This is a genomic window from Citrobacter sp. Ce119, from assembly GCF_030334525.1.
Classification (GTDB): Bacteria; Pseudomonadota; Gammaproteobacteria; order Enterobacterales; family Enterobacteriaceae; genus Citrobacter; species Citrobacter europaeus.
The window spans coordinates 1-48288 of record NZ_JAOWDR010000005.1; the positions used below are offsets into that span (position 1 = coordinate 1).

Genomic DNA, 48288 nt, shown 5'->3' on the forward strand with positions numbered 1-48288 from the left:
CGGAAGGTTATAAGGCCAACTATCAAAACCTGCCGGACAAAGAACCGGAAGTGGTGGGCTATAAGGGCTGGACCCGGATGAACTGCGATATGGATGCGGGGAAATAATATGAAAGGTGTAATCAGGCTAAACGATCCGCTGGAAAATGGCGGATATGTTAATAAAGCTTCTGGTAGCAAGTTTATGGGAATTGCTGTCGCCTTAATGGGGGATACTGTGGTTTGTATTCTGCACAAAGGTACCTTCCCAATACTTGATTTTGAGCCAACCTGGACAATGGATGGCAAAGGCGTCGTTGTGGATGGTTGTAGGGCCGCATGTGGTTGTGCAATTAAAACCACACTGCCAACAGCGGGGACAAGCAAATGAGGAAATGGAAGATACCAAACAAGAATCCCTATGAAGAACCAGAAAAATTCCCGCTGAATATTATGCTGATCATTAGCTGTGCTATCTTTCTGTTTTTTATAACATACAATATATTCAACTGGTTGCAGGACAAGAAAGTTCCTGATGATCTGATATGGAATGCAATAGGTATCCCATCGCTAATAGTGTTGGCAATCTGGTGTGTGATGGTAATCACTTACGGTGTTATATCTTTTCCATGTTACTATGCGGGTTATCTTGAGCAGTATGGTATGAATCAGTGGAAAAACTGGGCAATACGGGCATTGCCTCTTTTAGACTATTCATCCATTCTGCCGGTACCTGAACTGGCATTAAAAATTCAGAAACTAGAGGGGGAAGCGCCAGCAGGTTCTGCAACGCCGTTACGCATTGATATTGAAGTTGACTCAATGGATGACACCAGAGTTGATAAAGTGCTAAGGCAATTGATAGAGCCCCTCAAATATTCTCTTGTCAGGGATTATCGGCCTTTTAATACCTGGCTGTACGTTAAGGGAGCTGATGACACTATCGGCAGTAGTTTCAAGGCGGTGCTGGCAAGCCTGAGCGTCCCCAACGATAAAGTCGGAAAAATTAATATCCTTCACGAGTGCCCTGATTATTTCTTAATTAATGACTGGGTTGATTTAAATATTTCTGAAAATAACCTGGTTATTGCAGTTGAATTGCATGATGAAAATAATTTTGACTTTTTTGAAAGTGCTAATGCTTTTATTTTTACCAATACACAACTGCTTAAAGATAAAGACACACCTTTATATTTATTGCGCATGATGGACAGTACCCCTTACTATCTTGATGAAATCGTAAGTACATATCTTTCTGCACAGCAAGTGGATGTGAGTAAAATAAAAAAACTATGGTTCAACTCACTGGATAAGCAGTCAAAGTTCGTATTATTTAGTGGGATAGAAAACGCAAAAACGAGCATTTTGGCCGATAGCCGATATGAACTGGAGGCCGTCACTGGGAAAAGCACAGAGGTTCAGCGCTGGGTTGTATTGGCATTGGCTGCGGATGCTGCAAAATATGGGCAAGGACATCAGTTATTCGCCAGTACATCCGCAAATGCTATTCAATCCGGCATAATAGCGGCTAAATATCCAGGATCTTATCCGGCACTTGATAAGCTGGATTTCCATGATTATTGGAGAGTCATAAAATTGTGCGCAATTATTTTATGGTGTATGGGATTTGTAAGTCTCGTACCACTGGAACTGTTCCAAAGTCACCCCTGGTATACGTTTACACCTTTGGTTATTGGTATTCTGGTTATTTACACGGCGGTTATGATTTTTTCTTTTATACTGAGTCATAATATAGAGGAGAAAATGGATATTTATTACTCTCAGTTTTTATGAGGTAAGCGCCCTGACGGGCGCTCTTGCTTCTTTGACTCTTTTTGTGGCAGGAGCCTTAGTCGGTTCAGGATTTATTTCACTGTCCAACCCTTATAACTGCCGACGTTGTTTTTATCGATCATCGTCACCGGGATCAGCACGGGTTCTTTCGGGGCGGGTTTCCCCTGCAATATGTCATAGCCGATTTCGACCGCTTTGGCAGCCATCACCTGCGGATCTTGTGCCGGAGTCGCCACAAATAGTGAGTTTTCGCGCTTCAGCGCTTCTTCACCGTCTGGGGATCCATCTACGCCGACAATAAAGAATTCGCTACGCTGCGCCTGTTTTGCCGCCAGATCGGCACCGATCGCAGTCGGATCGTTAATGGCGAATACGCCGTCGATCTTCGGATTCGCCGCCAGCAACGCGGTCATGATCTCCAGCCCGCCTTCGCGACTGCCTTTGGCGTTTTGGTTATGCGACAGCACCTTGATGTCCGGGTGGCGTTTGAACTCGGTTTGGCAACCTTCCACGCGGTTCTGGACGGCGGAAACCGGCGGCCCGTTGATGATGACGACGTTGCCTTTGCCTTTCAGGCGGTCGGTAATGTATTTACAGGCCATTTCACCTGCCTGGGTGTTATCGGAGGTAATGGTCGCGTCTGCGCCTTCCGCCGCCACGTCAACGGCCACCACCACAATCCCGGCGTCTTTCGCGCGTTTTACCGCCGGGCCGATGCCCTTAGAGTCGGCGGCGTTAAGGATAATCATGTCGACTTTGGCGGCAATAAAGTTGTCGATTTGCGACACCTGTTGCCCCAGATCGTAGCCGCTGGACACCAGCGTCACTTTAACGCTATCCCCCGCCAGTTTGCGTGCTTCCAGCTCCGCGCCTTTGGTTATTTGCACGAAGAACGGGTTGGCCAGATCGCCCACCGTAACGCCGATCGATTTCAGTTCTTTTGCCTGCACAAACGGAGCTGCAGCAAGCAGTGCGCCAGCACAGAGCGCGGTCACTAATGGCTTCAAACGCATACTCGTTTCCTCACGTAGGGTATTGTTGTTATAGGCCGGATAAGGCGATTGCGGCGCCATCCGGCAAGTTTGTCTATGCACTTTGATGGTGTCGGGTACGGTATTTGTCGATCAGCACCGCTATGATGATCACCGCCCCTTTGATCACCAGTTGCCAGAAATAGGAGACGCCCATCAGCGTCATGCCGTTATTGAGCGTGGCAATGATCAACGCCCCCACCAGCGTGCCGGTAATGGTGCCGATCCCGCCGACAAAACTGGTGCCGCCAAGGATCACCGCCGCGATGGCGTCCAGCTCGTAACCCATGCCTAAGTTGCCGTTGGCGCTGTACAGCCGCGAGGCGCTCATCACCCCGCCAAGACCTGAAAGCAAACCGCTCATGCCGTAGACGAACAGCAGCACCAGCCACACTTTGATCCCGGTTAAGCGTGCGGCCTGCATGTTGCCGCCGACCGCGTAGATATGAACGCCGAGCGTGGTACGGCGCAGAATGAACCAGCACACCACCACCACCGCCAGCGCAATCACCACCAGCCATGGGATCGGCCCGAGATAGTTGTTACCAATCCATTCGAAGCTGATATTGGAGTTAATCACCGTCGTGCCATCGGCCAGCAGGTAGGCCGCGCCGCGTAACGCCGTATACGTTCCAAGCGTGACGATAAACGGCGGTAGTCCGGCAAAAGCGACCAGCGCGCCGTTAAACAACCCCAGCACCAGGCCGAGCATCAGCGCCGCCGGAATCGAAAGCATGGCAAGCTCAGGAATAAGAGAAACGACCATGGCTGCGACGGCGGTGGTGCCGAGAATCGAGCCAACCGAGAGGTCGATCCCGCCGGTCAAAATAATGAAGGTCATGCCAGCCGCCAGCACGATGTTGATCGACGCCTGACGGGTAATATTCAGCAGGTTGCTTTCGGTAAAAAAGTTGGGCGCGATAAAGCCAAAGACCGCCACAATCAGGATGAGAATCGGTAAGATGCCGACCGTTTGCATCAGATCGCTCATCAGCATTCTTTTCGCGGAGGCGGATTTCGCCACCTGCTGGGGAGGGGTTGGATTATTCATGGGGCACCGCCTGATGGTGGGAGTCGTTCACGCCGGTAGCCAGCGTCATAATATTTTCCTGGGTAATACTTTGTCCGTTCAGCTCGCCGGCAATACTGCCTTCGCGCATGACGTACACGCGATCGCTCATGCCGACGACTTCCGGCAGTTCGCTGGAGATCATCAGGATCGCCACCCCTTTGCGCGCCATATCGTTCATGATCCGGTAGATCTCGCTTTTGGCGCCAACATCCACGCCGCGCGTGGGTTCATCGAGGATCAAAATACGTGGGCCGATCGCGACCCAGCGCGAAATCAGCAGTTTTTGCTGATTACCGCCGGACAGCCCGCCTGCGCGTACCTGCGCGTGCGGCACGCGGATGTTGAGCAATTTGATGGCGTCATCGGAAATAGCCTGCGCCTTTTTGCGATCGAGCATGCCCCAGTTGGCATCACGCTCCAGCGTCGCCATGGTGATGTTTTCTGCCGCTGCCAGCTCTAAAAACAGTCCCTGCTCTTTGCGGTTTTCCGTCAGAAAGCCAATGCCGTGGTCAATCGCCTCACGCGGGGAGTGGATCACCACCGGCTCACCGTCTACTTCAATCATGCCGCCGATGGCTTTACGCACGCCAAAAATCAACTGAGCCAGTTCAGAACGTCCGGCTCCGACTAGTCCGGCCAGGCCGACGATCTCCCCGGAGCGCACCAGCAAGCTGCACGGCTGGACTTTATGGCCGTCGGTCAGGTGGTGGACGTTGAGGCGCGCTTTCCCTAAGGGAATATCGCGTTCTTTGTTGAACAGATCGCTTAGCGGACGGCCCACCATCATGCGCACCAGCTCCGCGGCGTTGAGCTTGTCGCGGGTCAGGCTGCCAACATATTGCCCGTCGCGCAGGACGCTGACGCGATCCGAGAGTTCATACACTTCCGCCATGCGATGGCTGATGTAAATAATCGCCATCCCTTCATCGCGCAGGCGCATGATCAGTTCAAAGAGGCGGTGGGTTTCACGTGAGGAGAGGGCGGCGGTGGGTTCATCCATCACCAGAATGCGGCTGTTACGGTGCAGGGCGCGGGCAATTTCCACCTGTTGCTGTTCGGCGATAGTCAATGTCATCACACGGTCGCTGGCCTTAAACTGGGCACCGAGTCGGTCGATGACTTTCTGCGACTGCATCACCATCTCTTTACGCTGGACCAGACCGCCGCGCGACAGCTCGCTGCCAAGAAAGATATTTTCCGCTACCGTCAGGTTGGGCGCGAGCTGCATCTCCTGGTAAATCAGCGTGATGCCCGCGCTGAGCGCATCTTTTGGCCCACGAATGTGGAACGGCTGACCGTCAATCAGGATCTCACCACTGGTGGCAGTATAGGCACCCGCGAGGATCTTCATCAGGGTGCTTTTCCCCGCGCCATTCTCACCCATCAGGGCATGAATCTCACCCGGCCAGACCGTTAAATCGACCCCTTTTAGCGCGTAAAATTTGCCAAACGCTTTGGCAATGTTGCGCATCTCCAGAACCGGTGTCCTGCTCATGGCGGATCTCCTGTGGGGTGGCCGATATCAGCAGTCCATCACAGGAATGTAAATGCAAAATGTCAGAAGCCGTTCATATTTGTCATATTGCGATTTTTCTTCACGGAGCGTGATATGCCGCAACCGGGACGTCACTTTTTCGCCAGTGCGCGCGGACGATTGCTGTTCTTCAATCTGCTGGTCGTCGCGGTTACGCTGATGGTGAGCGGCGTGGCGGTGCTGGGGTTTCAGCACGCCAGTCAGATCCAGGAGCAGGTGCAGCAGCAAACCGTTGATGACATGACCAGCAGCATGAACCTGGCGCGGGATACGGCGAACGTGGCGACGGCGGCGGTGCGGCTGTCGCAGGTGGTTGGCGCGCTGGAATACAAAGGTGAAGCGGAGCGGCTGCAGGAGACGCAACGGGCGCTGAAGGATTCGCTGGAACAGTTGGCTAATGCGCCGCTGGCTCAGCAGGAGCCGGTGCTGGTTGAGCGTATTATCCAGCGTAGTCAGGAGCTACAAAGCAGCGTGGAAGGTATGCTGCAGCGCGGGCAACTGCGACACCTGGAACGTAACGCGTTGCTCAGTTCACTGTATCAGAATCAAAGTTATTTACGTCATCTGCAAAAGCTCACCGGCGCGCAGGATGACGTGCTGCTGGGACAAATAGACCGATTAATTATCGCCGCCATTGAAACACCCACGCCGCGTTCGGTGGTGAAACAACTGAATGGCGTGATGCCTGCGCTGCCTTTGCAAGCCAATAATCCGCTGATTAGCCACATCCTCAACGACTTCAACCAGGAACTGCATAAGCTGGAGCCACTCTCTTCCGCGCTGGAACAAAGCGATTTGGCGATCAACTGGTATATGTTTCATATCAAAGCGCTGGTGGCGATCCTCAACAGCGATATCAACCAGTATGCCTCGCAGGTGGCGCTGATCTCCGAACAGCGGGTGGCGCAAAGCCATCAGGAATTGCAATCTGGCGCGTTGTTTATTTTGGCGTTTGCGCTGCTGGCGGTGGTGATCACCGGCTTTGCCGGGTGGTATATCTACCGTAACCTCGGTTCCAACCTGACGGCCATTTCACGGGCGATGACCCGGCTGGCGCACGGTGAATCGGACGTCAGCGTACCGGCCCTGCAGCGTCGCGATGAGCTGGGTGAGCTGGCCCGCGCCTTTAGCGTCTTTGCCCGTAATACAGCGTCGCTGGAGCACACCACCCGATTGCTAAAAGAAAAAACCAGCCAGATGGAAATCGACCGCACCGAGCGCCAGGGGCTGGAGGAAGCGCTATTGCATAGCCAAAAGCTGAAGGCGGTGGGGCAACTGACGGGCGGATTAGCGCATGATTTCAATAACCTGCTGGCGGTGATTATTGGCAGCCTGGATCTGGTGAACCCAGACTCGCCCGATGCGCCGCGGGTCAATCGGGCGCTTAAAGCCGCCGAGCGCGGGGCGCTGCTTACCCAGCGGCTGCTGGCCTTTTCGCGCAAACAGTCGTTGCACCCTCATGCGGTGGAGCTGAAAACGCTGCTGGAAAACCTGGGCGAACTGATGCGCCACTCTCTTCCGGCCACGTTGACGCTGGAGATTGAAGCCCAGTCTCCCGCCTGGCCCGCGTGGATTGACGTCAGCCAACTGGAAAACGCCATTATCAATCTGGTGATGAACGCCCGTGACGCCATGGACGGGCAGGCGGGCACGATTAAAATCCGTACCTGGAATCAGCGGGTCACGCGCAGCGATGGGCGTAAGCAGGATATGGTGATGCTGGAGGTTGCCGACCAGGGAAGCGGGATGTCGCAGGAGGTGAAAGCTCAGGTCTTCGAACCGTTTTTCACCACTAAACAGACCGGTAGCGGCAGCGGGCTGGGGCTATCGATGGTCTACGGTTTTGTGCGCCAGTCCGGTGGCCGGGTGGAGATTGAAAGCGCGCCCGGACAGGGAACGACGGTCAGATTGCAGCTTCCTCGCGCCGTTGTGCCGGTGCAGGCTCAGGCAGAACCGGTGGCGGTACATGCGGCGAACAGCGATGAAAAACTGGTGCTGGTACTTGAAGATGAAGCCGATGTGCGCCAGACGTTATGTGAGCAGTTACACCTGCTGGGCTATCTGACGTTAGAGGCCGCCAACGGCGAACAGGCGATGCATATGCTGGCGGCTTCATCCGAGATTGATATTTTTATCAGCGATTTAATGTTGCCGGGGGGGTTAAGCGGCGTGGATGTGGTTAATCATGCGCTGGCACATTATCCGCAACTGAACATCCTGCTGATTAGCGGTCAGGATTTACGTCCGGCGCATAACCCAGCGCTGCCGGATGTGGCATTACTGCGTAAACCTTTTACCCGAGGAGAACTGGCGCAGGCGCTGCGGCATTCGCGTAATTGAGATTCCTCCGCTACCCGCGAAAATACGCTTTGATTACCGTGGAGCGAGTTTCTCGATGAGGCTGGTTTTATGCAACACTCCACGACATTCTTACTTTTCACTCTGCTGATGATGACCACCGTTTCGGCGCAGGCGGATATTATCGATGACGCCATTGGCAATATTCAGCAGGCGATTAACGACGCATACAAACCGGACAACGGGCGGGATTATGATGACTCCCGGGATGAAAGCTGGCAGCGCCAGATGAGTGACGACCGGCGCAGGCAATATGACAATCGCCGCCGCCAGTTTGAAGATCGACGTCGCCAACTGGATGATCGTCAGCGCCAGCTCGATCAGGAACGGCGTCAGTTAGAAGACGAAGAACGCAGAATGGAAGAAGATTACGATCGTTAGCTATAACGCTTTAAATATATGAGTATTTTGTCTCCCAGGCAGGGATTCACCTGTCAGCTAAATATTTCGCCATTTTATGTCAAGAAATGCACTTGAGCACAGTGCGTGTGTGCGTTACAATCTCTCTATGCTTATGGAAGAGGAGCTGGCAATGGAATGTCTAAATCATTAAACATCAGAAGTTTTCGGGATACATGGCTTGAAGATTTTTTTGAGCGGGCGACATCGCACAGAAAAATACCTGCGGATATTCATACTGCATTAGCCAGAAAGCTGGATATTATTAATGCGGCTGTTTCGCATCGGGATTTGCGCTCGCCACCCGGTAACAGATATGAAGAGTTAACCGGAAAGTTGCAGGAATATTCTTCAATTAGAGTAAACAAGCAGTACCGATTAATATTCAAATGGATTAACGGTAAGGCCGAAGATGTGTACTTAGATCCACACATCTACTAGAACTAGAGAAAATCTAAGGTAAAGATATGAAACAGGCAACCAGAAAACCAACTACTGTGGGTGATATCCTGCAATATGAATACCTGGAGCCGCTCGAGCTGAAAATTAACGATCTGGCTGAAATACTGCATGTTCATCGCAATACGGTGAGCGCACTGGTCAACAATAATCGCAAATTAACAACGGATATGGCGTTTCGTTTGGCCAAAGCGTTCGATACCTCCGTTGATTTCTGGCGTAACTTACAGTCGGCGGTTGACCTGTGGGAAGTTGAAAATGACATGCGGGCGCAAGAAGAACTGAACCGCATTGTTTCGGTTAAAGATTTTATCGCTCAGCGAAATGGCGAGTCTAAAAAAGTCGCCTGACTGTCAGCTTGTAGGCCGGATAAGATGTTTTCATCGCATCCGGCTAATTTCCTTACTCCAGCACAATCTCCATTCCGTCATATCCGGCTTCAAACCCTGCTGGTAGCGGATTTTCCATCAGCCACAGATCAAACTGATGGCTGATATGCGTCAGGATCACCCGTGGGCAGCGGATAACTTCGTTTAAGGCGATAACGGTATTTACATCGCTGTGATTGCGCGGCGGTTCGGCGCGCGGGGCGTGGCTGCAGTCGATGATAATCACCTGAGGCTGGTTATTGTGGAGAAACTTCAGCGTCTTGTCGGGAAGTCCGGCGGTATCGGAGAGCCACGCCACGCGGCTGTGCGCGGACTCCAGCAGATAGCCAAACGTCAACTTTGAATGGTTGAGCGGCAGCGGCGTGACCTGCAATCCTTGCAGGTCAAACACCACAAATGGCGCAACGGTATGGCTAAAATCGAGGATGCCGGGATGCTTAAACAGATCGTCGCAACCCTGATCATCCGGCGGTCCGTACACCGGGATAGTTGCCCCCACGCCCCAGCGCAGCGGAAATAGCCCCTGCACGTGATCCATATGATAGTGGGTCAGCAGAAACTGCTGGAAGCTGCCCGCTGGCCAGTCGTCCATCAGATGTGGGATCCCCGCGTCCAGCAATGTCACCGCATTGTTGAATTTGACCACCCCGCTACAAGGGCGTCGACGGTATTGCACCTGTAAGCGTGCTCGTTGGCAGGCCGCACAATCGCAGCCAAATGTCGGCACCAGCTGCGCGCCGCCCGTTCCCGTCAGCGTAATGGTCAGACTCATGGCTCCCCCTACACCGGTTTGGTGAAGCGAAAATGGCTCATGGTATAACCTTCGCGCTGGTAAAAACGATGCGCGTCAAGGCGTTGGGTGCTGGTGGAAAGCTCGGTGACTTCTGCGCCCGCTTCGCGCGCGGCGGCTTCGGCCCAGGCCAGTAACTGGCTGCCGACCCTTAACCCTCGCGCCTGCGGCATCACCACCAGTTCCTGGATTTCGCCAATCCAGTTAGCGTGGTGCAGATGAAACTGTAGGTGCAGACCGATCAAGCCGACGACCTGTCCGTCGATTAACGCCAACTGGTAGTGCATATTGGGATCTTGCAGATTTGCGGCGTAACCAGCGCTAAAAGCCTGCAGGTCAAACTGACCCTGCTTCAACTCGCAGATCAGCGCGTAAACCGCATTGGTATCGTAGAGCGTGGCGCGGCGTAATTCACAGACAGACATGTTTCTTCTCCTTGCGTCCCATCAGTGCGAGCAGTGTATCGACAGACTGTAGCAAACTACCATCGTTATTCAGGACGTGGCAGTCATACGGTGCGTAGCGCGCCGCGCGTTCAAGGCGGGCAGCGATTTCCGTTTCGCTCTCCCGCCCACGCGCCTGCAGGCGCTGGCGGAGAATTGCCGGAGAAACCTGTAAGCAAATGGGAAGCAAAGAAGCGCCATAACGGGCCTGCGCCTGGGGCAGATGTGCGCGCGAGCCGTTGACCACCACATCAAAGCCGGCGTGCAGCCAGAGGTCTATCTCTACGCCGACGCCGTAGTAGAAGCCGTTCGCGTGCCAGCTCAGCGCCAGCAGATTCTGCCCGGCGCGGATAAAAAATTCATGTTCACTCAGCGCGATATGGTTTTCATTCCCGGCGCTGGCAGCGCGGGTGATGTAACGGTGCGCCACCAGCAGTTGTGTCGGTTCCTGCTGGCGCAGTTCTGCCAGCAGACTGTCCTTACCGGAGCCGGAGGGCCCCATCAGCCAGATCAGTTTACCCATAGTCAGAATACCCTTTTTCCCTGGCGCCAGACGTGGTCGATATGGATGTTGCCGCCTTTGCGGTGCGCCAGCACCAGATCCGCGCGTTTGCCTTCGGCAACAACGCCACGATCGTCGAGATTTAATGCCCGCGCCGGATTGCGGGTCACCAGGCGAATCGCCTGCGGGAGCGTAAAGCCGTTGGCGCTATCGTCCGCCACGCGAAATGCCGCATCGAGCAGGCTGGCGGGGTAGTAGTCGGAGGAGAGAATATCCAGCAGACCCAGCTCAGCCAGCTTATGGGCCGCCACGTTACCGGAGTGAGAGCCGCCGCGCACGATGTTGGGTGCGCCCATCAGTACGTTCATTCCATGCTGGCGCGAGGCTTCAGCCGCCGCGAAGGTTGTAGGAAATTCGGCGATCACGCTGCCAAGCTGGTGCGATTCCAGCACATGTTCGCTGGTGGCATCGTCATGGCTCGCCAGCGCAATCTGGCGCTCACGGCACATCTGGGCAATCGCCGTGCGGTTGGGCTGTGACCAACGCGCAGCCAGGGCTAATTGTTCTTCTTCATAGTAGGCCATCTGCTCGTCGGTGAGTGAATACTTGCCCTGATAATACTCGCGGTACTTCTCGCGGTTGGCGAACTGACGCTGGCCTGGCGAGTGATCCATCAGCGATACCAGCGTCACCGGCTCACGACCGACCAGTTTTTCAAACAGCGGCAGGGTAGTGTGATGCGGCAGTTCGCAGCGTAAATGCAGGCGGTGTTCGGCGCGATTGACCCCGCGCTTTTGCGTCTCTTCCACTGCATTGATCATCTTCTCCAGATTTTCCAGACGGTCGCCACCGTCGCGCACATCGCCAATCGCCACCGCGTCCAGCACGGTGGTAATGCCGCTGGCCACCATTAGGGCGTCGTGGCTGCTCATCGCCGAGTGGGCAGGCCAGTCTACCTTCGGTCGCGGGGTGAAAAACTTGTCGAGATTGTCAGTATGCAGTTCGATAAGCCCTGGCAGCAGCCAGCCGCCTTCGCCGTCCAGCGCCTGCGGCAGCTGGCTTTGACTTTCGGCAAAGGCGCGGATCGTTCCGCCTTCAATTTCCAGCGATCCTTGCACCACTTCATCTTCCAGTACCAGCTTTACGTTATTGATAATCATGCTGTTGTTCCCATCAGATGCAGACGATCCGCTACGCGGTCGCGCACGGTTTGATCGTGAAAAATGCCGACAATTGCTGCGCCGCGGGCTTTCGCTTCTTCAATTAATGCGACGACGGCGGCGCTATTTTTGGCGTCCAGCGAGGCGGTAGGCTCATCGAGTAGCAGAATTGGATAATCAACGATAAACCCGCGGGCGATGTTGACGCGCTGCTGTTCACCACCGGAAAAGGTCGAAGGCGCCAGGTGCCACAGCCGCTCCGGCACGTTCAGACGGGTAAGCAGGTTAGCCGCTTTGGCTGCACACTCTTCACGGGATACGCCGAGATCCAGCAACGGCTGCATCACCACATCCAGCGCGGAAATCCTCGGGATCACGCGCAGGAACTGGCTCACCCAGCCGATGGTTGAACGACGAACTTCCAGCACTTTACGCGCCGGAGCCTGCACCAGATCGACCCATTCATCGTTGTGGCGGATGTGGATGTGGCCTTCATCAGGCAGATAGTTGGCGTACAGCGAACGCAGCAACGTGGATTTGCCGCTGCCCGAGTGACCGTGCAGCACCACGCATTCGCCGTTTTTAACGTCCAGCGTGGCGTTTTGCAGCACCGGCAGACGCACGCCGTTTTGCTGATGCAGGACAAAGGTTTTACTGACATTTTCAACGCGGATCGCGTTCATTTTTAGCCTCTTTAAGCGTTTTTTCGTTTGATTGCCTGATGGCGCTTCGCTTATCAGGCCTACAACCAATGCCGCCATCCGGCACAAGCGATGCCGCTCCGTAGGCCGGATAAGGCGCAGCCGCCATCCGGCACAACAAAAAAATCAGTTCTGCAAAACCGACGACACCAGCAACTGGGTATACGGATGATGCGGGTCGTCGAGCACGCGGTCGGTTAACCCACTTTCCACCACCTGACCCTGCTTCATCACCAGCAAACGGTCGGCCAGCAGGCGCGCCACGCCCAGATCGTGGGTGACAATCACTACCGCCAGATCCAGTTCCACCACCAGGCCGCGCAGCAGGTCCAGCAGTTTGGCCTGTACGGAAACGTCCAGCCCGCCGGTGGGTTCGTCCATAAACACCAGTTTGGGGTGGGTGACGAGGTTACGGGCGATCTGCAGGCGCTGCTGCATGCCGCCGGAAAAGGTGGTGGGCAGATCGTCGATACGCGAGGCAGGGATCTCTACCTCCTCCAGCCAACGCTGCGCGGTGGCGCGGATGTCGCCGTAGTGGCGCGCGCCGGTGGCCATCAGACGTTCGCCGATATTGCCGCCTGCGGAGACCTGACGGCGCAGGCCATCCAGCGGATGCTGGTGCACCACGCCCCACTCGGTGCGCAGCAGACGGCGGCGGTCGGCCTCGTTCATGCCGTACAGTGAACGGTTCTGATACAAAATCTCACCGTTCTGCGGCGTCAGCCGTGATGAGATTGATTTCAGCAACGTGGTTTTGCCGGAACCGGACTCGCCGACGATACCCAGCACTTCGCCAGGCCACAGGTCAAAAGAGACATCGCTGAAGCCCTTGCCCGGCGCGTAGAGATGGGTCAGGTTGTTGACTGAAAGCAGCGGTTGCGTCATTGGCTGAGGGCCTCGCTCTGTTGGCGGCAGTAGTCGGTGTCGGAGCAGACAAACATGCGTTTGCCGGTGTCATCGAGCACCACTTCATCGAGATAGCTGTGGGTTGAGCCACAAATGGCGCAAGGCTCATCCCAGCTCTGCACGGTAAACGGGTGATCGTCGAAATCGAGACTTTCTACGCGGGTGTAAGGTGGAACGGCATAGATGCGCTTTTCGCGGCCTGCGCCAAACAGTTGCAGGGCCGGCATCATGTCCATCTTCGGGTTGTCGAATTTTGGGATGGGCGACGGGTCCATGACGTAGCGGTCATTTACTTTCACCGGATAGGCGTAAGTGGTGGCGATATGGCCGAAGCGGGCGATATCTTCATACAGTTTCACCTGCATGATGCCGTACTCTTCCAGCGCGTGCATGGTGCGGGTTTCCGTTTCGCGCGGTTCGATAAAGCGCAGCGGCTCAGGGATCGGTACCTGGAAGATAATGATTTGATCTTCCACCAGCGGCGTTTCCGGGATGCGGTGGCGGGTCTGGATCAAGGTCGCGTCTTCCGTACGCTCGGTGGTATTCACCCCGGTTACGCGTTTGAAGAAATTGCGAATCGACACGGCGTTGGTGGTGTCATCCGCGCCCTGGTCAATCACCTTCAATACGTCCGGCTCGCCAATCACGCTGGCGGTGAGCTGGATGCCGCCGGTTCCCCAACCGTAAGGCATCGGCATTTCACGTCCGCCAAACGGCACCTGGTAACCGGGGATGGCCACCGCTTTCAGAATGGCGCGGCGGATCATGCGCTTGGTCTGCTCATCAAGATACGCAAAGTTGTAGCCGGAGAGGTTAGTGGTCACGAGGGGCCTCCTGTTGCAGGCGTTTGAGCAGTTCCAGCTCAGCCTGGAAATCGACGTAATGGGGAAGTTTGAGGTGCGAAACAAAACCCGCCGCCTCGACGTTATCCGCATGCGCCAGCACGAACTCTTCGTCCTGCGCCGGTCCCGTGACCGTTTCATCGTATTCGGCTGCCTGTAGAGCGCGGTCCACCAACGCCATCGCCATTGCTTTACGTTCGCTCATGCCAAACACCAGCCCGTAGCCGCGGGTAAAATGGGGAGATTCGTTTTCTGGTGCGACAAACCCGTTGACCATTTCACATTCGGTCATCAGCAGTTCGCCGACGTTCACCGCAAATCCCAGCTCTTCCGGGACGGTTTCCAGTGCCACATAGCCGCTACGGATTTCGGCGGCAAACGGGTGATTGCGCCCGTAGCCGCGCTGGGTGGAGTAGGCCAACGCCAGAAGATAGCCTTCGTCGCCGCGCATCAGCTGTTGCAGGCGTGAAGCACGTGAACAGGGGTAAACTGGTGGTGTGCGGGTGACGTCGTCGGGCGTGGCGCCATCATCCTCTTCACGCTTTGCCAGTCCCTGGTTGGCCAGCAGGGAAAAGACGTGCGGGGAGGCATCCTGTGCGCCGTCTGCACTGCGCAGAGGCGGCGTTTCGCCATTAGCCAGCAGAGTAAAATCCAGCAGGCGATGGGTGTAGTCATAGGTCGGTCCCAACAGCTGTCCGCCGGGAATATCCTTATAGACCGCCGAGATTCGGCGCTCAAGGCGCATTTCTGCACTGTTAAGCGGCTCGCTGACCGCCACCTTTGCCAGCGTAGTGCGGTAGGCGCGGAGCAAAAAGATGGCTTCGACGTTATCGCCGCTGGCCTGCTTCAGCGCCAGCGCCGCCAGTTCGCGATCGGCGATGCCGCCTTCGGTCATCACCCGGTCGACGGCCAGATTCATCTGCTGTTCGATTTGCGCTACGCTCAGTTCAGCAATGGTCTCATCGCCCCGGCGTCGGTTTTCCTGCAGGGCGTGGGCGTTGGCTATCGCCTTTTCGCCCCCTTTGACGGCGACGTACATCAGCACACCTCCACATGGGTGGTTCGCGGAATAGCCAGCAGGCGTTCGCCGCAGGTGAGGATCAAATCAACCCCCAGCGGGAACGGATGCGGGCGTTCGGTGAGTTCGTGAATCAGGCATTCCGGCAACTGTGGCGCGATCATGCGTTCTTCGGCGATGCCCGCGCCGGTCAGACGCAGCATACGTCCGCCGCTTAAGCCTGCGACCTGCACAATGAGCGTGGCGCTGGTCTCTGGTGCGACGGCGGAACCGGCGGAGAGGACGTTAAGCTGTTCACTGCTGATGTGTTCATCGGCGACGGCAAAGGCCGCCAGCTGCGGCTGATCCACCAGCGGCGCGTTGGTATGAAAACGTAGGTTCTGCCGGGCGATATCGTTATCCATCGACGGCGCCAGCCAGACCGGCGTGTCGCCGTCGACCAGGGCCAGCAGCACGCTGGTGGTTGCCAGGCCCAGCGGCTGCCAGCCGTGTTTCAGTTGATGCAGGGCGACGATTACGCCCGGTTCGCTCATGGCCTTCAGCAGGCGACGAAAGCTCTGCTGAGCATCCTGAACGGGTAAATTAAAAGCGGTTTGTAAGGTCATGCGTTATCTCCGCGTACCAGCGTGAAGAAGTCGACCCGACTGGCGTTGACTTCGGCACGGCGTGCGCGAATCAGCGCATCGCGTTCCGCTTCCAGCGGGGCAATTAAGGTTTCCATTAAGTTCTGGAAATGCGTTTGTTCCTGCAGCAGCGCGTCAATCACCGCGCACTGCTCGGCATGTTGTTTGTTGCGCCCCAGCAGGTAGCTGTAACCCAGCGTGCCGCTTTTCAGGCGGACAACTGCGCGGGTAAGCGTGGTGTCACCGGCAAAGAAGCGGTTGCCGGTACCCCCCATACGGGCCTGGATCTGCATCAGTCCGCTTTCCGGTGCGCGAATAAGTTCATAGTCCGGCGTCAGTTTGAGCGCGTTGATGCGGGCGTTCAGGGCATCGGCATTGCTGTAAGCCAGCGCGCGCATCCAGCGCTGGCGGGTGGCGGTATCGAAATGCATTCAGTGCTCCATAGTGAATTCGATCATGTCGGCGCGGGTCAGGCTGACGGAGTATTCCGCCGCGTGTTCTTCGCCTTCACGGTGGTTCAGGGTGCGCACGCACAGCAGCGGCGCCATATTGGGGATTTCCAGCACCTTGCTCTCTTTGGCCTGCGCGCGGCGGGCGCTGATGCGCGTTTGCGTACGCAGCAGCGTCAGGCCGGACTGTTCGCGCAGGTAGTCGTGCAGCGAACCGTTGTTAAAGCCCTGCAGCAGCGGCCACAGCGTGAGGTCGGAAAAATAGTGGTCGATCTGGCACAGCGCGATACCGTTAACCCGACGCAGGGTGCGCAGGTGAATCACGTTATCGCCCTCGTTAATGCTGAGCGCATCGGCAATGTGGCTGGAGGCCGGGCGCAGCACCGCCAGCAGTTTTTCGCTGGTGGGGTGGCTGCCCTGGTCCAGCAGGTTCTGACTAAAGCGCGCCTGGGCATTCAGCGGGTAATCGAACGGGCGCATCAGCACCAGCACGCCGACGCCCTGGCGACGTTGCACCCAACCGCGCTCAACCAACTGGTCAATGGCGCGGCGCAGGGTGTGGCGGTTTACCTCGTAGCGCGCGGCAAGCTGATGTTCGGCGGGCAGATAGTCACCGCAGCGATAATGTTGACGAAGCTCCTGCTCAAGTCTCGCGGCAATTTCCTGATAACGCGTTGGATAACTGGTCGGATGTGTAGACAAGTGCATAGCAATCAATGCCTCGCTAATCAGATAAAGTGCTTACGCAAACGCTGGGAAAGGAAATCCAACAGGCTGACGGTGACGATGATTAACACCATCAGGGCGCAGGTTTGCTGGAACTGAAAACCGCGAATCGCTTCCCATAAGGTCACGCCAATACCGCCTGCGCCCACCATCCCGACTACCGTGGCCGAGCGAACGTTGGATTCAAAGCGATACAGCGAATAGGAAATAAGCAGCGGCATGACCTGTGGCAGAACGCCATACAGAATTTCTTCAATTTTATTGGCCCCGGTGGCGCGAATGCCTTCTACCGGACCTGGCTCAATGGCTTCTACCGCTTCGGAAAGCAGCTTGGAAAGCACCCCGGTGGTGTGGATAAACAGCGCCATCACCCCGGCGAACGGACCTAAACCGACGGCGACCACGAACAGCATGGCGAAGACCATTTCATTGATGGCGCGACAGGCATCCATCAGGCGACGCATCGGCTGGTAAATCCACCACGGCACGAGGTTATCGGCGCACATCAGGCCGAAGGGAATCGACAGCACCACGGCGAGGGCAGTACCCCAGACGGCAATTTGCAGGGTAACGGCCATTTCACCGAGATAGTCCTGCCACTGGCTGAAGTCTGGCGGGAAGAAGTCGGCGGCGAAGGTCGCCATATTGCCGGAATCCTGGATCAGCGTGAGCGGAGCCATTTCGGCACCTTTCCACGAGACCACCAGTACGGCGAGAAGAATGGCCCAGCTCAGCAACGAGAACCAGCTACGTTTGGGCGGGGCGACGGTGATGGTTTGCATGTTTAGCTCCGTTGGCACGTGTGTTTGCGTTGTAGGCCGGATAAGACGCTTTTGCGTCGCCATCCGGCATTCACGCCTTTGCCGGATGGCGCTTCGCTTATCCGGCCTACAATCCGGTCTACAAATCACTGCACCGCTTTGGTGACGCTGGTCATGGCGCCCAGTGCGGCGGTCAGACGGTCAAGGTCGTCGAGCTGCGCTTTCAGCGCCGAGGTTTTGCTGGTTTTCTCTTCCTCGTTCAGCCCTTTGTTATCCTTCACGCCCTGCATCTCTTTAAACAGCGCCAGTTGGCGAATCGGCACCAGTTGTAAGTCGCTGGAGGCGCGGAACGGTGCCCATCCCAGGCGTTCCAGTACGGTTTTCTGTTCCGGCGTTTTGCCGTAATTCATAAAGAAGTCGTACACCTTGTCCTTGGTGGTTTCGGAAAGGTTTTTACGCCAGACGATCGGATCGCCCGGGATCAGCGGTGACTTCCAGATAACCTTCAGCTCTTTCAGCTTGTCCGGCGCGGAAGTTTTCAGCTTGTCGAGGTTTTCGGTGTTGTTAGTGGCGACATCGACCTGTTTGTTGGCGACGGCCAGGGCGTTGGTTTCATGTCCGGCATTGACGGTACGTTTGAAGTCGCTGGCGGAGATGTTATTTTTGGCGAAGACGTAGTAACCGGGGACGAGGTAGCCTGAAGTGGAGTTAGGATCGCCGTTGCCGAAGGTCAGATCCTTACGTTTGGCGATCAGATCGTTCAGATTGTTGATCGGACTGTCTTTGTTAACGATCAACACGCTCCAGTAACCCGGGGATCCATCGGCGGCGACGGTCTGGGCAAACACTTGTCCGTTAGCGCGATCCACCGCTTCCATTGCCGAGAGGTTACCGTACCAGGCGATATCAACTTTGTTAAAGCGCATTCCCTGGATGATCCCGGCGTAGTCCGGGGCGAAGAAGGCGTTTACTTTCACGCCCAGCGATTTTTCCATGTCCTTCAGGAACGGTTCCCACTGTGGCTTCAGGTTTTGCTGTGATTCGGTCGAAATAATGCCAAAGTTCAGCGCTTTCTCTTGTTCTTCGGCATGCGCCGGGCTTAACAAGGTGCTGATGCTGAACATGCTGGTAAACGCCAGCGCGGCAACGGCCTTGTAATTCATGTTTATTCCTCAGTTCGGGCAAAGTTAAGCAGCCTGTGCGTTCTGTTCGACGCGGTTCATGCTGCGGTAGAGATGGTCAAAACGATCGTTATCAAAATGCTGGCTGCTGCCGTCAAAGAAGACGTTGCCCTGGCGCAGCGCGACGATGCGTTCGCAGTAGCGCAGGGCGTAATCCACCTGATGCAGCGTGACGACCACGGTGATGCCGTCGGTCTGGTTAATATCGCGCAGGGTATCCATCACGATGCGCGCGGATTCGGGGTCCAGCGAGGCTATCGGCTCGTCGGCCAGGATCACTTTGGCCTGCTGCATCAGCGCGCGGGCAATGGCGACGCGCTGCTGTTGCCCGCCCGAAAGCGTGGAAACGCGCTGGTATGCAAAGTGCGCCATGCCAACGCGGGTTAGCGCCTGTAATGCGCGCTGCTTCTGTTCCTGGCTAAACCAGCTAAAACAGGTGCGCCAGAACGGCGTGCTGCCGAGCGCGCCAATCAGGACGTTCTCCAGTACCGTCAGGCGGTTCACCAGATTGAACTGCTGGAATATGTAACCGGTGTGGGCGCGGCTTTTGCGGATATCCCGCGCCAGGCGGCCTTCACGTTGAACGGTGCGACCCAGCAACTCGACGTGGCTACCAGGCGATTTATCACCGGTGATCAAACCGCTTAAATGACGTAAAAGGGTGGATTTGCCAGAGCCAGACGGTCCAAGCAGAGCCACCATCTCACCGGAACAGATGTTCAGATCAACCGCATTGAGCGCCTGATGTTGATTGAAGGATTTGGAGAGTTTTTCGACGCGAATAATCGTTTGCATGATGCGGCCTCCCTAAAAAAGTGGCCCCATCGTGGCGGATCAATGTGACGTTTTCGTTAAGGGATGGTTACTCGGCGATGAAGAGTTAAGCGATTTTTGATGACAGTACGGGAGGGCGGGCCTCCCGTTGGATTACTCAGTAGGTTGCTGTTGTTTGACGACGTTGATCATCCACGGCACGCCATACTGGTCGCTCACTTTACCGAAACCGTGGGCCCAGAAGGTTTCCTGCCAGTCCATTTCGATTTTTCCGTTTGCTGCCAGGTTATCAAACCAGCGTTTGCCTTCGTCGACGTTTTGCGTGTCGAGCACCAGCGTAAAGCCAGAGTAGTGAGCATTTCCGTCGGGGGCGCTATCGCTCATCATGATGTCGCTGCCTGCCACGCGCAGATTGGCATGAGCAATGGCGGTATCGGGGAATTTCATTCCGGAAGGGCAACCCTCTTCGTTGTCCTGCGCGGATTTGGGCATTTCACCGAAGTTGATTTTGTAGAGCAGCTCTGCGCCTAACGTTTTTTGGTAGTAAGCGATAGCGTCAGCGCAGTTGCCTGCAAAGGAGACATAGGGACTTAACGGCATAATTTTTACCTCAGGTAAAAGAAGCCAGTTAAGTGTAGCTATTGTCTGCACAAATAAACCAGGCGGGAAGTATTAGCTTCCCGCCTGGCAGATGAGCTGGCGCAGGCCTGATGAGCGTAGCGCCATCAGGCAATTTGCATCAGTTCTTTTTCACAAACTCAGATTTCAGCTTCATTGGGCCAAAGCCATCGATTTTGCAATCGATGTTATGGTCGCCTTCAACCAGACGAATGTTTTTTACTTTGGTACCGATCTTCAGCATGGAAGAGCTACCTTTTACCTTCAGGTCTTTCACTACGGTAACGCTGTCGCCGTCAGCCAGCAGGTTGCCGTTGGCATCTTTAACGATCAGTTCGTCGCTGTCCTGTGCCGGTTCAGCATCGTTCCATTCGTGAGCGCATTCCGGGCAGATGAACATGCCGTTATCTTCGTAAGTGTATTCGGAGTTGCATTGCGGGCAGTGTGGTAATGACATGTGGATTTCCTCAAAAGTCAGCAGGGGCAAATGCGCCCAAAAAATGGCAGATTGCCGAAAAAGGCCGCAATTATACATAAAATCCCTGCATTTGTCGGGACTACTGCGCGATTACGCAAAATGATCTGCTGTAAAGACCCTTTGCTTTCACCTCAATGAAAGTATGGCGGAATATTTTTTAAGGGAAATTGCTACGCTTAGTTATTTAAGATAAGGTGAGGCGAAATATCTGATATTCATAGGTAACAATGCCTACGGATGCCTAAGTCATTGTGATTGAATATCACCAACCCCCTTAATTTTAGTAGGGGGATTAAACTGGCATTTTTTAAAACTGAACTACGCTGTTTATCTTTCTTACTTATTAGATAAGTGAGAGGCATCAGGCCAACGGTTATACGCCAAATTTATTTTAATAATATCAATTGGTTGTTTTGATTTTAATTATTTCTACACGTAATTATAAAAGCCAAAAAATCTATAAATAAAACGATTGGGCTAAATAAAAGCAATGCCATTTGCGTTAAGGAAAAATTTTCCATGCACACACAGACAATATATGAATTAAGTCAGGAAGCGGAACGCTTGCTGATGCTCTCACTTGAACATCTCAGGCAATTGCAAAAATTGCCCATGACGTCGTTGGATGATGTCGCGCTAAAACAAGGAGAGCATAGCCGACAGGTTGTTCAACCCATGCATTTCAGCACGCGTGGCATGGATGTCCAGCAAGCAACGCTCAATAATGAACTGCGTAAGATTACGCGCCTGGAAATGGTGCTGGCGATTGTCGGTACCATGAAAGCGGGAAAATCGACGACGATTAATGCGATTGTGGGGACAGAAGTTTTACCTAATCGTAATCGCCCCATGACGGCGTTACCGACGCTAATTCGCCATACGCCGGGGCAGAAAGAGCCGGTACTGCATTTTTCACATGTCGCACCGATTGATGCCTTAATGAAAGTTTTACAGCAGCGCGTGCGCGAGTGCGATCGCCAGCGTCTTACGCAGACCCTGGAAGTCGATAAGGATATGAATGTCCTGCTGCAGCATATTGAAAACGGCGTGGCATTTGAACGGTATTATCTTGGCGCACAGCCTATTTTCCATTGCCTTAAAAGCCTGAATGACCTGGTGCGTTTGTCAAAAGCGCTGGAGGTCGATTTTCCTTTTGCCGCTTATGCCGCGATTGAGCATATTCCGGTTATCGAGGTTGAGTTTGTCCATTTGGCCGGACAGGCGAGCTATCCGGGGCAATTAACATTGCTGGATACGCCAGGGCCGAATGAGGCCGGGCAACCGCACCTACAAAAGATGCTGAATGAACAGCTGGCGCGGGCCTCTGCGGTGCTGGCGGTGATGGATTACACCCAACTGAAGTCGATTTCCGATGAAGAAGTGCGTCAGGCGATTATGGCGGTTGGTAAGTCAGTGCCGTTATACGCGCTGGTGAACAAGTTCGATCAAAAAGACCGTAATAGTGATGATGAAGAGCAGGTGCGGGCGTTAATTTCCGGCACGCTGATGCAAGGCGGCATTGCCCCGGAGCGAATCTATCCAGTTTCCTCGATGTGGGGGTATCTGGCGAACAGGGCGCGTCATGAGCTGACGACCCGCGGGCGGCTGCCGGATCATCAGGTGCAACGCTGGGTACAGGACTTTGCCGAGGCGGCGCTTGGCAGACGCTGGCGCACCACCGATCTTGAGGATACGGAGCACATCCGCCATGCCGCCGATCTGTTGTGGGAGGATTCGCTGTTTGAGCAGCCGATTCAGAAAGTGATTCATGCCGCTTACGCCAATGCTTCACTGTATGCGCTACGCTCAGCGTCGCATAAGTTATTGAATTATGCGCAAAGCGCGCACGAATATCTGGAGTTTCGCTCCCACGGATTAACGGTTGCCTATGAAAAATTGCGGCTGAACATCATGCATATTGAAGAGGATATGCAACAGTTAGAAGTGAGTCAGGGGCGGGTCAGCGATGAAGTCAGCCATGAGGTCGAGTTGGCGCTGGAGGCTGCTGCGGGCTATCTCAATGATCAACAGACTGAGATTCTGTGCGGCATCAACACGTTCTTTGTCAAAGAAAACGTCCTGATGATGTCACAACATGGCCTGGGGGCTGGCGTCTCCTCGGCAGAAATGGTCGGAGAAATGCTGGTGCTGCACGATGAAGGCCAGGCGAAAATCGTGCTGGATAAAATGCGTTCGTCCTGTGAAGTGGTCTTGCTGGCGGCGCAGGAAAGCATCAGCCGGGACTTAGCCCTGCGCTTTGAACAGCTTGAGTCGACACTGTCCCGGGCGCTTAATGATGCCATGCGCCCTATTGAACAGCGGGTGAAAGAGGAACTGAATCACGCGGGTTTTCGGGCGCGGATCCGTTTTCCGGCGTTTCATGCGGCGATGTTTAACTTCAACACCCGCCAGTTGTTTAACGAGGCCATTGAACAGGATATTCCGGCGGAGAATACGCCGTCTCCTGGCGGCGTGGTGCGTGATACCTTCTCGCGTTGGCTGAATCAACCCAACTGGGGATGGAATGATTACGTTGAAACGAAAACGCGTTATCTCATTGATATGGGCGCACTGCATAATAACCTTGTGCATTACGTCACCCAGTTTTGCCAACAAATTCGTAAAGCTTTAGCCGCTCAGGTCGATATTTCCGTTACGGCAGGCATGGCCACGTTTTTTGCTGATTTTTCACAGTGTTTGACGCAATTACAGGCGAGCCTGCGTGAGAGTCTGACCGTGCGCCAGCAAAATGAATCTGCGGTGAATGCCTTGAATGAACAGTTGCAGCATCGCATTACGACTGCGGCATGGCTTTATGAAGATTCCCGCTTGCTGCGCGACGATATCAATACCCTTTTTGCAACCGAGCACACATGACTAACGTGTTACTGGAAGGCCCCGGGCGGACGCTGGAGTGTGTCTACCCGAAGTTTATGGTCGATCTGGTTCAGGGAGATGAAACCAAACGTTCCGGCGGTTTTCTACAACAGCAGCAGCGCCTGCGTGCGCGCCTGACGCAGGAAGTATTATCCCAAACGCAACTGCGTGCGTGGGTGATGGCGGGAGTGTCCAGCGAGCATCTGGTGATGCGTCTCAAGCTGGTAGAGAAGCTGGCGGGCATGATCGACCCGGGTCATCTGGCGCTGGTGCGCATTGCCGAAGGGCTGAGGTTTTTACAACAAACCGAACAGCCTCGCGGGTTGCCCACGCCCGGCCTGATGCAGCAGGTGAGTGCGCTCACTGACTGGTTTACCCAGCGCGGTGCTTATAAAGAGAAAGCGCTGACGCAACGCGGTCTGACGGTGCAAGCTGGCGAACACAGCGAGCAAATCTTTACCCGTTGGCGGGCTGGCGCGTATGACGGCTGGTCGTTGCCTGGACGCTGTTTTGTTGCGCTGGAGGAGTTACGCTGGGGAGCCTTCGGTGACGCCTGCCGTTTAGCGAATGCCGATGTGGTGTCAATGCTAAAAGACAACCTGAGAACCATGGCTGCGCAGGCGCTGGCGGACAGCGTGAATGCGGCACCCACCACGCGTCATTACTATCATCATTGGCTCAGCACGCCAGTTGTCGGCGGCTCGGGCGAGCACAACGATATGTTAAGCTGGCTGGGGGATTGGTGCGATGCGCAGCGTCATCCGGTGAGCTGGTCGGTGACGCAGCGTTGGCAAAATGTAGCGTTGGGAATGCCGCGATTGTGTTCGGCTAAACGGCTGGTTGATGCGATGGTTGAGGAGATTTTTGCACCGTCCCCGCTCATCAATTGAGCAGGAACGGTGAGTGGGATAAAGGCAGGTTTAGTGGTGCAGGGAGTCTGCCGGGGTTGCCGCAGCCTCATTGACGACCAGATTTTTATTAAAACGTTTGGCATACAGCGCGGTGATAATCGGCACCAGAATGGCGGTGACAATCACGCTGGCGGCAACCAGCGCCGTTGCGGATGCGGCAACCGGTTCGAACGCCGGGTTAATCTGGGCGATAATCACCGGGTTTGCTACCGCAGCGCCTGCTGCGGAAGAGGCGGCTACGCCCGCTGTACCGTTCCCACCGCCAATAACGCGGTCAGCAATAATCAGTGGGATACCGGTGATAACGATAACCGCGACACCCAGCAGGATACCCAGCAGGCCTGTATCAACGATTACGCTCAGATTAATTGTGTTGCCCAACGCGAAGCCGAAGAACGGGATCAGCACCGGCGTGGCTTTGCTGAAGAAAGAACGCAGGTCGTGATCCAGGTTACCCAACGTAAAACCAATCAGGAAGGGTAATACCGCGCCGATAAAATGGTGTGGCTCGAAGGAGGCCAGACCTGCGGAGCCGAGGATCACCATGGTCATTAACGGACCGGATTCCAGAGACATCAACACAAATGCGCCGGACTCTTCTTTGGTTCCATACTGGTTCATCAGGCTGGCGTACAAACCGCCGTTAGTCATGTCCATCGCTGAAACAATTGCCAGCACGGAAAGACCGGCAAAGAACCCGGTTTGAATACCGGTATCAGGAATAAAGGAAGCAGCAATCATTGCCACTACCCACGCCACGGCTATTTTGGTTATTACCAACGTACCGGACTTGCGTAATACCGTGCCGGTTGCCCGTAAATCAATAGATGCACCGATACAAAAAAACCATACAGCCAGAATCGGTACCGTTCCGCTGATCATTCCTTTGGTAAACGAACCGAAATACGCACCGGTATCCGGAGCTAACGTATTTAACACTGCGCCTAATAACAGGGGAATCAACATCATTCCGCCGGGGATGCGTTCAATCGTGGCTTTAATTTTCATAAACGTCCTCATGTCTTGTCGCAGCTAATACTCGCGCAAGAAAGTAAAAATTAATAAATTCAAATGGTTACTAATGTCTTTTAACAAAGAAAATCGCTATCTCTTTGTTTTATAAAATCTAACGCGGCATACGTTGAGCGTGTTGCTGCTCCCAGGGATATTGCGTCTGGAATTAGTGTGCATTCATGGGAACGTTGATTCAATCAAAATAAAACGATGTTTTAGTTATCTTCATCACATATTCCGCGCAAAATTTCTTAAACGCTCTGATTATTAAAAAAGCTGTGATCTTTTTGTGAAGGGATTAGGTGATTTTTTTGCTAGCAGAATAATAGTGACTATTGTGATTGTTGGCGCAACAAAGCGATTTATTCTTGTATTTAATTGCCAGCAAATCGCAAGCATGACATGTAAAAAAGTTGACTCAGAATGACCTGATTTACGCAGGTTGACGAAATGGAAAACTATATGTGAAGTTGATCACAAATTTAAACACTGTTAGGGTAAAGAGGTCATTAACCGCCCAATCAGGCGTCAACAGGTTCGGTTGTACTGCGTGTTTCTCGTCAGTGTAAGTAAACCTGCTACGCTTGTTACAGGGAATGCGTCTGTGCGTTCCCCGCTCGGTGATGACCCTGACGCAGGGGCGTTAGGGGACTCGAACTGTAGCGTGACAGGGCTAAGTCTATGAGGACGGGTATGTTAAAAAGGAAAAAAATAAAACCAATAACGCTGCGCGACGTTACCATCATTGATGACGGTAAATTGCGAAAAGCCATTACCGCGGCGTCGTTAGGTAATGCGATGGAGTGGTTTGATTTTGGTGTTTATGGGTTTGTTGCTTACGCATTAGGTAAAGTGTTCTTCCCGGGGGCTGACCCCAGCGTGCAGATGGTTGCCGCACTTGCTACTTTCTCTGTTCCCTTTCTGATTCGACCGCTTGGCGGATTGTTCTTCGGTATGCTTGGCGATAAATACGGTCGTCAGAAGATACTCGCTATCACCATTGTGATTATGTCGATAAGTACCTTCTGTATCGGTCTTATTCCCTCGTATGCCTCGATTGGTATCTGGGCGCCGATTCTGCTGTTGCTGTGTAAGATGGCGCAGGGGTTCTCGGTCGGCGGAGAGTATACCGGGGCGTCGATTTTTGTCGCAGAGTACTCGCCAGACCGTAAGCGCGGGTTTATGGGCAGCTGGCTGGACTTCGGCTCAATTGCCGGGTTTGTGCTGGGTGCGGGCGTGGTGGTCCTGATTTCAACTATCGTCGGCGAGGACAACTTCCTTGAGTGGGGCTGGCGTATTCCGTTCTTCCTGGCGCTACCGTTAGGGTTGATTGGTCTGTACCTGCGCCATGCGCTGGAAGAGACGCCGGCGTTCCAGCAGCACGTGGATAAACTGGAGCAGGGCGATCGTCAGGGGCTACAGGAAGGTCCTAAGGTCTCGTTTAAAGAGATTGCGACCAAACACTGGCGTAGCCTGTTGGCATGTGTTGGTCTGGTGATTGCCACTAACGTTACCTACTACATGCTGCTCACCTATATGCCGAGTTATCTGTCGCATAACCTGCATTACTCTGAAGACCACGGCGTGTTGATTATTATCGCCATCATGATTGGTATGCTGTTTGTGCAGCCGATTATGGGTTTGCTCAGCGACCGCTTCGGGCGTCGTCCGTTTGTGATCATGGGCAGTATTGCGCTGTTTGTGTTGGCGATTCCGGCATTTATTCTGATTAACAGTAACGTCATCGGCCTGATTTTCGCCGGATTGTTGATGTTGGCGGTGATCCTCAACTGCTTTACCGGGGTGATGGCGTCAACGTTACCGGCGATGTTCCCGACGCATATTCGCTACAGTGCGCTGGCCGCCGCGTTTAATATCTCGGTATTGATCGCCGGTCTGACTCCGACATTGGCTGCATGGTTGGTGGAAAGCTCGCAGAATCTGATGATGCCTGCTTATTATCTGATGGTGATTGCGGTGATTGGTTTAATTACCGGCATGACCATGAAAGAGACCGCCAATCAGCCGCTGAAAGGGGCCACGCCTGCCGCTTCGGATATTCAGGAAGCGAAAGAGATCCTTGGCGAGCACTACGATAATATCGAGCAGAAAATCGAAGATATCGATCAGGAAATTGCCGATCTGCAGCTCAAGCGTACGCGCCTGGTGCAGCAGCATCCACGTATCGATGAGTAACCTTTTTCTGTAGGTCATGCCTTAAGGTTGACTTAATCTGTGTCTGGCAAACTCTCCTCCATAGTATCGGAGGAGAGTGTTATGAAAACCCGCATTTATGAAAGTTTGACCACCGTGTGCAGCCTGCTGATCGTCAGCAGCTTTTTGTACGTATGGGTGAGTTCTTACTGACCTTTCGCTAATTCCACCCAGGCGCGAGTGCCGGTGGTTCCCTGACGATTTTGCAAATAGAAATGCCCGTGATGTAACTGGGTGATACGACTGACAATGCTCAGTCCCAGCCCAATCCCGCCAAAACGGCTGTCCATACGCACAAACGCTTTGCTCAACTCCCCGCATTTACTTTCATCAATGCCGGGTCCTTCATCTTCAACGGCCAGGACGGCATCATGCCCGGTATTCAGGCTAATCGTAATATTAGTGCCTTCCGGACTGTAACGATGCGCGTTTTCTACCAGGTTTCTCAGTAACATTCGCAATAGCGTAGCATCGCCACGTACGACAACGTCCGCCGCGCTTTGCGGCAGGAGCAACGTCTGCTGGCGCAGCTCCAGCATGGTGCTGAGTTCATCGTAGGAGGGCAGAATAACGTCCTCCAGCAGTTTGACGTGCTGGTAGCTCCCGGCCGAAAACGACTGTCCGACGCGGGCAAGTTGCAGCAGTTGCGACACGCTGTCCATCATTTGGTCAAGACGGGCAATTAACGGCGTAACGTCGACCTTATGGGCTTTTGACAGTAATTCCAGATGCAGGCGAACGCCCGACAGCGGTGTACGCAATTCGTGGGCGACATCGGCGGTAAATAAGCGTTCGTTTTCGATAGTGGTGGTGAGCCGCGTTACCAGCTCGTTGAGTGCTGAGACGACCGCCTGGATCTCAACGGTTGAACTGTGAACTTCAATCGGCGCCAGGTTATCGGCGGCCCGCGTTTCTAACTCTTTTTGCAGATCCGCCAGTGGGCGAGTGATTCGCCGTACCGCCTGGTAACAAATCAGCAGCGTCAGGCTGACCATAAAGATGCCGGGGACGATCAGGCTGGCGATGGCTTCGCGGATCTCATGCAGGATGTGGCGATCGTTATTTCTATTTTCGCGTAACGCCTGCTCGAACAACTGTATTTGCTCGGTGCTTTCGTGCCACAACCAGAAGGTGCTTATCAACTGAAAGACCAGCAGAATAAGACCGATCGTCAGCATCAGGCGATGACGAAGCGGGAGCGGTTGTTTTAGAAATTGCAGCAGCTTCACTTAGCTTTCCTCAGTGGCAACCAGCATATAGCCAAATCCCCTGACCGTGCGGATCCGTGATTTGCCCACTTTGTCACGCAGGTTGTGAATGTGTACTTCCAGCGTATTGGTCGACGGTTCGTTATCCCAGCTGTAGATATCGTTATACAGGATTTCCCGGTGTACCGGGCTGCCGGCTTTGAGCATCAGGCGTGACAGAAGCGCGTATTCTTTCGGCGTTAAGATGACCTCTTGTCCGTCCATCCACACCTGGCGACGACCGATATTCAGCGTCAGATTGCCGACAATTAATTCACTTTCGCCCTGATTGTTATGACGACGCAGCAGCGCCCGGATGCGGGCGTGCAGTTCTTCCAGCGCGAAGGGTTTGACCAGATAGTCATCGGCACCCACGTCCAGCCCGCTGACCCGGTCTTTCACCGTGTCGCGCGCGGTGAGAATAAGCACCGGCACGGTGTACTTTTTCTGCCTGATGCGGTTCAGGAAATGCAGGCCGTCTTCATCCGGTAAACCCAGGTCCAGAACCACCAGGCTGTAATGTCCGGTCTCCAGACACTGCTCTGCTGCCCGGGCCGTTGATACGCCGTCGCAGGCATAACCTTCTGTTTGCGCGGCGAGTATCAGTCCCTGTAATAACAACGTATCGTCTTCAACAATCAGAATTTTCATTCGTTTAGCCTCCCCGGCAGGGTTGCAGAATATCATCTGCCGCCTGATATTTCTGTGTTTGCACGCCCGTTAATCCCAGCAGGGTGGAGAAGAGATTATCCTGCGAGAAATTCTCTGAGCTTGCCCGTTTTTGCAAACATGTCTGAGAGACCTGATAGCGTTGCTGATAATCTTCTGAGAGCCACAGCAGCATCGGCACATGTTTTTGCGTATCTGGCGCAATCGAATACGGCAGGCCGTGTAAATAGACGCCATTTTCCCCTAAGGATTCGCCGTGATCGGAAAGATAAACCAGGCTGGTGGTGAAATTATCCTGGTGCTCTTTCAGTATATTGATTGCTTTATCAACAATATAGTCAACGTAAAGAATGGTGTTGTCGTAAGTATTGACCAACTGTTGCTGTGAACAGGTCTGGATTTCGTTGGTGTCGCAGGTTGGCGTAAATTTCTTGAACTGCGCAGGATAGCGGTTGTAATAGGTCGGACCGTGGCTGCCGATGGTGTGCAGCACAATCACCCCGTCGCCTTGCAGGTTGTTGATGTACTCTTCCAGCCCGTGGAACAGCACGTCATCGTAGCATTCACCGTCAATACACTGCCCTGGCAGGTTCAGCTTAGTCATATTCTGGTGCGGTACCCGATCACAAGCCCCTTTGCAGCCACCGTCGTTATCGTTCCACAGCACGTTAATTCCCGCCCGTTGAATAATGTCGAGCACGCCTTCCTGATGCTGCGCCAGTTCCTCGTCGTAGTGCGCGCGCGGCATATCGGAGAACATGCAGGGCACCGACACCGCCGTCGCCGTTCCGCAGGAAGTGGTGTGGGGGAAATAGACCACATCATCTTTTTCCAGCAGCGGGTTGGTCTGGCGCGAATAGCCGGATAGCGAGAAGTTATCGCCGCGTGAGGTCTCGCCGAGAACCACAATCGTCAGGTTCTTACGCTTTTCTTTCACCATCAACGGATTGCGATGGGCATCTTCACCAATGCGCACCAGCGGCAGATGGGCCAGCCTCTGATGCGAATACCAGGAAGACGTCGCCACAATGCTGTTAGATGGGCTGAGGGATTTCACCAGTTCTTTGTTGTTGCGAAACAGTGAGGCGTAATCTTTATAGAAGAACGCGGCGACCAGCACGATCAGCAGCGCGGAGACCAGAATGTTCGCGCCACGAAACAGTACGCTGCGTAGCGCCGGAGTCATAGGCTTGATTCTGACCCAGCAGGCGATGAGCGCGGCCAGAATACCGCTCACCCCGAGCGTGATGAGCATTTGCGGCGTCAGCAAAGCGAAGGTTTCAGCGGGCGTGGTGTCCATCATGTTGGCGATCATCGAGCGGTCGATGATGATGCCGTAGGTCATGATGAAATATTGAGCCGATGCGCCAACCAGAATGAAAATGCACGCCACCAGGCGATTTAGCCACAGGAATGAGGCCAGCGTCAGCACAATATTCATGACGCTAAATGCGACGATCGGCATTGATAAAAACACCAGCACGTTGCGCACGGAGTCCAGTGGCAGGTCTTGCAGAACTTGTTTATAGAACGCAATGTTCAGGAAGGTCGCAAGATAAAATGAGATCAGCAGAAGCCAACTGATGAGCCCGAGAGTGGGCCTTTTAAACAGGAGCTTTAACATTAAGGGGGTTCCATCGACTAAGTGGCGCAAATCCTCTCAAAGTAAAATTAAGCCAACCTTAAGTTCTTAATGTTGATTTCAAGAATAACGGGGGAAGGCGTCAGCCCGATGATCCTATGCCATCGGGCTGACGACTGTTTGCGTTAGTTATTGTTTACCGGGGCATCCAGTGGATACGGGTTTTTATGGATCCGATTGTAGTTCAGTGCGTACAGCGCGGTGATGATCATCAGCGTAACGAACGACCACATCACCTCTTTGGCGCCGGAACCGACTACCGCCCAGATGCAGTAGACAAAGGCGATAAAGGTCACCAGTAAGTACATCGGACGCGCTTTACCGAAGTGGCCATGGCCGAGCAGCAGCAGCGCGGCGCAGGTGTAAAGATACGGCACCAGGGTGAAGATAACGGAGACCGAAGAGACCAGACCAAACTCTTTCGCTGCGTTCGGCGACATACTGCTGAACTGGAAGATGGTCATCAGGATGCCGACGATAATTAATCCGGCAACTGGCGTACCCGCTTTGTTCACGCGGGCAAAAATGGGTGGGAACAGGCCGTCATCGGCTGCCGCTTTGGCGGTTTGCCCGGCAAGCAGCGTCCAGCCGCCCAGAGAACCAAGGCACCCGGCCGCGGCACAGAAGGAGACAATCGCCCCTGCGGTGTCACCCAGCGCCATACGTGCGGCATCACCGAACGGAGAAGCTGAAACACGCAGCGCCGCGTTAGGGATCATACCCATAATCGCAGTGGTGGAGAGCACATAGCACACGGCGGCAATCAGCACGCCGCCCATAGTGGCGATAGGCACGTTACGTTTGGGATTTTTAACCACGCCTGCCGCGACGGAGGCGCTTTCCACCCCGATAAATGACCACAAGGTGACGTTCAGAGTGCTTTGAATCGCGCCGAAGGTGTTCATGCCGCTGACGTTCCAGGCCGCCATATAGGTTTCACCGCGGAACCAGAACCAGCCGAAAACGGCAATACCGACAATTGGCACCAGCGCCAGTACCGTTGCGACGGCCTGCACACGGGTGATCATTTTCGGTCCGACAATGTTCAGCAATACGAAGATCCACAGCACCACGACGCAGGTTAGCGTCAGGACCAGCGGATCTTTTAAGATGGGGAAGAAGTAGCTCAGATAACCGACGCCAATGACCACCATGGCGATGTTACCAATCCAGCACGCCAGCCAGTACAGCACGTTGGTCTGATAGCCTAAAAAAGGACCGAAACAGCGGCGGGCATAAGCATAAGAACCACCGGGACTGGAGTCTAAGGACGACATTTTTGCGTACACCATCGACAGTGCTAAAGCACCGATAATAGTGACCAACCATCCGTAGATTGCAATCCCGCCAGTTGACGCAAGGTTTGCGGGTAGCAGGAATACACCGGAACCCATAATATTCCCCGACACCATAAGGGTGACGGGGATTAAGCCCACTTTGTGAGCATCAGCATCCGTCGACATATTTTTTAACTCCTGATAAGGATAAATGACGCTTAATCATACCTCTTCAGAAGACTATTTTATGGTGACGGACTGGGGGTATCGCTAATGCTGATATTATTATGGCTTATTGCTATCTGATTAAAAATCAGGCAGCGGATGGCTCCCTATGTTGACTGACATAATGCAGTGGCGTCATTCCATAGAACTCTTTGAATACAGAAATAAAGTATGAAGTACTGTTATATCCGCACAGTTGAGATACCTGGGAAATGTTTTTGCCGTCCATCAATAACTGATTGACGGCATAACGCATGCGACATGTGGTAATTATTTGGCTGTAACTTGTATTTTCACTTTTGAGCTTTTTCTTTAACAAACTGGGACTCAGGCATAAGCAACTGGCGACCATGCTTAAATTCCAGTCTTTATGTATATCGCTCTCAATAATGTGATAGACGCTGTCGCTGATACGACTACGTAGTATATGCATGAGCAGAGAAATAAACTTTTTGCTGCCGAGAAAACGTGATAACACCGTGAACAGTAGCGAGCGTGTGCGCTCACTTTCACCTTCGTCCACTGTGTCCATAACGCTGTGTTGGGCGGCAACACGGAAGACATCCGGCGTCAGACACGCGGCGGTCATCACTGGGTTGGCACTCCGTTGCCAGAGTGGAATCTGTGAAAGGTCTTTATTTAAAAATCGCAGATAGTCTTTAATGATATCGCGACTGATATGTACGACCAGTGCGTTATTAAGTGATGAGAAATCGATAATATTATTATCGCATGCCACCAACGCCATATGATTAGTTTTTAAGCTGATGGCTTCTTTACCGTTAATCCTTAACCAAACATCCTTCTCCGCTAATACAACAACACAAGCTGCTCTGCTGCAAACCCTCATACCCAAACTCCAGGAATATGAACATAAAACACCGTAGCCCATCATCAGATGAACCATATCGGCTAAATTGAAATTGTATGATGAAACCAGGACTGCAATAAAATAACGTGTCTGAAATTAATTACAATGTTTGCGGGATTTTTCTTATGTACACAATTTTGTACGCAAGTGGAAACGTGCTATTTGCGTATAAAAAAAGCGCGGGGTGGTCCCGCGCAAAAAGGTATGACAATGTTATTGTTTTGCAGCAATACTCAGGAATTACTCAAGAATGACATGTCTACCTTAAACATCGGACTATCTATAAAGCGACATTATGCTTTCACGCACATGACGTGATAAACACCGTCAATAATTTCCGTTCCTTCGGTTTCATGTTCAAATCCAGGGAAGTGGTGGTCCCAGGACTGCAACGAACGTAGATAACTAATCTGCGGGCTATTGGCGTCGCCAAAGTTTTCCCCGGACAGCAGCATTGGAATTCCCGGTGGGTAAGGAATCACGGAATTCGCCGCTATACGACCCGGCAGATTTTCAATGGCGACCATCTCAACGTTATCGCTGACTATCGCGTTATAGGCTTCACGCGGGGTGATGTCAGCAACAGGCAGGCCGGAGTAGGCCGCGTTGAGTCGGCTGCCAGGGTTGTTCTCTTTCAGCCAGGCAAACATGGTGTCGCCCAGATCGTGAATGCCCATACTGGCGTAAGTTTCAGGATGTTCCTCAACCAGTTCCGGCATCACCTGCGCCAGCGGTGTATTGGCATCGTAATGGTGTTTGAATGAGCACAGGGTGTTGATTAGCGTGCCCCATTTCCCACGAGTAATCCCCATTGAGAACAGGAACATAATCTGGAAATCAGTGGTTCGGGTCGGTACGATACCGTGGCGGCCAAGCCAGGCGGTGACCAACGCTGCCGGTACGCCGCTCTCTTCCAGTTCGCCATCGTCGCCCATCCCCGGCGCCAGAATGCTGACTTTGATCGGGTCCAGCATGCTCCAGTTATCCGGCAGGTCTTTAAACCCGTGCCAGGATTCACCCGGACGCATCACCCAGCAGTTCTGGTCAGTGGTCAGGAGTTGGGTTGGCGCATCGGCAAAGTCATAGGTTTTGCCGGTCTGCGGATCGGTTACCACTTCTTTGTTCCACGGTTTGAAGAACCAGTCGCCTTCGGCGGTGAATTCTTTATACAACCGTGCCATGGCCTGACGGAAATCGACCGCTTCGTCGATCACTTCCTGAGTCAGCGACAGACCGCTGTTGCCGTCCATCATGGAAACCGCCACGTCGTTTGATGCGCAAATGGCATACAGCGGAGAGGTGGTGGCGTGCATCATGTACGCCTGGTTGAAGCGTGAGAAGTTCACGGCCCCACGACCTTCACGGACGTGAATGTAAGATGCCTGAGAGAGCGCATTCAGCAGTTTGTGGGTCGAGTGGGTGGCAAAAACGGTAGGACCGTTATGATCGCCCGGCGCGCCACGCATGGCGTAGTGATCGGCATAAATTGGGTTGAAGCGGGCATAGCCGTACCAGGCCTCATCGAAGTGGATGCGATCGCTGGTTTGCGCGAGCAGGTCCTGAGCCTCTTTGGCGTTATAACAAACACCGTCATAGGTACAGTTGGTCACCACGCTGTAAGACGGTTTTTGCCCGACTTTGCCTTTGGTCAGCGGGCTTTCGCTGATTTTTTTCTGTAACGTTTCAGGCTGCATTTCCTGCGGGTAGATAGGCCCGATAATGCCGTACCGGTTGCGGCTTGGCACCATGTACACCGGTTTTGCTCCGGTAAGGATTAGCCCCTGCTCAATAGATTTGTGGCAGTTACGATCCAGCACCACGACGTCGTTGTCGGTCATGCAAGCCTGCATAATGGTGCGGTTAGAGCCGGAAGTCCCGACCACAACGGACCAGGAGCGGTCAGCGCCAAACACGCGGGCGGCATATTTTTCGCTCTCGCCAAACGCGCCGGTGTGATCCAGCAGCGAGCCAAGGGATGCGCGTTCGATACCCATGTCGCTACGGAATAAATTTTCGCCGTAATAATCATGGTAAAAACGACCGGCCGGCGTTTTGGTGAATCCGACGCCGCCCTGGTGGCCTGGCGCGGCCCAGGAGTATTCATGGATGTCGCCGTACTTCATCAGCGCGCTAAACAACGGCGGCAGAAGCTGCTGGCGGTAACGGGTCATCGCCGCAACGGCACGCCCGGCGATAAAGTCTGCGGTATCTTCCAGAATCCAGGCGAATTCATCGACAAGCTCCAGCAGGTCGCGATCCAGCGATGCGGTGGCTTTTTCGCGATCGCCCAGCAGGAAAACGGGAACGTTTTGCTGGCGCTCGTGGAGCTTGCCGATCAATTGCCTGACGTTCAGGTGCTCGTCTTGTTGTTCCATTTGATAGCTGAACATCAGGCAATCAATGGCTTCATTGGCGGCGAGGATTGCGTAACCATCGTCGAATGAGGTGGACTTAATGACGGTAACATTTTGGCGGCTTAATGCGTCAGCCAGACGTTCGACAGCGCTACCGATCCAGGTGTCCTGATGCAGAAACTCACTTTCAACAATTAATACTTTCATCATCTTTTACCCGGTTGTGGAAAGGTTGCAATTTATGGATTGCAGACACACCGTATGAATGTGACGCAGGCAAGTATTATCCTGACAAAATGAGCTGTAAAGCGGATGAAAAATAGGCTGATTTGTATTTAATTTGTTTTTAAACAATCGGTTATGTTCGCTTGTTGGCGGTTTTTCACCGCCGTTTATCGACAGGGGGAATATTTTTTTGGCTGATACTGATATTGGCGAATGATATCAGCCAGCCATTGTTTGCCGACGCTGCTGGCTCAGTTTGCGGTACTGCTGCGGCGACATGCCGACAAATTTGCTGAAGGTGTCATAAAAACGGCTACTGGATCGGAATCCGGCGGTTAACGCAACGTCGAGAATGGTTTTATCGGTATCGCTAAGCAATGCGCGGACGTGATTGATGCGCATCGCTGTGATGTACTGCTTCATGGTGAGTTGCATCACGCGCTGGAAAATCCCCATTGCGTAGTTGGCGTTGAGCTTCACGTGCTCCGCGACGTCGTTGATCGTGAGCGCCTGGTCGTAGTTATCGGCAATAAAACTCAGCATTTGGCTGACGTAAAACTGGGCGTGCCGGGACACGCTGTTTTTGTGTGTCCGCGAGGTTTTATTGACCAGGATAGGCTGCCAGCCGGAAAGGCTAAACCGCTTGAGCATCAGACCAATTTCATCAATGGCGAGCTGGCGAATTTGCTCGTTCGGGTTGCTCAGTTCCTGTTGCCAGCGCTGAACTTCAAAGGTGCTCAGCTGCTGCGACGCCAGCGATTTGATGACCATGCCATGAGTAACGTGGTTGATCAGTTCGCGATCCAGCGGCCAGGAGAGGAAAAGGTGCATCGGTAAATTGAAGATAGCCATGCTTTGGCAACTGCCTGGACGCGTGAGCTGATGCGGCGTACAGGCCCAGAATAGCGTGATGTGTCCCTGTTTTATCTGCACCACTTCGTTGTTGATAAGATACTCGACGTCGCCATCAAACGGCACATTGATCTCCACCTGCCCATGCCAGTGGCTGGCAGGCATTGCATGCGGTGAGCGCAGCTCAATGTCCATCCGTTGATATTCTGAGTACAGCGACAATGGGCTGCGAGTTTGTTCTTCATCGCTACTGCACATGTGCGGATCGGGGGGAAGAGGCGATGTCGGTAATGTACTCATGGTTGCTCCATTTCCTGAATTATCAGAATCATGTCATTTGCTGCGCATTAAGGCTGAGAATCAGGACACAAATCGGACCGATATCATTGAGCATAGCGAGATTTTGGGACCGCATACTCTGCTTTTTGGGCAATTTTGTCCCATAAACTCAGATCCACTAGCGGGCAAAGAGGCGATCTGAGTTTATGGGAATGCTCGCCAGGGAAGTCGGAAGTTTTCAGCTATGCGCTGTGCCACCATGACTGTGTTCACTAATGTTCTGGAGAGTCATGATGTCTGCACCCAAAATTACCTTTATCGGCGCCGGTTCCACGATTTTCGTCAAAAATATCCTTGGAGACGTTTTTCATCGCGATGCGCTTAAATCTGCGCATGTCGCCCTGATGGACGTTAATCCTACTCGGCTGGAAGAGTCACACATTGTTGTGCGTAAGTTGATGGACTCAGCGGGCGCGTCCGGACGTATCACCTGCTACACCGATCAAAAAGCGGCATTACAGGACGCCGATTTTGTGGTGGTGGCTTTCCAGATCGGCGGTTATGAACCATGTACCGTCACCGATTTTGCTGTGTGTAAACGTCATGGTCTGGAGCAGACGATTGCCGACACGTTGGGGCCTGGCGGTATTATGCGCGCACTGCGCACTATCCCGCATTTATGGCAGATTTGCGAGGACATGACCGAAGTTTGTCCGCAGGCTACCATGCTTAACTACGTTAACCCGATGGCGATGAACACCTGGGCAATGTATGCACGCTATCCGCATATTAAGCAGGTTGGACTGTGTCATTCGGTGCAGGGAACAGCGGAGGAGCTGGCCCGCGATTTGAACATCGACCCGGCCTCTTTGCGTTATCGCTGCGCCGGGATCAACCATATGGCGTTTTATCTGGAACTCGAGCGCAAAACGGCTGACGGTGCCTATGTGAATCTTTATCCGGAACTGCTGGCGGCTTATGAATCCGGTCAGGCGCCGAAACCGAATATTCACGGAAATACGCGTTGCCAGAACATTGTGCGCTATGAAATGTTCAAAAAACTCGGCTATTTCGTCACCGAGTCGTCGGAGCATTTCGCCGAATATACGCCATGGTTTATCAAACCCGGGCGTGAGGATCTGATTGAGCGCTATAAGGTTCCACTGGATGAGTACCCAAAACGCTGCGTGGAACAGTTGGCGAACTGGAACAAAGAGCTGGAGGAGTACAAAACGGCGGCGCGAATCGATATTAAACCGTCGCGCGAATATGCCAGCACTATCATGAACGCTATCTGGACCGGTGAACCGAGCGTGGTATACGGCAACGTTCGTAATGACCATTTGATCGATAACCTGCCGCAAGGCTGTTGTGTGGAGGTGGCTTGCCTGGTCGATGCGAATGGTATCCAGCCAACGAAGGTGGGTACTCTCCCGTCGCATTTGGCGGCTATGATGCAAACTAATATCAATGTTCAGACTCTGCTGACGGAAGCCATCCTGACAGAAAATCGCGATCGTGTTTATCACGCGGCGATGATGGATCCGCATACCGCTGCGGTATTGGGGATTGAGGAGATTTATGCGCTGGTTGATGACCTGATCGCGTCTCACGGCGACTGGCTGCCGGCCTGGTTACACCGTTAACACACAATCAAGCCGGGCAGAGCATCCGGCGTTTAACCTCTGACGTTTCCTCTTACAGAAGGCGGGCGCTGGTAACAGCGACCCGATACCCTATGAGCATCTCTCTGACAACAAAACTCAGTTATGGATTTGGAGCGTTTGGTAAGGATTTCGCCATCGGTATCGTGTACATGTACCTGATGTATTACTACACCGACGTGGTGGGATTATCGGTAGGCGTCGTTGGAACGTTGTTCCTGGTGGCAAAAATATGGAATGCGTTTAACGATCCGGTGATGGGTTGGATAGTGAATGCTACCCGGTCGCGTTGGGGAAAATTTAAACCCTGGATCTTACTCGGCACGTTGGCGAACTCGTTGGTGCTGTTTTTGCTTTTTAGCGCACACCTGTTTGAGGGGACGGCGCAAATCGTATTTGTTTGTGTGACGTATATATTATGGGGGATGACTTACACCATTATGGATATTCCATTCTGGTCGCTGGTCCCCACCATTACGCTGGATAAACGCGAGCGTGAACAACTGGTGCCGTTCCCCCGTTTCTTCGCCAGCCTTGCCGGGTTTGTCACCGCGGGCGTGACGCTGCCTTTTGTGAGCTATGTTGGCGGTGCCGATCGCGGCTTCGGTTTCCAGATGTTTACGTTGGTGCTGATTGCATTCTTCATCGCGTCGACGCTCGTCACATTACGCAACGTTCATGAAGTTTATTCCTCCGACAGCGAGGCAACGGCGGACAGCAGTCGTCTACCGCTAAAAACGATTCTCGGGCTGATTTACAAAAACGATCAGCTTTCATGCCTGTTAGGGATGGCGCTGGCTTACAATGTTGCGGCCAATATTATCACCGGATTTGCGATCTACTATTTTACCTATGTTATTGGCGATGCAGATCTTTTCCCGTATTACCTGTCATATGCCGGCGCAGCGAATTTATTAACGCTGATCCTCTTCCCACGCCTGGCGAAAGCGCTTTCTCGTCGAATACTCTGGGCTGGCGCTTCTGTGATGCCTGTTTTGAGCGCAGGCGTATTGCTGATTATGGCTCTGGCGGAGTACCACAATACCTTCCTGATCGTTACCGCGGGGATTTTCCTGAATATCGGTACTGCGCTTTTCTGGGTGTTGCAGGTCATTATGGTGGCGGACACCGTCGATTACGGTGAATACAAATTCAATATTCGCTGTGAGAGTATTGCCTATTCGGTTCAGACCATGGTGGTTAAAGGGGGATCAGCGTTTGCAGCATTCTTCATTGCAGTGGTACTTGGGCTGATTGGTTACGTACCCAATATGCCTCAATCAGCGGAAACAATCCTCGGAATGCAGTTCATTATGATTGTCCTGCCCACATTGTTTTTTATCGTCACACTGCTGCTCTATTTCCGTTTTTACCGACTTAACGGCGATACGCTGCGCAGGATCCAGATCCATTTATTGGATAAGTACCGTAAGGTGCCGCAGCACGATGAGCAACCGGATATCCCGGCTATTGCGGTAGCCGCTCCAGGCGATATGAAGGCGTAACTATGGAATGGCATTCGTGGATTGGGTATTTGGCAGCCTGCCTGACGACGCTCTCTTTCTTACCGCAAGCGATTAAGGTCATTACCACCCGCAACACGCAGGGTATCTCCGGTTTAATGTATGTGATGTTTGTGTGTGGGCTGGTTTTGTGGCTGATTTACGGATTATTGATTGAAGATACTGCCGTCAGCATGGCGAACTTTCTGACCCTGTTGTTCGCCTTGCCGATTCTGGTTATCAAATCTCGTAATGGGTAGGGCAGACTGCCGGATAAGCGTGAGCGCTATCCGGCAGTTTTTAACTGTCTGTTGTGCCAGCCAGCCAATAACAGCACCGTTGTCAATGCGCCGAGCAGAGCGCAGAACATATCTGACTGGGTATCCCACGGGTCGCCCTGCGTACCAAGAAAATCATCCGCCCCCTGGCCCATTGCCAGCGCCGCCCACCATTCGATCAGTTCATACATTGCGCTAATCGCCAGCGCTACGCAGCAGACCAAAAATGCCAGCATTTTTCGGCCACGAACAATACTACCGCGCACTAAGATCTCTCTTGCCGTCAGGGCAGGCACCAGCCCCTGGAAGAAGTGACCCAGCTTGTCATAGGGGTTACGACTGAGATCCAGCCATTCCTGAACCTGAAAACCGACGGGAACTTTAGCGTAGGTATACATACCGCCGACCATCAGAATGATGGCGTGCAAGAAAATGAGCGTGTAGAGCAACGGCGTCAGCGGGTAGCGCTTAACGGTCACCAGCAGCAACGGGACAACAATAATGACCGGCGTGACTTCCATCAGCCAGGTTATTTTCTCCGAGGCGGAGATTCCGGTGTAGATAAGAATCAACGCCAGGAACAGCGCGCCAGAGTACAAAATTGTGGGGTTCAGTGTGCGGAGCATTGCGAATTCACAAGTAATGGAAAAGGTTACTATTCCCTGTGAGCGGTAAAAATTCAACGCCAGTAAATGGGGGGATAAAGTTGGCCCGGGGGGATCACTGGACTGACGCCAAAAAAACAGGTGTCAGTCCAGTGCCGGGCCGAATGGGTTACCTGGCGCAGTTAGCGCATTGTTTGCTGACGATTTGCTGGAAGAAATCGTTGCCTTTGTCATCGACCAGAATGAAAGCCGGGAAATCTTCTACTTCGATTTTCCAGATAGCTTCCATACCCAGCTCCGGGTATTCCACGCATTCCAGATGCTTAATGCTCTGCTGCGCCAGTACTGCTGCCGGACCACCAATGCTGCCTAAATAGAAGCCGCCGTGTTTGTGGCAGGCGTCAGTCACCTGCTGGCTTCGGTTACCTTTTGCCAGCATGATCATGCTGCCGCCGTGAGACTGCAGCAGGTCAACATAGGAGTCCATACGACCCGCGGTGGTTGGCCCTAAAGAGCCGGACGGATAACCCGCAGGTGTTTTGGCCGGACCCGCGTAGTAGATCGGATGATCTTTCACGTACTGCGGCAGGCCTTCGCCGGACTCAATACGTTCTTTCAGCTTCGCGTGAGCAATATCGCGACCAACAATGATGGTGCCACTCAGCGACAGGCGGGTAGAGACCGGGTACTGAGAGAGCTGGGAGAGGATCTCTTTCATTGGGCGGTTGAGGTCAACTTTAACCACTTCACCTTCGCCCGCCTGGCGCAGGGATTCCGGAATGTACTGAGCTGGGTTATGTTCCAGTTTTTCGATCCAAATCCCTTCGCGGTTAATCTTGGCCTTAATGTTACGATCTGCGGAGCAAGAGACGCCCATACCGACCGGGCAGGACGCGCCGTGGCGAGGCAGGCGGATCACGCGGATATCGTGCGCGAAGTATTTCCCGCCAAACTGGGCGCCGAGGCCGAGTTTTTGCGCTTCTTCCAGCAGTTCCTGTTCCAGTTGTAGATCGCGAAACGCCTGGCCGTGAGCATTACCTTCAGTCGGCAGTGCGTCATAGTAATGCGTGCTGGCCAGCTTCACCGTTTTAAGGGTGCTTTCCGCTGACGTGCCGCCAATGACGAAGGCGATGTGGTACGGCGGGCAAGCTGCGGTACCCAGCGTGCGCATTTTCTCAACCAGGAAGTTTTTCAGTTTGCCGGGAGTCAGCAGCGCTTTGGTTTCCTGATACAGGTAGGTTTTGTTCGCTGAACCACCGCCTTTAGCCACGCACAGGAATTTGTATTCGTCACCGTCCACGCTGTACAGGTCGATTTGCGCGGGCAGATTGGTGCCGGTATTCACTTCTTTGTACATATCCAGCGCCGCGTTTTGCGAGTAGCGCAGGTTATCTTCGATATAGGTATTAAATACGCCTTTGGAGAGGGCCGCTTCATCGCCGCCGCCGGTCCACACGCGCTGGCCTTTTTTACCCATGATAATTGCCGTACCGGTGTCCTGGCAGGTTGGCAACACGCCTTTGGCGGCGATTTCGGAGTTTCTCAGGAACTGCAGCGCCACGTACTTATCGTTTTCGCTGGCTTCGGGATCATGGAGAATTGAGGCGACTTGCTGTTGGTGTTCAGGGCGGAGCATGAAGGAGGCATCGTGGAAGGCTTGCTGGGCCAGTAGCGTAAGTGCTTCAGGGGCTACTTTCAGAATTGTTTCGCCTTCAAACTCGCCGACGCTGACGTGATCGGATGTCAGCAGGTAGTACTCAGTTTTGTCTTCCCCCAGTGGGAAAGCCGCCTGGTAAGTGAATTCAACTTTTGACATTTGCTTCCAGCCTTTTCATTTTTCTCAGGAATTTTAAAATTCTCTGTGTCTTAACGGTGGCGTGCCGTACCAACGTGGACGGCACGCGAACTGTAATTACAAGAAACCGTACATTGCGGCGAAGATCCAACCAAAGACACAGGATACGCTTACGCCGATCAAACCTGGCAGAATAAAGCTGTGGTTGATAACGAAGCGGCCGATGTGGGTGGTACCTGAACGGTCAAACTGAATAGCCGCCAGGTCGCTCGGGTAGGTCGGCAGAATGTAGTAACCGTAACATGCAGGAGCGGAAGCCACGATGTACGCTGGATCAACCCCGATTGCCAGCGCGACCGGAACAATCGCTGCCAGCGCCGCTGCCTGTGAGTTTACAAATTTGGAAACCAGCAGCAGAACAATTGCATAGGCCCACGGATACTCTTTCACCATATTGCCCAGCACACCTTCGATTTCTGTCATGTGCGCGCCGAACATTGTTTCGGCCATCCAGGCAATACCGTACACCGCCACAATCGCGATCATACCGGAACGGAAGACTTCGTTTTTAGATATTGAAGCGGGATTGGTCTTCGTCAGGATAATAATCAGCGCACCGGTCAGCAGCATGAACATCTGGATGACCAGTACCATTGACAGCGGTTTGCCGCTGAAGGTAGGACGCAGCTCAGAGAACGCGCCGAGCACGGCAACCACGGCGATTGCGGCAAGGAAGATCCACATGGCCAGCCAGTTGCTTTTCGGCAGTTTTTTGTCTAACAGCGTGGCGGTATCGCCATACACATAGTTGTGGTTTTCAGGTACGGAAATGAACTTCTGGAACTCTTCATCTTTATCCAGATCTTTACCGCGGAACCAGCTGAAGATACCGATCGCCAGGATACCCAACAGGGTAGACGGGATGGTGATGCTGAGCAGGTCGAGGAATTCGAGATGCTTGCCTTCAAACGTGACGTTCCCCAGCATTGCCACCAGTGACACAACGGCGACGGAAACCGGGCTGGCGATAATCCCCATCTGCGCACCGATAGAACTCGCCGCCATCGGACGTTCCGGACGAATATTGTTCTTAATGGCAACGTCATAAATGATTGGCAGGATGGTGTATACCACGTGGCCAGTACCGCAGAGAATCGTCAGGGTGCAGGTCACGAACGGGGCGACGATGGAAACGTATTTTGGGTTACGACGCAGCAGCTTTTCAGCGATTTGCAGCATAACGTCAAGGCCGCCGGAGGCCTGCAGGGTTGCCGATGCGGCCACCACGGCAATAATAACCAGCATGACATCTACAGGTGGTTTACCCGGCTGGAGATGGAAAACGAAAACCAGAATGACCAGGCCGATACCGCCTAATAAACCCAGCGCGATACCGCCCTTTCTGGCACCATAAAACAAACATATTAATATTATGAGAAGTTGTATACTAAATAACATTTTATTTACCCTCGCGAAAAACCCAGTCAATTTTTTGAAAAATGGATCTGTGCCACATTCTTTTTTGCCAGAATAGGCATCAAAAAATGGTCAGTATTCGATATGTCCGTATTTGCGATTAATGTTCAAATGTCTTGCTAGAATGTTTATTTAAAGTTATGGCGATATTTTGCTTTTTTCTGTGGCTTTGATCAGAGGAGAGAATCCTCAGGCGATGGGAAGCAGAGCTGGACATAGAGAGCCGCGGTTGACGCTGTAATTTATCTGTTTTGCGTTTTCCGCTATTACGTGAACCACCGACAGAATGAGTGAGTGGGTTATTTATGTGATCACACTCACGCCATTTCATGATGTGATGAGGTTGGCGTGCGGATACTTTTATTTGCTCACAAAAATGTACGGTGTCCATGGTACGTAGCATGGTCTCCATTGCTACCAGTCTAGATTTTGTATGTCTGGTTAATTTCAGACTAATCCTTTATGGGTAAAAATACACACTCTGCGAGTTAGATAATACTTAATTAACTTTTGTTAGCGATTTTGAAATTAAAAACAGTGTGACATTAATCAATATTAAAATAACGCATTTAACATGCCGGATACAAATATATTTGATCTAACGCAAATTTATAATTCTGCAGCATGAACCAGTAAAATAGGGATTTTTCATTATTTTAATAATTGTTACCTTCAAATAACAAATAATCCCCAATTGTTTTTATTGGCAATATTGTTTAAGCAATGAGTAATGTTCCGCCTGAACGCGGTAACGATAAACCGGTCGACCGGTTACGCCATAATGGATGCTGGTAAATAAAATGTGACAATTGACGAGCCAGATAAGATATTTGCGGCAAGAGACGCGCGAGATATTGACCTCGTTGGCCAGTTCATCGGTGGAGAATTCCTGATCCTGATGCTCATCAATCCACTGGCACAGCGTGCGTAAAGTTTGTGGCGTTAATCCTTTGGGTAAGCGCCGCACTTCCTGCTCATTAGAGGAGCTACCGTGAATCAACTGGTCAAGCTCAGACTGTTCATAGTACTGATGCTTTTCCATTTCAGTTTTCTTCTGTAGCCAACCGGTCAGTGCCTCTTCAAAACGGGAAGCCTGGAAAGGTTTGATCAGGTAGTCAACGACGCCATAGTGGAGAGAGTCTTTGATGGTGGTCGCGTCGGCGGCGGAAGAGATGACAATGACATCACACTTGCAACCTTCGCTGTGCAGAACAGGTAACAGATCCAGACCGTTTTCTTTTTGCATGTAAATATCAAGCAAAATCAGGTCGATATGATGACCGCTATGAAAGATTATCTCTTTTGCTTTCTCCAGCGTGGAGGCTGTGCCGCAGCAATGAAAACCGGAGAGTTGCGCGACATAACGGCGGTTTAATTCCGCTACCATTGCATCGTCATCGACAATTAAGACATTGATCATCTGCTGGCCCTCTCACCATTCCACGGTAACTGTACAAAAAATTGGGTGAAGATCCCAGGTTCAGACTCGACGGATATATTACCGCCAACGTTTTCAACCTGTTGTTTAACAAGCGCTAAACCTACGCCCCGTTCGGTTCCTTTTGACGAAACGCCCTTCTCAAAGATGTGCTCAATGTGTTCGGGGGCGATCCCCGGACCATCGTCATTCACTTCGCAATGCAACCAGCCGTGTCGATAATGCAAGGATACGCTGATCTCACCGCCAGGTTCTTGACCTAGCGCCTCCAGGGCGTTTTCAATCAGATTCCCCAGAACGGTAATCAGCACCGCCACCTGATCTTCGTTGCTATTTTCTGGCAACTGGCTTTCATTACTGATCACCAGGCTATGGCCTAAATCAGAGGTACGATTAATCTTACTGAGTAAAAAACCTGCGATCACCGGAGATTTTATTTTTCCTAACAGTGAGCCAATCTCTTCCTGGTAATTGTTCGCGGTCTTCAGGATGTAATTTTCAAGCTGCTTATAACTTTTCAGATGCAATAATCCCAGAATCACGTGCAATTTATTCATGAATTCGTGGGATCGTTCACGAAGTGCATCGGCATAGTTGACCATGCCGTCCAGTCGTTGCATCAGTTTTCGCACTTCAGTCTTATCTCTGAACGTTGAAATGGCCCCGATGATTTTACCGTTGCTGAGTACCGGAACGGTGTTAATTAAGAGTAGCCGATCCTTAACCATGATCTCTTCATCGCGACGCGGCGTCCCGTCATGCAGTACCTGTGAAAAATCGACTACCTGTGACCACGCGTGGCTGAGCGTGGAGAGCTGGGCATCGTCTTGTGACTTGTGGTAATCGAGCAACTCCTGCGCAGCCTGGTTTATCAGCGTCACTTCACCGCACTCGTCAACGGCAATGACGCCTTCTTTTATCGAGTGCAGCATCGCCTGGCGTTGTTCGAACAGATTGGAGATTTCATAAGGTTCCAGACCAAACAGAATGCGCTTGAGGACCTTAACGAATATCCATGTACCGAGCAGCCCAACCAGCACGCCAAATAAGATGGACCAGATGATGCTGCCGCGGCTGTTATTGATCTGTTCAGCAACTCTGCTTAGCTCAAGACCGATCGCCACCACGCCAATTTGCCGGTGATGTTCGTCATATATAGGAGTGAACACCCGCAGGGCTTTAGCCAGAAATCCGCGATTAATGGCGACATTCTCTTTACCTTGTAGGGCCAGCAAAATGTCATCGCCTTTAAACGGCTGACCGATTCGCTGTGCTTCGGGGTGGGAGTAACGAATGCTTTGCATATCGGTGACGACGATGAACAAAAAATCGTTGCTCTTATTCACCGCCTGAGCAATCGCCTGAATGCCGCTTTCTGCAGGCTTTTTCATTAGCCCCTGGCGGATCTCCGGGGAGTTTGCCAACGTTCGTGCGACCGCAAGCGCTTTACCTGCTAACGCATCGCGCGTCATATTGCTGATCTGTGAGAAATAAATCAGATGAACGACAAGCAGCACGGAGAAGAGTACCGCACTGACCATGAGGATCACGGTAGTGCCGAGCTTCATCGGGCGTTTGCGTATAGCAGTACGTTGCAGAGAGTGTCTCATCACGGTCCTGGAATCACGGTTTGTACGGGTATTATCGCCTGATGGGATGCGTAATTCAAAGGTGGTAGGGATGATGGGGCATGCACTACCTGTGCATTCCTTCTTTATATATCGTAGAGCGAGTTTCTTTCTATATAGCGATTTCCTTATTCGTTTTCTCTTCTTTTCAGGGATGTTGACCGCTAATTTTCTTACGATTGTGGATAACTCTGTGTGTAAATGGGTATAAGGCGGGGTTTTGCTGTGGAATGCAGCACTCAGTCATTTTTCTGTCATT

General features: G+C 52.9%; 45 protein-coding genes and 1 pseudogene. 14 read left to right on the plus strand and 32 right to left on the minus strand.

Annotated features, from left to right (window positions below; translation table 11 throughout):
- The 3 genes and pseudogenes from OGV80_RS24445 to OGV80_RS00030 all read left to right on the plus strand — a co-directional run.
- A pseudogene (locus OGV80_RS24445) lies at nt 1-107 on the plus strand (T6SS immunity protein Tli3 family protein); the annotation flags it as partial.
- Nucleotide 108: 1 nt separating this feature from the next.
- Nucleotides 109-369: a PAAR domain-containing protein gene (locus OGV80_RS00025; RefSeq protein WP_043018109.1), complete on the plus strand. Its 261-nt coding sequence runs from the start codon at nt 109-111 to the stop codon at nt 367-369.
- The gene (locus OGV80_RS00030; RefSeq protein WP_286513124.1) at nt 366-1772 is read left to right on the plus strand and encodes a KPHS_23130 family T6SS system protein; all 1407 of its coding nucleotides are present in this window, start codon (nt 366-368) and stop codon (nt 1770-1772) included. The genes OGV80_RS00025 and OGV80_RS00030 overlap by 4 nt, the downstream gene beginning before the upstream one ends.
- Before the next feature lie 71 nt (nt 1773-1843).
- Here the strand turns inward: OGV80_RS00030 and OGV80_RS00035 are convergent, their stop codons facing one another.
- The 3 genes from OGV80_RS00035 to OGV80_RS00045 form a co-directional block, all read right to left on the minus strand.
- Entirely contained in the window at nt 1844-2785 is a 942-nt protein-coding gene (locus OGV80_RS00035; protein ID WP_003826688.1) for an ABC transporter substrate-binding protein, read from the minus strand.
- A gap of 73 nt (nt 2786-2858) precedes the next feature.
- A complete protein-coding gene (locus OGV80_RS00040) occupies nt 2859-3854 on the minus strand; it encodes an ABC transporter permease subunit (RefSeq protein ID WP_047406945.1) in 996 nt (331 codons plus the stop codon).
- Nucleotides 3847-5370, minus strand: a complete 1524-nt coding sequence (locus OGV80_RS00045) for a sugar ABC transporter ATP-binding protein (RefSeq protein WP_075145337.1) — start codon at nt 5368-5370, stop codon at nt 3847-3849. Before OGV80_RS00045 ends, OGV80_RS00040 begins: the two co-directional genes overlap by 8 nt.
- Before the next feature lie 114 nt (nt 5371-5484).
- On the opposite strand from OGV80_RS00045, the gene OGV80_RS00050 reads away from it, so the two are divergent.
- The 4 genes from OGV80_RS00050 (at nt 5485) to OGV80_RS00065 (ending at nt 8975) form a co-directional block, all read left to right on the plus strand.
- Nucleotides 5485-7749, plus strand: a complete 2265-nt coding sequence (locus OGV80_RS00050) for a hybrid sensor histidine kinase/response regulator (protein WP_213733650.1) — start codon at nt 5485-5487, stop codon at nt 7747-7749.
- A gap of 69 nt (nt 7750-7818) precedes the next feature.
- Nucleotides 7819-8148, plus strand: coding sequence for a DDRRRQL repeat protein YjdP (gene yjdP, locus OGV80_RS00055; protein WP_286513127.1), 330 nt, complete (start codon nt 7819-7821; stop codon nt 8146-8148).
- A 156-nt stretch (nt 8149-8304) separates the two neighbouring features.
- Nucleotides 8305-8607, plus strand: a complete 303-nt coding sequence (locus OGV80_RS00060) for a type II toxin-antitoxin system RelE/ParE family toxin (RefSeq protein WP_075145335.1) — start codon at nt 8305-8307, stop codon at nt 8605-8607.
- A 26-nt stretch (nt 8608-8633) separates the two neighbouring features.
- Nucleotides 8634-8975: a HigA family addiction module antitoxin gene (locus OGV80_RS00065; RefSeq protein ID WP_043018115.1), complete on the plus strand. Its 342-nt coding sequence runs from the start codon at nt 8634-8636 to the stop codon at nt 8973-8975.
- Nucleotides 8976-9027: 52 nt separating this feature from the next.
- Here OGV80_RS00065 and phnP read toward each other — a convergent pair whose 3' ends face one another.
- The 16 genes from phnP to OGV80_RS00145 form a co-directional block, all read right to left on the minus strand.
- Nucleotides 9028-9786, minus strand: a complete 759-nt coding sequence (phnP, locus tag OGV80_RS00070) for a phosphonate metabolism protein PhnP (protein WP_286513129.1) — start codon at nt 9784-9786, stop codon at nt 9028-9030.
- Between the two features lie 8 nt (nt 9787-9794).
- Entirely contained in the window at nt 9795-10229 is a 435-nt protein-coding gene (phnO, locus tag OGV80_RS00075; RefSeq protein WP_286513131.1) for an aminoalkylphosphonate N-acetyltransferase, read from the minus strand.
- Complete coding sequence (gene phnN, locus OGV80_RS00080) at nt 10216-10770, minus strand: ribose 1,5-bisphosphokinase (RefSeq protein ID WP_199995246.1); 555 nt, start codon at nt 10768-10770, stop codon at nt 10216-10218. The genes phnO and phnN overlap by 14 nt, the downstream gene beginning before the upstream one ends.
- 2 nt (nt 10771-10772) lie before the next feature.
- Complete coding sequence (gene phnM, locus OGV80_RS00085; RefSeq protein ID WP_286513133.1) at nt 10773-11909, minus strand: alpha-D-ribose 1-methylphosphonate 5-triphosphate diphosphatase; 1137 nt, start codon at nt 11907-11909, stop codon at nt 10773-10775.
- A complete protein-coding gene (gene phnL, locus OGV80_RS00090; protein ID WP_043018513.1) occupies nt 11906-12592 on the minus strand; it encodes a phosphonate C-P lyase system protein PhnL in 687 nt (228 codons plus the stop codon). The genes phnM and phnL overlap by 4 nt, the downstream gene beginning before the upstream one ends.
- A gap of 144 nt (nt 12593-12736) precedes the next feature.
- Entirely contained in the window at nt 12737-13495 is a 759-nt protein-coding gene (gene phnK, locus OGV80_RS00095; protein WP_003826710.1) for a phosphonate C-P lyase system protein PhnK, read from the minus strand.
- A complete protein-coding gene (gene phnJ, locus OGV80_RS00100) occupies nt 13492-14283 on the minus strand; it encodes an alpha-D-ribose 1-methylphosphonate 5-phosphate C-P-lyase PhnJ (RefSeq protein WP_230586357.1) in 792 nt (263 codons plus the stop codon). Before phnJ ends, phnK begins: the two co-directional genes overlap by 4 nt.
- 46 nt (nt 14284-14329) lie before the next feature.
- Nucleotides 14330-15397, minus strand: a complete 1068-nt coding sequence (locus tag OGV80_RS00105) for a carbon-phosphorus lyase complex subunit (RefSeq protein WP_047406909.1) — start codon at nt 15395-15397, stop codon at nt 14330-14332.
- The gene (gene phnH, locus OGV80_RS00110; RefSeq protein WP_087052797.1) at nt 15397-15981 is read right to left on the minus strand and encodes a phosphonate C-P lyase system protein PhnH; all 585 of its coding nucleotides are present in this window, start codon (nt 15979-15981) and stop codon (nt 15397-15399) included. Before phnH ends, OGV80_RS00105 begins: the two co-directional genes overlap by 1 nt.
- Nucleotides 15978-16430 carry a phosphonate C-P lyase system protein PhnG gene (gene phnG / locus OGV80_RS00115; protein ID WP_087052796.1) on the minus strand — a complete coding sequence of 151 codons (453 nt, stop codon included), beginning with the start codon at nt 16428-16430 and terminating at the stop codon, nt 15978-15980. Before phnG ends, phnH begins: the two co-directional genes overlap by 4 nt.
- Nucleotides 16431-17156 carry a phosphonate metabolism transcriptional regulator PhnF gene (gene phnF, locus OGV80_RS00120; protein ID WP_047406901.1) on the minus strand — a complete coding sequence of 242 codons (726 nt, stop codon included), beginning with the start codon at nt 17154-17156 and terminating at the stop codon, nt 16431-16433.
- A 20-nt stretch (nt 17157-17176) separates the two neighbouring features.
- Complete coding sequence (gene phnE / locus OGV80_RS00125; RefSeq protein WP_016155398.1) at nt 17177-17956, minus strand: phosphonate ABC transporter, permease protein PhnE; 780 nt, start codon at nt 17954-17956, stop codon at nt 17177-17179.
- A gap of 125 nt (nt 17957-18081) precedes the next feature.
- Nucleotides 18082-19098, minus strand: a complete 1017-nt coding sequence (gene phnD / locus OGV80_RS00130; RefSeq protein WP_043018124.1) for a phosphonate ABC transporter substrate-binding protein — start codon at nt 19096-19098, stop codon at nt 18082-18084.
- Nucleotides 19099-19122: 24 nt separating this feature from the next.
- Nucleotides 19123-19911, minus strand: a complete 789-nt coding sequence (phnC, locus tag OGV80_RS00135) for a phosphonate ABC transporter ATP-binding protein (RefSeq protein ID WP_043018125.1) — start codon at nt 19909-19911, stop codon at nt 19123-19125.
- A gap of 132 nt (nt 19912-20043) precedes the next feature.
- The gene (yjdN, locus tag OGV80_RS00140; protein WP_286513140.1) at nt 20044-20490 is read right to left on the minus strand and encodes a VOC family metalloprotein YjdN; all 447 of its coding nucleotides are present in this window, start codon (nt 20488-20490) and stop codon (nt 20044-20046) included.
- A 139-nt stretch (nt 20491-20629) separates the two neighbouring features.
- On the minus strand, nt 20630-20965 hold the full coding sequence (locus OGV80_RS00145) for a zinc ribbon domain-containing protein YjdM (RefSeq protein WP_003031835.1): 336 nt from the start codon (nt 20963-20965) through the stop codon (nt 20630-20632).
- A 540-nt stretch (nt 20966-21505) separates the two neighbouring features.
- On the opposite strand from OGV80_RS00145, the gene crfC reads away from it, so the two are divergent.
- Together crfC and OGV80_RS00155 are read left to right on the plus strand one after the other, a co-directional pair.
- A complete protein-coding gene (crfC, locus tag OGV80_RS00150) occupies nt 21506-23863 on the plus strand; it encodes a clamp-binding protein CrfC (RefSeq protein WP_286513142.1) in 2358 nt (785 codons plus the stop codon).
- A complete protein-coding gene (locus OGV80_RS00155; protein ID WP_200001555.1) occupies nt 23860-24753 on the plus strand; it encodes a diguanylate cyclase regulator RdcB family protein in 894 nt (297 codons plus the stop codon). Before crfC ends, OGV80_RS00155 begins: the two co-directional genes overlap by 4 nt.
- 30 nt (nt 24754-24783) lie before the next feature.
- Here the strand turns inward: OGV80_RS00155 and kdgT are convergent, their stop codons facing one another.
- Nucleotides 24784-25782 (minus strand): 2-keto-3-deoxygluconate transporter, encoded by a 999-nt coding sequence (gene kdgT, locus OGV80_RS00160; RefSeq protein ID WP_043018129.1) that lies wholly within the window; start codon nt 25780-25782, stop codon nt 24784-24786.
- Nucleotides 25783-26481: 699 nt separating this feature from the next.
- On the opposite strand from kdgT, the gene proP reads away from it, so the two are divergent.
- Together proP and pmrR are read left to right on the plus strand one after the other, a co-directional pair.
- Nucleotides 26482-27984, plus strand: a complete 1503-nt coding sequence (gene proP, locus OGV80_RS00165) for a glycine betaine/L-proline transporter ProP (RefSeq protein ID WP_043018130.1) — start codon at nt 26482-26484, stop codon at nt 27982-27984.
- A gap of 81 nt (nt 27985-28065) precedes the next feature.
- Nucleotides 28066-28155, plus strand: a complete 90-nt coding sequence (gene pmrR, locus OGV80_RS00170) for an LpxT activity modulator PmrR (RefSeq protein WP_008321468.1) — start codon at nt 28066-28068, stop codon at nt 28153-28155.
- On the opposite strand, the gene pmrB is transcribed toward pmrR, so the two are convergent.
- From pmrB to melR, 7 genes are all read right to left on the minus strand, one after another.
- Nucleotides 28149-29222 (minus strand): two-component system sensor histidine kinase PmrB, encoded by a 1074-nt coding sequence (pmrB, locus tag OGV80_RS00175; RefSeq protein WP_087052826.1) that lies wholly within the window; start codon nt 29220-29222, stop codon nt 28149-28151. The two genes, pmrR and pmrB, sit on opposite strands and share 7 nt — an antisense overlap.
- A 9-nt stretch (nt 29223-29231) precedes the next feature.
- Entirely contained in the window at nt 29232-29900 is a 669-nt protein-coding gene (pmrA, locus tag OGV80_RS00180) for a two-component system response regulator PmrA (protein ID WP_043018133.1), read from the minus strand.
- Nucleotides 29901-29904: 4 nt separating this feature from the next.
- Nucleotides 29905-31542: a phosphoethanolamine transferase EptA gene (eptA, locus tag OGV80_RS00185; protein WP_200001553.1), complete on the minus strand. Its 1638-nt coding sequence runs from the start codon at nt 31540-31542 to the stop codon at nt 29905-29907.
- Nucleotides 31543-31685: 143 nt separating this feature from the next.
- Entirely contained in the window at nt 31686-33023 is a 1338-nt protein-coding gene (gene adiC, locus OGV80_RS00190; protein ID WP_003031853.1) for an arginine/agmatine antiporter, read from the minus strand.
- Nucleotides 33024-33150: 127 nt separating this feature from the next.
- Nucleotides 33151-33912: an AraC family transcriptional regulator gene (locus OGV80_RS00195; RefSeq protein ID WP_043018135.1), complete on the minus strand. Its 762-nt coding sequence runs from the start codon at nt 33910-33912 to the stop codon at nt 33151-33153.
- Nucleotides 33913-34226: 314 nt separating this feature from the next.
- Nucleotides 34227-36494 carry an arginine decarboxylase gene (adiA, locus tag OGV80_RS00200; protein ID WP_140389865.1) on the minus strand — a complete coding sequence of 756 codons (2268 nt, stop codon included), beginning with the start codon at nt 36492-36494 and terminating at the stop codon, nt 34227-34229.
- A gap of 237 nt (nt 36495-36731) precedes the next feature.
- Nucleotides 36732-37664, minus strand: coding sequence for a transcriptional regulator MelR (gene melR / locus OGV80_RS00205; protein WP_043018137.1), 933 nt, complete (start codon nt 37662-37664; stop codon nt 36732-36734).
- 269 nt (nt 37665-37933) lie between these two features.
- On the opposite strand from melR, the gene melA reads away from it, so the two are divergent.
- The 3 genes from melA to OGV80_RS00220 all read left to right on the plus strand — a co-directional run bounded on the left by melA (nt 37934) and on the right by OGV80_RS00220 (nt 41069).
- Entirely contained in the window at nt 37934-39289 is a 1356-nt protein-coding gene (gene melA, locus OGV80_RS00210) for an alpha-galactosidase (protein ID WP_087052793.1), read from the plus strand.
- A gap of 92 nt (nt 39290-39381) precedes the next feature.
- A complete protein-coding gene (gene melB, locus OGV80_RS00215) occupies nt 39382-40812 on the plus strand; it encodes a melibiose:sodium transporter MelB (protein ID WP_043018139.1) in 1431 nt (476 codons plus the stop codon).
- Nucleotides 40813-40814: 2 nt separating this feature from the next.
- On the plus strand, nt 40815-41069 hold the full coding sequence (locus OGV80_RS00220; protein ID WP_043018140.1) for a SemiSWEET transporter: 255 nt from the start codon (nt 40815-40817) through the stop codon (nt 41067-41069).
- Nucleotides 41070-41095: 26 nt separating this feature from the next.
- Here the strand turns inward: OGV80_RS00220 and OGV80_RS00225 are convergent, their stop codons facing one another.
- From OGV80_RS00225 to OGV80_RS00245, 5 genes are all read right to left on the minus strand, one after another.
- Nucleotides 41096-41713, minus strand: a complete 618-nt coding sequence (locus OGV80_RS00225) for a DUF2238 domain-containing protein (protein ID WP_043018141.1) — start codon at nt 41711-41713, stop codon at nt 41096-41098.
- A gap of 148 nt (nt 41714-41861) precedes the next feature.
- The gene (gene fumA, locus OGV80_RS00230; RefSeq protein WP_075145326.1) at nt 41862-43508 is read right to left on the minus strand and encodes a class I fumarate hydratase FumA; all 1647 of its coding nucleotides are present in this window, start codon (nt 43506-43508) and stop codon (nt 41862-41864) included.
- 96 nt (nt 43509-43604) lie between these two features.
- Nucleotides 43605-44945, minus strand: coding sequence for an anaerobic C4-dicarboxylate transporter DcuB (gene dcuB / locus OGV80_RS00235; protein WP_003031873.1), 1341 nt, complete (start codon nt 44943-44945; stop codon nt 43605-43607).
- Nucleotides 44946-45663: 718 nt separating this feature from the next.
- Nucleotides 45664-46383 (minus strand): two-component system response regulator DcuR, encoded by a 720-nt coding sequence (gene dcuR / locus OGV80_RS00240; protein ID WP_043018143.1) that lies wholly within the window; start codon nt 46381-46383, stop codon nt 45664-45666.
- Entirely contained in the window at nt 46380-48011 is a 1632-nt protein-coding gene (locus OGV80_RS00245; RefSeq protein WP_043018144.1) for a sensor histidine kinase, read from the minus strand. The genes dcuR and OGV80_RS00245 overlap by 4 nt, the downstream gene beginning before the upstream one ends.
- Between the last annotated feature and the right edge of the window lie 277 nt (nt 48012-48288).

Coding starts and splice junctions, on each gene's coding strand:
- OGV80_RS00025 (WP_043018109.1), top strand. CDS start 109: ATGAAAGGTGTAATCAGGCTAAACGATCCGCTGGAAAATGGCGGATAT.
- OGV80_RS00030 (WP_286513124.1), top strand. CDS start 366: ATGAGGAAATGGAAGATACCAAACAAGAATCCCTATGAAGAACCAGAA.
- OGV80_RS00035 (WP_003826688.1), bottom strand. CDS start 2,785: ATGCGTTTGAAGCCATTAGTGACCGCGCTCTGTGCTGGCGCACTGCTT.
- OGV80_RS00040 (WP_047406945.1), bottom strand. CDS start 3,854: ATGAATAATCCAACCCCTCCCCAGCAGGTGGCGAAATCCGCCTCCGCG.
- OGV80_RS00045 (WP_075145337.1), bottom strand. CDS start 5,370: ATGAGCAGGACACCGGTTCTGGAGATGCGCAACATTGCCAAAGCGTTT.
- OGV80_RS00050 (WP_213733650.1), top strand. CDS start 5,485: ATGCCGCAACCGGGACGTCACTTTTTCGCCAGTGCGCGCGGACGATTG.
- yjdP (WP_286513127.1), top strand. CDS start 7,819: ATGCAACACTCCACGACATTCTTACTTTTCACTCTGCTGATGATGACC.
- OGV80_RS00060 (WP_075145335.1), top strand. CDS start 8,305: ATGTCTAAATCATTAAACATCAGAAGTTTTCGGGATACATGGCTTGAA.
- OGV80_RS00065 (WP_043018115.1), top strand. CDS start 8,634: ATGAAACAGGCAACCAGAAAACCAACTACTGTGGGTGATATCCTGCAA.
- phnP (WP_286513129.1), bottom strand. CDS start 9,786: ATGAGTCTGACCATTACGCTGACGGGAACGGGCGGCGCGCAGCTGGTG.
- phnO (WP_286513131.1), bottom strand. CDS start 10,229: ATGTCTGTCTGTGAATTACGCCGCGCCACGCTCTACGATACCAATGCG.
- phnN (WP_199995246.1), bottom strand. CDS start 10,770: ATGGGTAAACTGATCTGGCTGATGGGGCCCTCCGGCTCCGGTAAGGAC.
- phnM (WP_286513133.1), bottom strand. CDS start 11,909: ATGATTATCAATAACGTAAAGCTGGTACTGGAAGATGAAGTGGTGCAA.
- phnL (WP_043018513.1), bottom strand. CDS start 12,592: ATGAACGCGATCCGCGTTGAAAATGTCAGTAAAACCTTTGTCCTGCAT.
- phnK (WP_003826710.1), bottom strand. CDS start 13,495: ATGACGCAACCGCTGCTTTCAGTCAACAACCTGACCCATCTCTACGCG.
- phnJ (WP_230586357.1), bottom strand. CDS start 14,283: ATGATCCGCCGCGCCATTCTGAAAGCGGTGGCCATCCCCGGTTACCAG.
- OGV80_RS00105 (WP_047406909.1), bottom strand. CDS start 15,397: ATGTACGTCGCCGTCAAAGGGGGCGAAAAGGCGATAGCCAACGCCCAC.
- phnH (WP_087052797.1), bottom strand. CDS start 15,981: ATGACCTTACAAACCGCTTTTAATTTACCCGTTCAGGATGCTCAGCAG.
- phnG (WP_087052796.1), bottom strand. CDS start 16,430: ATGCATTTCGATACCGCCACCCGCCAGCGCTGGATGCGCGCGCTGGCT.
- phnF (WP_047406901.1), bottom strand. CDS start 17,156: ATGCACTTGTCTACACATCCGACCAGTTATCCAACGCGTTATCAGGAA.
- phnE (WP_016155398.1), bottom strand. CDS start 17,956: ATGCAAACCATCACCGTCGCCCCGCCCAAACGTAGCTGGTTCTCGTTG.
- phnD (WP_043018124.1), bottom strand. CDS start 19,098: ATGAATTACAAGGCCGTTGCCGCGCTGGCGTTTACCAGCATGTTCAGC.
- phnC (WP_043018125.1), bottom strand. CDS start 19,911: ATGCAAACGATTATTCGCGTCGAAAAACTCTCCAAATCCTTCAATCAA.
- yjdN (WP_286513140.1), bottom strand. CDS start 20,490: ATGCCGTTAAGTCCCTATGTCTCCTTTGCAGGCAACTGCGCTGACGCT.
- OGV80_RS00145 (WP_003031835.1), bottom strand. CDS start 20,965: ATGTCATTACCACACTGCCCGCAATGCAACTCCGAATACACTTACGAA.
- crfC (WP_286513142.1), top strand. CDS start 21,506: ATGCACACACAGACAATATATGAATTAAGTCAGGAAGCGGAACGCTTG.
- OGV80_RS00155 (WP_200001555.1), top strand. CDS start 23,860: ATGACTAACGTGTTACTGGAAGGCCCCGGGCGGACGCTGGAGTGTGTC.
- kdgT (WP_043018129.1), bottom strand. CDS start 25,782: ATGAAAATTAAAGCCACGATTGAACGCATCCCCGGCGGAATGATGTTG.
- proP (WP_043018130.1), top strand. CDS start 26,482: ATGTTAAAAAGGAAAAAAATAAAACCAATAACGCTGCGCGACGTTACC.
- pmrR (WP_008321468.1), top strand. CDS start 28,066: ATGAAAACCCGCATTTATGAAAGTTTGACCACCGTGTGCAGCCTGCTG.
- pmrA (WP_043018133.1), bottom strand. CDS start 29,900: ATGAAAATTCTGATTGTTGAAGACGATACGTTGTTATTACAGGGACTG.
- eptA (WP_200001553.1), bottom strand. CDS start 31,542: ATGTTAAAGCTCCTGTTTAAAAGGCCCACTCTCGGGCTCATCAGTTGG.
- adiC (WP_003031853.1), bottom strand. CDS start 33,023: ATGTCGACGGATGCTGATGCTCACAAAGTGGGCTTAATCCCCGTCACC.
- OGV80_RS00195 (WP_043018135.1), bottom strand. CDS start 33,912: ATGAGGGTTTGCAGCAGAGCAGCTTGTGTTGTTGTATTAGCGGAGAAG.
- adiA (WP_140389865.1), bottom strand. CDS start 36,494: ATGAAAGTATTAATTGTTGAAAGTGAGTTTCTGCATCAGGACACCTGG.
- melR (WP_043018137.1), bottom strand. CDS start 37,664: ATGAGTACATTACCGACATCGCCTCTTCCCCCCGATCCGCACATGTGC.
- melA (WP_087052793.1), top strand. CDS start 37,934: ATGATGTCTGCACCCAAAATTACCTTTATCGGCGCCGGTTCCACGATT.
- melB (WP_043018139.1), top strand. CDS start 39,382: ATGAGCATCTCTCTGACAACAAAACTCAGTTATGGATTTGGAGCGTTT.
- OGV80_RS00220 (WP_043018140.1), top strand. CDS start 40,815: ATGGAATGGCATTCGTGGATTGGGTATTTGGCAGCCTGCCTGACGACG.
- OGV80_RS00225 (WP_043018141.1), bottom strand. CDS start 41,713: ATGCTCCGCACACTGAACCCCACAATTTTGTACTCTGGCGCGCTGTTC.
- fumA (WP_075145326.1), bottom strand. CDS start 43,508: ATGTCAAAAGTTGAATTCACTTACCAGGCGGCTTTCCCACTGGGGGAA.
- dcuB (WP_003031873.1), bottom strand. CDS start 44,945: ATGTTATTTAGTATACAACTTCTCATAATATTAATATGTTTGTTTTAT.
- dcuR (WP_043018143.1), bottom strand. CDS start 46,383: ATGATCAATGTCTTAATTGTCGATGACGATGCAATGGTAGCGGAATTA.
- OGV80_RS00245 (WP_043018144.1), bottom strand. CDS start 48,011: ATGAGACACTCTCTGCAACGTACTGCTATACGCAAACGCCCGATGAAG.